A 57,199-nucleotide genomic window follows, 5' to 3' on the forward strand; every position below is an offset into this window, starting at 1 on the left:
GCGCGGTAAGATGCAGTTGCCCGACGATGCTGGCGACTCGTGGTTCAGCAACTGGGTCGATCAGACGGTGAGCCGCCTGTCGAGCAACACTTGGGCCATCATTGCCATCGTCACTTTCCTGCTGTTCCTGGCAGGACTGGCAGCCTACTTGTTCATGGATAACGTGCTGATGCGCAAAATCGGCTTCTTTGGCGGCGCATTGATGATTGTGGCCACTATCCTGGCCAATCTAGCGGCATTTCACGTCTATCACAAGGCGACAAGTGGCAATGGTGCCATCATCATGCCCGAAACGGTCACGCTGAGCACTGCGCCTCGCGAGCCGCGTGACAAGGACGAAGAAGCCTTCCAGCAGTTCGAGCGTCCGCAGTCCCTGTCGGTCTGGGCCCTGCCCGCCCAAACCAGCCGGATCGAGAATGCGGGCTTTGCTTCGACCGCCTATCGCCTGCGCTTCCAACAGCTGTTGGCGACGCCGCTGATGTTTGCCGCCATGTCCATTCTGGCCGCCGCCTTCTCGCTGCGACTCATGCGACTAGGCGATATGGCGCGTATGGCCGTGTCGGCTGTGGTGCTGGGCTTTGCCTTCTTCTTTGTGAACCAGTTTTCCGCAGCGATGGGATCGGCAGAGGTCATTCCGCCGTTTATCGCCGCATGGTTGCCAGCGATTTTAACCGCACTCGCCGCACTTACCTTGCTGTTCTATACCGAAGACGGCTAATCCTCGGACACAGGTTCACCGCCCTGACGTCGCTACCCCGTATTGGAAAACCGTATGCGTGATCGCCATCAAGCCCCGACAGGAGCCTCGCGCCTGAAGTTGATGGCCGGTGTGGCACTGTGTGCTCTGCCTGTCATGGCGATGGCCCCTGCTGCCGAGGCCCAATCCCAAGCCAGCGCCCAACCGGCTGCACCTGCCGTCGTCGTGCGCGGTGAGGATGGCCTGACGCCTGACGCCCTCTATGTCGAGGCCGATGCCGCCGAACGTCAGGGCGACGTCGTCAGCGCCCAGTCACAGCCCAATGGCGAGCGCGTCTTTGCCCGTTTCCGCGACCACAGCCTGCGCGCCGAAGACATCCGCTATGATCTGAAAACCGGCATCGCCGCGGCCAATGGCCGTGTCGAGCTGATTTCGCCGGATGGTACGGTTCTGCATGCCTCGCAGCTGGAACTGGACGAGGACCTGAAGACCGGTATCGCGGTCAATCTGGCCACCCGCACGCCGGAGGGCGCGACCCTGATGGCGGCGACCGCCGTGCGTCGTTCCGAGAACGTTTCGGAACTGAACCGCGTCCTGTTCCTGCCGTGCCCTGTCTGCGAGAACGATCCGAACTATTCGCCGTCCCTCACCTTCCAAGCAGAAAAGGCCGTTCAGGACGAGAAACTGAACGCCATCCTGTACAAGAATGTGGTGGTGCGTCTGGCGGGCGTTCCGATCTTCTACAGCCCCTATTTCGCCCACCCGGACCCGACGGTCGAACGGGCATCGGGCTTCCTGATCCCGCGCATCGACTATGCCGAGGATCGCGGCCTGTCCGCCGAAATCCCCTATCTGCACGTCGTCTCGCCATCCGAAGACTGGCTGTTCAGCCCGCGTGTGGCGACCAATGTCGCCCCGCTGATGAATGTTCAGTGGCGCCGCCGCTTCCAGTCCGGGACGATTGTCGCGCGCGGTGGCTATACCTATGCCCGCAACTTCGGCGACTTCGATCTGGACGGCGATGGTCGCGCCGAATCGAACGTCCACTTCGGCGACCATGATCACCGCTCCTATATTCTGGCGCATGGCGAGTTTGACCTTCAGGGCCCGTGGCGCTGGGGATTCACCGCCGAGCGCGTCTCTGACAAGACCCTGTTCGACCGCTATGAGGTCCGCGATCCCTATCAGGACAACGGCCTTTACTACGGTGACCGTCGCCGCCTGATCTCGCAGATCTATGCCGAACGTCAGACCGAGCGGTCCTATCTGTCGGTCGCGGCCTTCAGCATGCAGAGTTTGCGCGTGTCGCGCTTCGACCCCGTCACGCCCGCGCTGAACGATTTCGAGGCTGACAACTCCCTGCCCATCGTCGGCCCCATCGTCGAGGCCCGCTGGGAACCGGAAAGCCCCGTTTTGGGCGGTCGCCTGCGTCTGCGCGGGACGGCTGTGGCCCTGACGCGTGATGCCTATGTCGGCTATCCGACGCTGCGTCCTGAAATCCTGCCGACGGGTTCGACTATTGGCCTGCCGGGTGTGGACAGCCGCCGTATCAGCGGCCACGTCGATTGGCGACGCGTCTTTATCACCACCAACGGCCTGCGCTGGGAGCCGTTCGTGGATGTCCGCGCCGACGTCTATTCGGTGGATGACCTGCCGCCCTTCCTCGGCGTCGATAACGAGATCATCACCCGCGCCCGTACCAGCGCCGGTGTGGATGTGTCCTATCCGCTGTACCGCCCGATGGGGAATGGGGGCAGCATCGTGCTGGAGCCGATGGCCCAGCTGTCGGTCTCCAACAATGTCGATCAGAATGTCCTGATCCCCATCGAGGACACCCAGACCGTCGAGCTGGACCACATCTCGCTGTTCCGTATGGACCGCTTCCCCGGTTACGACCTGTTGGAAGGCGGCGTGCGCTTCACCGCCGGTGGCCGCGCCACCTTCAACTGGGACGGCGTGCGCTCGGCCAGCGTGTTTGTGGGCCGCTCAATCCGTGCCGACCACGAAAACGCCTTCCTGACCCCGATTCCGGACGACAACTCGCGCCTGTACGACCCGTCGGGTCTGGCCCGCCGCACGTCGGACTGGGTGGTTCAAGGCACTTTTGATCCGTCGGACCGTATCCGTGGCTGGTTCCACGCCGTGCTGGACGACAGCGGGGCCATGCGCCGCGCCGAAGCCACCATCAGCGGTGACTGGGGCCGTCGCAACTCTGCGGCGCTCAGCTATATCGTTGACCGCTCCAACCCGCTGGCCGGCCCGAACAACCGTAACTACGAGTTCGTCCAGCTGGCCGCGCAGCAGTTCGTCTATCGCAACTGGGGCGTTGCCGCCCGCGGCATCGGCGACATGGAACGCGACGTCATCACCCGCTCGGAAGTGGGTATCCTTTATGACGACGACTGCTTCCGTCTCGAAGTCGGCTGGCGCCGGGATAACACCCGCGTTCGCCCGACCGGCCCCTCCGAAGGCATTTATATCCGCCTCAACCTCGCCACCTTTGGCGGTAACGGATATGATGACACTGAATTACGGTAATGATATCGCCTGACCGTAAGGCATGCGATAAACACCCCCGATGTCTGTAGCTTACGCTAGAGACAACCGACCGCTTAAGGGAATCAGGACTCACTATGGGTTTCAAGCGTTTCACCACGGGAACGGCAATTGCCGCCCTTCTGACGTCCGCCACCTTGGCACCGGCTGTCGCGCAAACCGCACCGGCCCAAACGCCACAGGCAGCAGGCACGCTTAATCCCGCCGCCGAGGACGCGCCGGTACGCGCGGCCCCTCAGACGCGTTTCCAGATGACCGAAGGCGTTGTCGCCACGGTGAACGACCGCATCATCACGGGCTGGGACCTGCGTCAGCGCATGCTGACCACCATCCTGATGTCGCAGGTTCAGCCGACGCCGGAAACCCTTCCGGCCCTGCAGCAGCAGGCTCTGAACGATCTGATCGACGAGCGTCTGCAAGCGCAGGAACTGGCCAAGTTCGAACAGCTCAAGATTTCCGATGAAGAAGTCGACCGCGAAATGGCCCAGCTGGCCCGCGAAATCGGCGTCTCCACCGAAGACTATCTGCGCATCCTGCAGGAAGCCGGCATCCAACTGGCCCCTTATCGTGAGAGCATCCGGACCCGTCTGGGCTGGAGCGATCTGACGGTGGGCCGCTTCCGCGATCGCGCCAAGGTCAGCCGCTCGCAAGTCGATCAGGCCATGCGCCAGATCACCGAATCGGCCACCAAGCCCCAGTATCTGATCGGCGAAATCTACCTCGACGCTACCCGCGTCGGCGGCATGCAGGAAGCCGTCAACGGTGCCCGCCAGCTGATCTCCCAGATGGTTCAGGGCGCGCCGTTCCAAGCCGTTGCCCGCCAGTTCTCCTCGGCCCCGACCGCTGCCCGTAACGGCGATGCCGGTTGGGTGGTCCAAGGCACCGTCCACCCTGCCCTGCAATCGGCGATGGATGTGCTGGAAGTCGGCCAGCTGTCGAACCCGATCGTCGTCGAGAACGGCGTCTACATCATCTACATGCGTGACAAGCGCGCCGGTGCCGCCACCAGCCACGTCTCGATGAAGCAGGTGATGATCGAACTGCCGGAAACCGCAACCGAGGCTCAGGTGACCGCGGCTGCGGCCCGTCTGAACGCCCTGCGTTCCGGCCTGACCTGCGACAACATTCTGGAACGTGCCCGCGCTGAACAAGGCGTGCTGGGCTCGGATCTGGGTGAAGCCGAGATCTCGAACCTGCTGCCGCAGTTCCAGCAAGTGGCCCGTTCGGCCACCGTCGGTTCGGTCAGCGATCCGGTGCGCTCGCCGCTGGGTCTGCACCTGCTCGCCGTCTGCGACCGCCGCGTCGGCGGTCCGGAAGTGCCGTCGCGCCAACAGATCGAAAACCGCATGCAGGGTCAGAACTTCGCCATGCTGGGCCGCCGCTATCTGCACGACCTGCGTGAAGACGCTCTGATCGAAATCAAACAATGATCGAGGGGCCGACCGGACCGCGCCCATTGGTCGTGACCATGGGCGACCCCGCTGGCGTCGGCCCTGAAATCATCGCCAAAGGCTGGGAAGCGCTGAAAACACAGCGCCAATCCGTCCTTGCGCCCGCCCCCCTGCCGTTCGCGGTTCTGGGGGATGCGGCCACCTTGGCCAAGCAAGGCATGCCAGTCGAGGCCGTCTATTCGGCCTCCGAGGCCTTTCAGGTTTTCAACCGGGCCATTCCGGTCATCGACCAGCCCGTGCCCCGCCCCGTCACGGCGGGCCAGCCCGATCCGGCCAATGCGCCGATGGTCGCCGACTGGATCGAGCGCGCCGTCGATATGATCCTGTCGGGCGAAGCTGCGGGCATGGTCACAGCCCCTATCGCCAAGGCCCCCATGTATGCCGCGGGCTTCCGCTTTCCCGGCCACACCGAATTTATTGCCGAACTGACCTCCGACATGCCCTTCATCGGCACGCGCGGTCCGGTGATGATGCTGACAGCGCAGGACCTGCGGGCCTGTCTGGTCACCATCCATGTGCCCATCGACCAACTGCCCGAACTGATCACCGCCGAGCGTGTGACCCGCATCGCCCGCGTAGTGCATGAGTCGATGAAGCGCGATTTCGGCATCGCCAAGCCGCGTCTGGCCATGGCGGGCCTGAACCCCCATGCGGGCGAAGGTGGCTCGATCGGCCTTCAGGAAACCACCATCCTGCGTCCCGCCGCCGAACAGCTGCGCGGGGAAGGCATCGACATCACCGATCCCCTGCCCGCCGATACCCTGTTCCACGAAGAGGCCCGCAAGCGTTACGACGCCCACATCTGCCTCTATCACGATCAAGCGCTTATCCCAGTGAAAACGCTGGACTTCTGGGGCGGCGTCAATGCCACGCTGGGCCTGCCTATCGTGCGGACCTCGCCCGATCACGGCACGGGGTTCGATATCGCAGGCAAGGGCGTCGCCCGCGCCGACAGCTTTATTGCGGCGGTAAAACTGGCTTCAGACATGGCGGCCAAGCGCGCAACGCGCTAACACCCCTGCTGTGACCGACCACCTGCCCTCCCTCCGCGAAACGCTCGACGCCCACGGCCTGTCGGCGAAGAAGAGCTTTGGCCAGCATTTCCTGCTGGACCTGAATGTTACCCGCAAGATCGTGCGCTATGCCGGCCCGTTCGAAGGCCGCAACGTCATCGAGGTCGGCCCCGGCCCCGGTGGCCTGACCCGCGCCCTGATCGAAAGCGATGCGGGCAAGGTCATTCTGGTCGAGAAAGACCCGCGCTTTATCCCGCTTCTGTCGGAACTGGACGACGGCTCTGGCCGCCTGACCATCCACGATGCTGACGCCCTCAAGGTCAAGGAAGCCGAACTGTCGGATGGCCCAACCCATCTGGTGTCGAACCTGCCGTACAATGTCGGCACGCCGCTGCTGATCAAATGGCTGACCGGCCCGTGGCTACCGCACGCCCTGACGCTGATGTTCCAAAAGGAAGTCGCCGAGCGCGTGGTGGCCCAGCCAGACGACGACGCCTATGGCCGCTTGGCCGTGATCTCCCAAGCCGTGTGCGAGGCGCGCATCGTCATGCACCTGCCCGCCGCCGCCTTTACGCCGCCGCCCAAGGTGGCCTCGGCTGTTGTGCATCTGGTGCCGCTGGCCGAGCGCCCAAGCCCTGAGCGCCTCAAGAAGCTCGAGCGTGTGACGGCGGCCGCCTTTGGCCAGCGTCGCAAGATGCTTCGTTCCTCCCTCAAACAACTCGGTGGTGCCGCCCTGTGCGAAGCCGCCGGAATTTCCCCCGAAGCCCGCGCCGAAACGATCGACGTTGCCGGCTTCCTGCGTTTGGCTGATGCCCTGTAAATGACCGTCCAGATCGATCCCTTCCGCGCCATCAACATCTCCCGCATCGCCCACGAGCTGAAGGCTCAGGGCCGTTCGGTGATCCACATGGAGTTCGGCCAACCGTCTACGGGCGCCCCGCCCAAGGCGATTGCCGAAGCTCACGCGCGACTGGATTCCGAGGCGGGCGGCTATTGGGAAGACCCCAAACTGCGCGAGCGCATCGCCAAGCTTTACGCCGACCGTTACGGCGTGACGGTCGATCCTTGGTGCATCATCCTGACAGCGGGGGCCTCGCCCGCGCTGGTGGTGGCGCTGTCGGTCATGTTCAATCCGGGTGACCGGATTGCGACCGCCCGTCCCGGCTATGTCGCCTATCGCAACACGCTGAAAGCGATGCACATGGAGTGCATCGAGATCGAGTGCGGCCCCGAGGCCAGCTATCAGATGACCGCTGCGGCGCTGGATGCCATCGAGCCCGCCCCGCAGGGCGTCATTCTGGCCAGCCCCGCCAACCCGACCGGCTCGCTGATCCCCGAGGCCGAGCTCAAGGCCATCGCCGAGGTCTGCGCCCGCAAGAATATCCAGATCATCTCGGACGAGATCTATCACGGCCTGATCTATGAAGGCCGCGCCCCGTCCATGCTGGAATACGCCCCGCAGGCTACGGTGGTGAACAGCTTCTCCAAATACTGGTCCATGCCGGGCTGGCGTTTGGGCTGGGTGATCCTGCCGTCCGAACAGGTCGAACAGGCCCGCGCCCGCATGGGCAACATGTTCCTAACGCCCGCGACGCTCAGCCAACGCGCCGCGCTGGTAGCGATGGACTGTGACGACGTGCTGGAAAGCTATGTCGGTGTGTACCGCGAGAACCGTCGTCTGATGCTGGAAGCCCTGCCTGAGCTCGGCTTGGCGACCATCGCCCCGCCGGACGGTGCCTTCTACATCTATGCCGATATCAGCCACCTCACGAATGATAGTATTCTGTTTTGTGAGGAACTTTTGCGCGCCACGGGCGTAGCAACAGCACCCGGCGTGGACTTTGACCCAATCAACGGCCACAAATTCATGCGCTTCAGCTTTGCTGTATCGACGGCCGAAGTCAAAGACGCGCTGGCGCGCATTAAACCATTCTTCAAGCCTTGATATATCAATAATATGCCAAAGCTTGAGTACTACCGCCCCCTTCGGTAGTCCCGCGAACGGAGGCACATTTGGGCCACAGTCACGATACCCTTTTCGTTTTGATGTCGTTTGGCATCGCGATACTGGCGTCGTGGACGGCTCTGGGCTTGCTGGAACGGGTTCGGTCCAGTCTGGAACTGCGCCGCATCATGTGGCTGCTGGCGACGGCCGTGGCCATGGGCGGCGGCATCTGGGCGATGCATTTCATCGCCATGCTGGGGTTCAAGCCGGGGCCGGAGGTTACCTATGACATCGGCCTGACGGCCCTGTCCTTCCTGCTTGCCGTTGTCGGTACCGCAGGGGCCTTCTGGATGGCCGCCAAGCCCAAGACACCCGTGATCCAGCTTCTGGGGTCCGGTGCGCTGATGGGCGTGGCGATTGCCGCCATGCACTATCTCGGCATGGCCGCCATCCGGTCCAGCGCCATCCTCAGCTATGACCGACTGTATATCGTTGCGTCTCTGGCCATCGCGCTTGTCGCATCGTTCAGCGCCATGGTTCTGGTGCGCGAGGAGTTGTCCAACCGGATGAAGGCGCTGGGCGCGCTGTTCCTCGCCATTGCCGTCTCGGCCATGCACTACACTGCCATGGCAGGTGTGTCGGTGACTCTCCCCGAAGGGGGCCTGCACGACCATCCGCAAGCCGAGGCGAGCGCTCTGGCACTGGCGATAGCGATTGCGGTCATCAGCGCGGGCTTGCTGATCCTGTCGGGTGTCATCGCCTTTCTGGACCGCCGTATCAAGCTGCTGTCGGTGCTGGATGCGGGCGACATCGGCTATTGGGAAGTCCGCCTGCCCAGCCGCCAGCTTTGGCTATCGCACCACGCCAAGAAGCTTCTGGTCCGCAACGTGGGCGGCGAGGTCCGCGACCATAGTCAGGACCTCGTGGACGCAGCCATCGCCATGGCCAAACTGGCCATCCGCAGAGGCACGAACAACAGCAAGGAAATGGAACTCCACATCGGCGAGCGATGGATCGCCGTGCGGGGGCGTATGCTTCATCAGCGTAATGGCCATCACATCAAGATGGCGGGCATCCTGATCGACATCACCGATGCCCACAGTGTTCGCACCGCTCTGGAGGTCAGTGACGCCCGTCAGAAGCTGCTGCTGAACGAGCTGAACCACCGCCTGAAGAACAACTTTGCCAGCATCCAGTCGATTGCCGCCCTGACCGCGCGCGGCAGTCCGGATCTGCCGACCTTTATCGAGACCTTCCAGTCTCGCATTCTGGCGCTATCGAACACCCAAACCCTGCTGACCAATACGGGCTGGGAAAGCGCCGATCTGGCCGAAATCTTCCAACAGGAACTGCACCCCTACACCCAACAGGCGGTGATCGAGGGGCCGTCGATCCTGCTGGATCCCAACCGTGCCCTGTCCATGGGTCTGATCGCCCACGAACTGACGACCAATGCGGCCAAGCACGGCGCTCTGAGCCGTGTTTCCGGCACGATCCGCGTGCGCTGGACCGTGCCTGACCGTCAGGGCCGCGTGCGTTTGGAGTGGATTGAATCGGGTGGTCCGACGGTCAAGCCGCCGTCGCGTCGTGGCTTTGGCTCGCGCCTGATCAAGAACAGTATCGAAGGCCCGCTGGCCGGTACGGCGGAATACAACTATCCGCCGTCCGGCCTGAACGTGATCTTCCAGTTCAGCACGATTGACGAGGCCAGGCCCAAGACCACGACCGCCTCGCGCATCAAGGTGATTACGCCGGTCGAATGACCGCGCTTAAACCACTTCGTTCAGAAGGGCCTGCTTATAGCTCTCGACCCACAGGTTGCGGGCGCGGCTGCTACGTTCCGCGTGATAGATGTGGGCCAGTTCGGCGTAGGAACGGTCAAAGTCCTGATTGACGAGGACATAGTCGAACTCGTCACAATGGACGATCTCGCCCTTGGCGTTGGCGACGCGGCGCTCGATGACCTCGTCGGAGTCCTGCGAACGGGTCACCAGACGGCGGCGCAGTTCCTCAAGGCTCGGCGGCAGGATGAAGACACGGACGGCATCGCCCGGGCATTTCTCGGCCACGTCGCGGGCCCCTTGCCAGTCGATGTCGAACAGAACATCGCGGCCCTCGGCCAGAGCGCGTTCGACCGGCGCGCGCGGGGTTCCGTACAGGTTCCCGTGAACATCGGCCCACTCGAGGAAGGCATCGGCGGCGATCAGTCGCTCAAACTCGTCGCGGGTCACGAAATTATAGTCGCGACCATCAACCTCGCCCGGACGGATGCCGCGGGTGGTCATGGAAACAGACAGTTCCAACCCCTTGTGGTCCGACATCAGGCGGCGGCACAGGCTGGTTTTGCCTGCGCCCGAAGGGCTGGCGACGATGAGGAGAACACCCCGACGAGGGGTACGCGCGTTCGTCATGACTGGCTTTCAACGACTCGATAGGAAGCGTGGGTGCATAAAACTGCCTGCCCCCCACCGCAAGGTTTCTGGCCGTTTTAGACCACTCTCCATTCGTCGTGTGACTTATTCGACGTTCTGGACCTGCTCGCGCAGCTGCTCGATCACGGCCTTCAGCTCAAGCCCGATGGCGGTCAGTTCGGTCGTAGCCGACTTGGAGCACAGGGTATTCGCCTCGCGCATGAACTCCTGCATCAGGAAGTCCAGCTTGCGGCCTGCGGGCGAAAGGCCCAGCAGCTGTCGCGCCGAGGCAATGTGTGCGGCCAGACGATCCAGCTCCTCGCGGACATCGGCCTTGGTCGCCAGTGCGGCAGCCTCAAGAAAGATGCGCTCCTCAAGGCCCTCGGCCTCGGGGGCCAGTTCGGTGATCCGGCGGGTGAAGCGTTCGCGGATGGCCTTGACCTGACCCTCAGCCTCGCCCTCGGCCTTGGCCACGAGGGTTTCGATCTGGTCCACAAAGCCGGAGACGACAGGGAACAGCTGATCGCCTTCCTGTTGGCGCGACGCCTTCAGGGCATCGAGCGCGACCGCAATGCTCTGCTCCATGGCGGCCTCGACGGCGGCGCGATCGTCGGCATTATCCCCCTCTTCGCTCGGCTCAATGACACCGCGCAGTGCCAGAATGCCGTCAGCAGAGGCAGGAGCCATGCCCTGAGCCATAAGGTCCTTGGCCAGCTCGGTATATCGACCAAGCAGATCGGCGTTGATCTTGATCGTGCCCTCGCCCGCGTCACGGCGGGCCTGTACGCCCAGCGACACCTGCCCACGCTGAAAGCGGGCTTGAGCGGCCGCCTTGGCCGCACGTTCCAGCGTCTCGAAGCCGTTCGGGCCGCGATAGCGTACCTCAAGGCTGCGGCCATTGACCGAGCGGGCCTCGACCGTCCAGCTCCAGCCGTTGAGCGCGCCGTCCGCACGTCCAAAGCCGGTCATTCCAGAAATGGCAGCCATCAGCGCGTCTCCTCCGGCACGCGAATGACCTGCGCGCCTGCGGGGATTTGATCCGGCGTCAGGACGCGCGGCGCATCCGCAGCCGTCGCTTGGGTCGGCTCCAGCTCTTCCAGCGGCTGTCCAGAGGCCACTGCGGCACGGCGACGTTCGACCTCGCGCCAGCGGGCCACGTTCAGCAGGTGCTCCTGATAGGTGGAGGCAAAGACGTGGCCGCCCGTGCCATCGGCCACAAAGAACAGATAGTTGGACTTGGGCGGATTCAGCACCGCGCGGATCGACGCCTCGCCCGGATTGGCAATCGGCGTCGGCGGCAGGCCGTTGATTACATAGGTGTTCCACGGCGTAGCAGCGCGGATTTCCGACACCTTCAGGCCACGGCCCAGCGGGCGGCCCTTGGTGATGCCGTAAATGATGGTCGGATCACTCTCCAGACGCATGCCAAGGCGCAGACGGTTCGAGAACACGGCTGCCACCTGCGGGCGCTCGGACGCGACGCCGGTTTCTTTTTCAACGATGGAGGCCAGCACCAAGGCTTCATGCGGGGTACGCACCACCGTCGACGGGCTGCGCTCGGCCCACAGCACTTCCATCTTCTGCTTGGCCATGCGCTGCATGCGGGCGATCACGGCCTGACGGGTTTCGCCGCGCGTGACCTCATAGGTCTCGGGCCACAGGGAGCCTTCCTCGGGCACCTCGGTGATCTCGCCCACCAGCACCGGTTGGCGCATCAGGATTTCGACGGCTTGAGCCGAGGATCGGCCTTCCGGCAGGGTCACGAAATGGCGCACGCCTTTGCCATTCGCCAGCATGTGCACAATCTTGGACAGGGAGGCACCGGACGGCACCTCATATTCGCCTGCCCTCACCTTGCGGTCGGCCCCGCTCAGGCTCATGGCGGCCTTAAACAGGTCGGTCGAGCGGATCACGCCCTCGCGTTTCAGCGTGGCGGCGATGGCCGGTACACCCGTCCCGTTCTGGACAGTAACGATGGTATATTCGCCGTTCTGAGCCTTGGGACCGGGGCCCCAGTAAACCGCCCAGAAGGCGATCAGGGCGGCAATCAGGAACAGTCCCAATGTGCCGCCAGCGGTCAAAAGACCAATACCAAGGCTCGAACGCGCCCCCTTCGGGCCGTTTGAGCGTGAGGGCTTTTTAGCCGCTGGGCGGCGCGTCGGAGCCTTGGCCAAGTCAGTCGACCTTCTTGAAGATCACGGCAGCATTGGTGCCGCCAAAGCCGAACGAGTTCGACATGGCGACATCGACCTTCTTGTCCTTGCCCTTGTGCGGGACAAGGTCGATCGGGGTTTCGTGCTCCGGATCGTCGAGGTTGATCGTCGGCGGCACCTTCTGGTCACGGATGGCCAGAACAGAGAAGACGGCCTCGATCGCACCGGCGGCACCCAGCAGGTGGCCCGTCATCGACTTGGTGGACGACACGGCCACATCCTTGGCGTGGTCACCGACCAGACGCTCGATGGCCTTCAGTTCGATCCAGTCGGCCATAGTCGACGTGCCGTGGGCGTTCACGTAGTCGATGTCCGACGGCTGCAGACCCGCACGCTTCAGCGCGGCCTTCATGGCGCGCAGACCACCGTCGCCGTCTTCCGAAGGGGCGGTGATGTGATAGGCGTCGCCGCTCATGCCGTAGCCAACGACCTCGGCATAGATTTTCGCGCCGCGGGCCTTGGCGTGTTCGTATTCTTCCAGAACCATGATGCCCGCGCCCTCGCCCATGATGAAGCCGGCGTGGCCACGGTCATACGGACGCGATGCCTTTTCGGGCGTATCGTTATAGGCGGTGCACAGCGCCTTGCAGGCGAGGAAGCCCGCGATGCCGATCGGCACGATCGAGCTTTCGGCACCACCGGCCACCATGACCTCGGCATCGCCCAGCGCAATCATGCGGGCCGCGTCACCGATGGCGTGTGCGCCGGTGGCGCAGGCGGTAACGACCGAGTGGTTCGGGCCTTTCAGGCCGTGGCGGATCGAAATCTGGCCCGACGCCAGATTGATCAGGGCCGACGGGATGAAGAAGGGGCTGATGCGACGCGGGCCCTGTTCCTTCAGGGTGATGGCCGTGTCGGCGATGGGGCCAAGGCCCCCGATACCCGCACCGACCATCACGCCGGTATATTCTTTTTCTTCGTCGGTTTCCGGCTTCCAGTTCGCATCGGCCAGCGCTTCGTCGGCAGCAGCCATGGCGAAGACGATGAAGTCGTCAACGCGCTTGCGTTCCTTGGGCGAGAGAACCTTGTCGAAATCAAAAACGCCCGGTTGGTCCGGTGCACCACCGCCACGGCCATCAACCGCAGGGACTTCGCCCGCGATGGTGCAGCCATAGCCTTCGGTATCGAAGGTGGTGATCGGACCGATGCCGGACTTGCCGTCCAGGATATTGCTCCAGACGTGCTCGACGCCAGTGCCCAACGGAGTGACTAGGCCGAGGCCCGTGATAACAACGCGGCGCATGGTTCGCGCTCCTTAATCTGACAGTGCAATGGCTTCGACAGCCTGTCGTGCGCCCGCTCGGACACCCGACAAATTCGGAAGTGAATCAGACGATTCAGATCCAGAAACACTAATGGCCGCCGGACGGTCCCGCTAGGGGTCCGTCACGGCGGCCATCAGCTTGAAGTCTGCGACAAAAACGCAGGGGCCGATATTAGGCGCCCAGCTTCTCGTTGATGAACTTCACGGCGTCGCCGACGGTTTGGATGTGCTCAGCAGCATCGTCCGGGATTTCGACGTCGAATTCTTCTTCGAAGGCCATGACCAGCTCGACGGTGTCGAGCGAGTCAGCGCCCAGATCGTCGATGAAGGAAGCCTTTTCGGTGACCTTGTCCGGGTCGGCGTCCAGTTGTTCGATGACGATCTTGCGGACGCGTTCGAGGGTATCGGACATGAGTGTCTCTCTTGCCTGTTTCGTTGTCGCCGTGATGGCGGGGTTTAAGTAGTCGCCGGTTCACGGCAGCCTATGATGCCCGAGTCCGAGGACTCAAAACACCGCGAGCGTTTCCGCCCTTTAGCACAGCATCGGGGTTAGGAAACAGTTTGTTGCGCGCTGTGATCGGATTGTGATCACAGCACGAGGGGGTCAGATCATCGCCATACCACCATTTACGTGCAGGGTCTGGCCCGTCACGTAAGCGGCTTCATTCGACGAAAGATAGACAGCAGCGGCGGCGATTTCATCGCCCGAGCCGAGGCGACCAGCCGGAATGCGGCCCAGAATCGCTTCGCGTTGCTGGTCGTTCAGCACATCCGTCATCGGCGAGGCGATGAAGCCCGGCGCGATGCAGTTCACGGTGATGCCGCGCGAACCGACTTCCTGGGCCAGCGACTTGGAGAAGCCGATCATGCCCGCCTTGGACGCCGAATAGTTGGTCTGGCCCGGATTGCCGGTGACGCCGACAACCGAGGTCACGCCGATGATGCGGCCCGAACGGCGCTTCATCATGCCCTTCACCGCGGCGCGGGTCAGGCGGAAGTAGGACTCAAGGTTGATCTGGATAACCGACTGGAAATCCTCGTCCTTCATACGCATCAGCAGGCCATCCTTGGTGATGCCCGCATTGGCGACCAGAATGTCCAGTGGATTGCCGGCAGCCGCCTCGGCTGCGGCGACCAGACCGTCAACCGAGTCCGGATCGGACAGGTTGGCCACGGCAAAGGATGCACGCTCGCCCAGCTCGGCCTGCAGTTCGGCCAGAACCGCTTCACGCGTACCGGACAGAACCACGTGTGCGCCTTGCGCGTGCAGAGCGCGTGCGATTGCGCCGCCGATGCCACCGGTCGCGCCGGTGACCAGCGCGGTCTTGCCTTCGAGGTTGAACATTAAGCTTAGCTCCGCCAAATCTTTCACCCGCTCCTATCCGATGCGAAGCCGCTTCGCCAGAGGAAGGTGCCGCAACGGAAAGTTTCCATGATCATTGAACGTTCCCATTTGGACCGCCGCGCCCTTCTGTTCGGGATGGGAGCCTTGTCGCTGCCGCTCGGCCTAAGTGCTTGTGCGAGCGAAGGTTCTTTGGTCGAGGTCGCGCCGCGCGGGCTGGATCGCCTGCCGATGACGCAGGATGTTCTGAACCGTTTTGTGGCGGCGGGTCGCCTTCCCGGTCTGGCCGTAGGCGTGGCCCTGCCGGAAGGTGGAAAGGCCTTTGTTCAGGCCGGAACCCTCGATTTCGGCAGCTTTACCCGCGTGGATCGGGACAGTTTGTTCCGAATCTATTCGATGACCAAGCTGATCACCGGAGCCGCCGCCGCCATCCTGATGGAGGAAGGCAAGTTCGGGCTGGATACGCCCGTCGCCGACTTCATCCCTGAATTTGCCAGTATGAAGGTCGCCACCAACCCTGCGCGTGGCCTGTCGGCCCGTCCGGCGCAGAATGTGATGACGATCCGCCACCTGCTGACCCACACCTCGGGCTTTACCTATGCCCACGCGGGCGACAGCGCCGTGCAGCGTGAATATGCGCGCCAAGGTATCTTTATGGCCGCCAGTTCGCGTGGGGGTGTTCCCCTGCCCTCGAACTATGACGAACTGGTCGCGCGTCTGGCCGACATCCCCCTGATGTTCGAGCCGGGGACCAAATACGAGTACGGCATTTCCATCGACGTACTGGCCGTCGTGATCGAACGCGCAGCGGGCGTTCCATTTGCCGACTTCGTCCAACAGCGCATCCTTGATCCGCTGGCCATGCAGGACACCGTCTGGCGTCTACGCGAGGGCAATGCCGAGCGATTGGCCGCCATCTACAACTATGGCCCCACCGGAACGGGCCAACGCGCAGCCGTGCCGAATACCTCGGCTGCGGACCTGTCGCGTCCCGTGCCCATGCCGTTCGCCGGATCGGGGCTGTTGTCCACGGCGTCCGACTATATCGATTTCCTCGCCATGCTTCTGAATGACGGCGCAGCGGGCCGTCGCCGCATCATGAAGCCGGAGACGGCGCGACTGATGCGCTCGGATATTCTGCCTGCGGGTCTGTCGGCCAATGATGGCGGTCACGGCTTTGGCGGCTGGGTCGCCCGCGAAGGCCATAAACGCGCCGGAGAGTTCGGCTGGAGCGGCAACGCCTCGACCCAAGCGTGGATCGACCCCGCCCACAACTTTGCCGCCGTCCTGATGATGCAGGCCCTGCCCTATCGCTCGGTCAATGTGCTGAGCGAGCTACGCGTGGCACTGGATGCCGATCTGGGGATCAGCCGATAAGAAAAGGGCGGGAGATTTGATCTCCCGCCCTATCATTTTTTAGCGATGCCGGTCGCTCAGAGCGACCTTCTTTCTTGGCCGCTCAAGCGCTTCGCTCAGAGCGACTTGGCGAAGGCTTCCAGCTCTTCCGGCGTGTTGAGGGCCAGAGCCTCGGCGTCGGCGGCGATGCGCTTGGCCATACCGGTCAGCACCTTGCCCGAGCCGACTTCGACGAAGCGGGTCACGCCGCCCTCGGTCGCCATCCACTCCATGCTCTCGCGCCAGCGGACACGGCCCGTGACCTGTTCGACAAGCAGGCGGCGGATGGTTTCCGGATCGGTTTCCGGACGGGCGGTGATGTTGGCAACCACCGGCGCCGACGGAGCCACGATCCTGGCATCAGCCAGAGCGGCGGCCATCTCGTCCGCAGCCGGAGCCATCAGCGGGCAGTGGAACGGAGCGGACACGTTCAGCGGAATGGCGCGTGCGCCCAGTTCCTTGGCCTTTTCGATAGCCAGATCGACTGCAGCCTTGTCGCCCGAGATGACGACATTGCCCTTGTTGTTGTCATTGGCAACGACGCAGACGCCCGCAGCCGAACCGGCCTTGGCAGCTTCCTCGGCCAGATCCAGATCGGTCTTCGGACCGATCAGCGAAGCCATCGCGCCCTTGCCCACCGGCACGGCGCGTTGCATCGCCTGACCGCGCAGCTTCAGCAGGCGGGCGGTGTCGGCCAGCGAGATGGCACCGGCAGCGGCCAGAGCCGAATATTCACCCAGCGAGTGACCGGCCACGAAGGCGGCGCTGGACACATCGATGCCGAATTCGGCCTTCAGGGCGCGGGCGGTGGCGACCGACACGGCCATCAGCGCAGGCTGGGCGTTTTCCGTCAGGGTCAGATCGGCTTCCGGACCGTCCTTCATCAGAGCCGACAGCTTCTGGTTCAGGGCGTCATCGACCTCGGCAAAGACTTCGCGTGCGCTGGCAAAAGCTTCGGCCAGGGCCACGCCCATGCCGACCGACTGGCTGCCCTGACCGGGGAAAAGAAGCGCAAGGCTCATCAGCGTTTCGTCCGTTTTTCTCGTTGAACTCAAGCCGCGAGGCGTAGGCCAAACCTGCCCTCGCGGCAAGAGAAACGCGTGTCAGCGGCTATTGGAGCAGTTTGGCGATCTGTGCCCAGATCTCGTTGATGGCCAACGAGGCGAACAGGATGGTCGCCGCCGTCAGCATCAGGTTCGACAGCCAGCCGTTGCGCCATTCCTTGGGCACGCGGTCCGAGTTCAGCAGCCACAGCAACGTCCCTGCGAGGAACGGCATGAACAGGCTACCCAGCACCCCATAGGCCACGATCAAACCGAACGGACGGTCGATAAACAGCAGCGCGATCGGCGGAAAGGTCAGCCACAAGGCAAAGGCGCGGAACGACCACGACTTTTGCGTCTCGGCCATCTCCTTCTTGGGCTTGCCACGCACATGGGTGACGAAGTCCGAGAACATCAGGCTGACACCATTCCAAACGCCCAGCAGGGACGAAAAGCTGGTCGCCCAGAAGCCGACAAGGAACATGGTGGCGATAAACGGATTGAACCGCTCGCGCAGCACACCGGCCAGATCAAGCAGGCCACGGTCGCCGCCCTGAAGCGCGATCCCCGCCGAATACAGCAGCTCTGCGCCCACAATCAGCATGGCAATCACGAACACGCCGGTGACGATATAGCCGACCTGATTGTCCAGCCGCATGACCTTGATCCACGACGGACCGTGCCAGCCCTTGGCATTCAGCCAATAGCCATAGGCCGCCATGGTGATGGTGCCGCCCACCCCGCCGATCAGGCCGAGCGTATAGAAAACCGAACCCTGCGGCAGCGTCGGCCACAGGCCCGTCAGCAGGTTCGGGATATCCGGTGCCACGATCACGGCCAGACCGATGACGGTGACGAACATCACGCCGACGGCGAAGGTCATCACCTTTTCAAAGAGGCCGTATCCACCGAACCAGACGAAGGCCAAGCCCGCGATACCTGCGATCACGCCCCACGTCTTCAGGTCAAATACGGGGAACAGCGCCGCCATCGGCAGAGCCGTCGAGGTCATGGCTGCGGCCCCGTAAACAAAGCCCCAGATCACGACATAGATGCCGAAATAAAGGCCCGCCCAGTTGATGCGCGAGCCAAAGAAGCCTTTGCCCAGCGAGCTCCAGCCTTCAAAAATCGTCTTCTCGCCCGCCAGCGTGTAGCGGCCCGTCGCCTCGGCCAGCGCAATCTTCAGGATCGTCCCAACAATCGCCGCCCACAGCAGCGCATAGCCGAACTTCGAGCCCGCAATCAGCGTCGCGACAAGATCCCCTGCCCCCACACCCGTCGCTGCCACCACAATACCCGGCCCGATCAGCGACCATTTGTTTTTGGCCACATTGCCCTGAGTATGGGGCCCATCATTGGGTGTGATGTCGGACATGAAGCCTCCCGCTCCGATAAGAATACGCCGCGGACTTTGCGGGCATTCTGTACGAACACCAACCCCGTTATTAAGGATGCACGGATTAGCCGCAGCCGATGGTGATACATCGGCTTAAAGCGACCCCAAGACACATCTCGATTTTCATGTCAGTGTCTGGTTATGCGCTATATGCCCTTCATTATTACGGCGGCGATATTCTCGGCTTCACCTGCCGTTTCACAGTCGGAATACACGCCCGATGTTGTGACGCCGGGGTCCTGGCAAGAAGGCCACTGGCGCGACGAAGATCTCGGCCGCGCGATCTTTGAAGGCTATGCTGACCGCAGCTTCATTTGGCTGCGGGGCGAGAGCAACAAGGTCGTAAAGTTCAATCGCGCCGACGGATCGCGAACAGTTGTGGCCGAAAATGCCGTGGACCTCCTGCACGATGGCGCACATCTGTGGGTAGTGACAGATACTCCCGGACATGAGCCGCACATCCGTGACCTCCGTTCCGAGCAGGCTCAACCCATCCGTTTAGTCACGCACGAACGCTCCTATCAAAGTCTGTTCGCAACCGGACAAAAACGACCGGGAGTGCTGACCAGCCTAGCCGCCTACACACCAAACGAGGACGGCTGGAAGCGTAGAGAACTACCGGCAAGTGTGATCACCCAAACAGTGGCGCCTGACGGCCAAACGCATCTCTATTTCGGATTAAATCGCGGGGAGTTCGGAGGCGGCTTGCGCCGCATAGATTTGGAGACCGGAACGATCTCCATTGTTTACCGCCCCAATGAGGGAAGCGGCGAAAGATTACCCAGCCCGAGCGATCGCCCTGTCGTCGGCCTCTTTACCTCACCGGACCAACCAGGCTGCGTCCACGTCGGCATAGGACTTGCCCACCTCACCACGAGCATTGGCCACGTCTATCAGGTCTGCGGAGATAACATTTCCACAGTCTTCGATACGCCGAAACCACTGCTGCGAGATCGCTGGATGATGGTGCCCGTCCCTTGGCCACTAGATAACCTCATCCCCCTTAACGATGGCTGGATAGCAACCAGTCGAGGTCGCTACTTCCGCAGTCGCAACGGTCTAATAGAGGAGCATGAGTACGCCCCTTTTCGTAACTGGTCTGGCCTACGGCTCTCGGACGAACAGCAAGGCGTATTGTTCGTTGTGTCTTCGTGCTGCTGGGGTGGCGGCGACCATCTCACCCTATACCGTGCTATGCCTATCCCTGTGATGGACTGAAAATCCGCCTCTCGCCCTGTACGCGGCAAGAGAAACGGCACCGCCTGCCAAAGCTAGAACGATTGGTGCCCCTCATCCCGCCGCCAAGCGCCACCCCTTGCTCTTTTGGCGGTTTTCGCCTATAGGCCCCACCTTTCCAGGGCTTCGGTCCTGCTGTGGAACGTCAAAGGGTCGGGAAACTCCCGTCCGCCACATCAGGAGCCATCGTAGGTAAACTACCCGGTTTGCCTGCGCCGATGTCCGCCAAGGGAGAATACCGCATGGCTCTTTACGAGCACACGGTCATGACGCGCCAAGATATCTCGGCGCAACAGGCCGAAGCGCTGAACGACACCATCAAGTCTCTGATCGAAGAAAACGGCGGCTCGGTCGCCAAGATCGAGTACTGGGGTCTGCGCAACCTGACCTACCGCGTGAAGAAGAACCGCAAGGCTCACTACTCGCTGCTCGCCATCGATGCACCGGCTGCTGCTATGGCAGAAGTCGAGCGTCAGCTGTCGATCAACGAAGACGTGCTGCGCTGGCTGACCATCCGCGTCGAAGAGCTCGACCTGGAACTGTCGCCGCTGCTGGCTCGCCGCGAACGCGAACGCGATCGCAGCAACCGCAACGACGATGCTGCGGCTTCGGAATAAGGAACCGGATTGATGACCGATACCACCGCTCCGATCCCGGGCGCTCCGGCTGGCACTGGCCCGGCCCGTCGTCCGTTCTACCGTCGTCGTAAGGTTTGCCCGTTCTCGGGCGCCAACGCACCGAAGATCGACTACAAGGACGTGAAGCTGCTGCAGCGTTACGTCTCCGAACGCGGCAAGATCGTGCCTTCGCGCATCACCGCCGTCTCTGCCAAGAAGCAACGCGAACTGGCCAAGGCCATCAAGCGCGCTCGCTACCTGGCTCTGCTGCCGTACGTGGTGAAGTAAGATGAAGGTCGTTCTGCTGGAACGCGTCGACAACCTCGGCGCCATCGGCGACGTCGTCACTGTTAAGGACGGCTTCGCTCGTAACTTCCTGCTGCCGCGCGACAAGGCTCGTCGTGCTACGGAAGCCAACCTGAAGGCCTTCGAAATCGAACGTGCAGCTATCGTTGCCCGTAACGAGAAGAACAAGGCTGACGCACAGGTCATCGCCGACAAGATCGACGGTCAAACCTACGTCATGATCCGTCAGGCCGGTGAAACCGGCCAACTGTACGGTTCGGTTGCAGGCCGCGACGTCGCTGAAGCCATCAAGGCTGAAGGCGGCAACGTGACCCGTTCGCAGGTCGTTTTGAACACCGCCATCAAGACCCTGGGCGTTCACGAAGTGCTGGTTCGCCTGCACGCTGAAGTGTCGGCCACCGTCAAGATGAACATCGCGCGTTCGGCTGAAGAAGCCGAGCGTCAAGCGAAAGGCGAAGACGTCATCGCCGCTCGCTTCGACGACGAACGCGCTGCCGCTGAAGAAGCTGCCCAAGAACTCATCGAAGGCGGCGCTGGCCAGCAAGAAGGCTTCGGCGAAGAAGCCTAAGGCTTTCGAACCGTCCTTCGCTGACCAAGCGGACAAGGATCAGGGCATCACCTTCGGGTGGTGCCCTTTTTCTTTGCCCGATTATCAAGCTGAGCAATTTTCATGCACCGATTGCGCCGATATCCGGCGTTCGCAGAATTTAGTTTTCCTTCACGTTATTTCAGATAATCTCGATATCGCTTTCAAATAAAGCGCCGCAGTCTGCTGCGGTTCAGTCTGTGGGGCGGGCGTAAAACATGCCGGTTCCATGTACCGTTCGGTTTGACCCTGCTTCTCCCTTCCAAGCACGATCGGGCCGGATGGCTCTTCATGTTGGGGGAAACCATGCCTGTCACAAAGGCCAAGACATTCGTGATGCCCGCGCCATCGCGCGCACGACTGTGTTGTCCGGCACAGCCTCCACATTGCTGATGAAAACTCTCGTCTGCGCCTGACGCGCGGACATCGTCGAAGACCCGCAGATCCGTCGGGCCCGACATCCAACTGAAAGCCTCCTCGAGATGATCCGTACTATCGCCTACAGAACTGCACTGTTCGCAGCCGCTTCCGGCTCGGCCCTGCTGATCGCCGGTGCCGCCAGCGCGCAAGACACCGACCAAACCACCAGCGTTGACGACATCGTCGTCACCGGTACCCGCGTGGCCAACCGCTCGCGCCTCGACACGGTCGCCCCGGTCGATGTCGTGACCGCCGAAACCCTCGAACAGCGCGGCTCGACCGAGCTGGCCACCCAGCTGGCCGCCAGCGTCCCTGCCCTGAACTTCCCGCGCCCGTCGGCCACCGACGGCACCGACTCCATCCGTCCGGCCACCCTGCGCGGTCAGGGCCCTGACCAGACGCTGGTTCTGGTCAACGGCGTGCGTCGCCACCAGACCGCCCTTGTGAACCTGAACGGCTCTGTCGGTCGCGGCTCGTCGGCGGTTGACCTGAACGCTATTCCTTCCTCGGCCATCGAGCGCATCGAAGTGCTGCGTGACGGCGCGGCGGCCCAATACGGTTCGGACGCCATCGCCGGTGTTCTGAACCTGCGTCTGCGCGAAGCCCGCGAAGGCGGCGGTGCTACCCTCACCTATGGCCAATACGTCACCGACTACACCGGCTTCTATGGCCGCGCCGACGATATCCGCGATGGCGACACCCTCACCGTGTCGGCATGGCAGGGCTTTGCCATCGGCGACGAAGGCTTCCTGACCGCTTCGGTTGAATACCGCGACCGCGACCGCACCAACCGCTCGGACATCAACCCGACGCTGGGCCGCATCACCGGCGGTCAGGGCGACGCCCAGACCGAAGACCTGTCGGTTTACCTGAATGCGGGCGTGCCGCTGTCGGCAGGGTGGGAAGCCTATGGCTGGGTCGGCTATCAGCAGCGTGACGGCTCTGCCGCCGCCTTCTACCGCACCCCGACCGACAACACCCAGAACCCGGACTATGGCTCGGGCCGCAAATATCCGGATGGCTATCTGCCGTTCATCCTGACCGACACCACCGACTGGACCGCGGCTGGCGGCGTGCGCGGCAATGTCGGCGAATGGGGCGTGGACATCAATCTGGGCTACGGCTCGAACAAGATCGAGTTCGGTGCCGAGAACACCATGAACCCGACCTATGGCATCAACGGCCCGACCGAATTCTATGCCGGTTCGCTGGAATACAGCCAGCTGGTTCTGGGTATCGACGCCAGCCGCGGCTATGATCTGGGCTGGTACGGCCCGCTGAACGTGGCCTTCGGCCTCGAAGCCCGCCGCGAAAACTACAAGATCGGCGCGGGTGAGGAAGCCTCCTATGCACGTGGCCCGATCCTGACCGCCGGTGGCAACACCCTCACATTCGGCTCGCGCGGCTTCACCGGCTTTACGCCTGCCAACGAGGTCGACGAAGACCGCAGCAACGTCGGCGTCTATCTGGATCTGGAAGGCGAAGTCGTCGAGGGCCTGACCCTGTCGGGTGCCGTCCGCTACGAGAACTATTCGGACTTTGGCGACAACGTCTCGGGCAAGTTCGCGGCGCGTTACGACTTCAACCCGAACTTCGCCATCCGTGGTGCGATCTCGACCGGCTTCCGCGCCCCGAGCCTGCAACAGCAGTACTACACCCAGACCTCGATCCTCTACATCAACAACATCGCCTATGAGACGGGCACCTATCCGTCGGTGAGCGAGGTTGGCGAGGCCCTGGGCGGTACCCCGCTGGAAGCCGAAGAGTCGGTCAACTACTCGCTGGGCTTCGTCCTGCGTAAGGGTCCATTCGAGCTGACCGCCGATGCCTATCGCATCGACATCAAGGACCGCATCATCCTGTCGGAAACCCTGACGGGCAGCGCGACCGAGCCGGTCGGCACCAATGCCCGCACCCACGTCGACCTGCTGGCCCCGTATGGCGCATCAGCCGCCCGGTTCTTGATCAACGGCGTGGACCCCGAGACCACCGGTCTGGACGTTGTCGCCCGCGACCGTGCCGAAGTGGCTAACGGCAACCGTCTGGACTTCACACTGGCCGGTAACGTCAACGACTTCAAGGTCACCAAGACTCCGGTCACCGAAAGCGGCATCCTGCCGACCCAAACCACCCTGTTCGGTCGTCAGGCTGTCTACCGCTTCGAAGAAGGTACCCCGCCGTGGAAGGTGGTGTTCCAGACCGACTGGGAAGCCCAAAAGCTGGGCGGCACCTTCCGTCTGACGGGCTATGGCGATGTGCTGGCTGCCGGTGCATCGGCCGCGACCGACCTGCAACTGGGCGACGCCCTGATCGCGGACGTCGAGGCCCGCTACCGCTTCACCGACAATGTCACCCTGTCGATCGGTGCGGACAACGTGCTTGACCAGTACCCGCGTCAAAGCCTGCGCGAGAACAACACCACGGGCGCTTTCCCGTTCTCGAACTTCTCGCCGTACGGCTTCAACGGCCGCTACGTCTATGGCCGCCTCAGCCTGAAGTGGTAATCGCCACAACTATCTGAAGCGAAAGGGCATCTGCACTGCAGATGCCCTTTTTTGCATTCAGATAGGGTTCAGAATCTGGACCCTAATGAAACTATGGTTTCTATATTCGCCTTGCGCCCGCATCGGGATCGGAGCATTTCAACGCCATGACGAAAAGCATTGCTGTGAAAGCCATTGGCCTGTCGGCCGTCTTGGCCATTGCTGCCAGCAGCCTGCCGGCTTTTGCCCAGTCCCAGATGACCGTCGCGCAGTTTCTGGAAGCCGGTCGCGACATTCCGCGAAACCGCGCTGCTGCCATGTTGCGTTCCGATACCCGCCAGCTGATCCGCGTGGTTACAGGCTCGGTCAATCAGGTGAAGGCCGAACAGGCATCGGCTGAACGCGCAGGCCGTCGCCCGAACCACTGCATCCCCAGCAGCGGCACCGGAATCACCCCGGAATCGCTGGTGGCACGGTTCGAATCCATGCCTTCGGGACGCCGAAATGTGACGGTCACCCAAGCCATCCGTGAATGGATGATTGAACGTTACCCCTGCCGCGGCTAAGCCGCTCTTCCACACATTCCCCATTCTTAACAGGCTGTGGACAACTGCTGTTGGGGATGGGCCTCTTTTGCCGGTTCGGGCGTGATGCGCGGGCCGGCTTACTCTGTTTGACTGGCGTTTATGAATTACCTGGCTTCGGCACCGGACAGTGCGTCCATCTCCGTCACATCGCTGCCTCACAACCTCGAAGCTGAACAGGCGCTTCTCGGGGCGCTGATGTATGACAACGGGGTTTTCGAACGCCTCAGCGATCGCCTGCGTGACATCCACTTCTACGAGCCCTTCCACCAGCGCCTGTACAAGGCCATCGAAGAGCACATCCGTCAGGGCCTGCTGGCCGAGCCCACCATCCTGATGGGCCGCTTCAATCAGGACCCCGCCTTCACCGAGTTTGGCGGCCTGCGCTATCTGGCCGATCTGGTGGATCGCGCCCCGCCCGCCGCGAACGCCCCCGACTATGCCCGCGTCATCTATGATCTGGCCCTGCGCCGCGAGCTGATCCGCATCGGCGGCCAGATCGCCAAGGACGCGCCCGATCCCGAGCGCCCCGCCGAAGAACAGATCGAACAGGCCGAACAGACCCTCTATTCGCTGGCCGAAACCGGCAAGCCGTCGTCGGGCTTTGTGACCTTTTCCCACGCCCTCGCCGGTGCTGTGGAAATGGCGGGCGAAGCCTATCAGCGCGAAGGCAAGCTGGCCGGTCTGGCCACGCGCCTCGACGACCTCGACCAGAAGCTCGGCGGCCTGCACCCGTCCGACTTGCTGATCCTCGCAGGGCGTCCGTCGATGGGTAAGACGGCGCTGGCGACCAACATCGCCTTCAACGTCGCCCGTAACTACAAATACGAAATCCAGCCGGACGGCAGCCGCAAGACCGTCGATGGCGGCGTTGTTGCCTTCTACTCGCTGGAAATGAGCGCCGAACAGCTGGCCATGCGTATGCTGGCCGATGCGTCCGGCGTGTCCTCGGACAAGCTGCGTAAGGGCGAGATCGACGCCAGCGACTTCGCCAAGCTGCGCGAGGCCGCCATCGAGATCGGCGAAAGCCCGCTCTATATCGACGCCACCGGCGGTATCTCGATCTCCAAACTGGCCGCCCGTGCCCGCCGACTGGCCCGCATGGAACACGGCCTCGATCTGATCGTGGTCGACTACCTCCAGCTCGTCACCGTCGGCGAAGGCAGCACCAAGAACCGCGTGCAGGAAGTGGCCGAGATCACCGGTGGTCTGAAGGCGCTGGCCAAGGAATTGAACGTTCCGATCATCGCCCTGTCACAGCTGTCGCGTCAGGTGGAACAGCGCGACGACAAACGCCCGCAGCTGTCCGACCTTCGTGAATCGGGCTCGATCGAGCAGGACGCCGACTGCGTGATGTTCGTGTACCGCGAAAGCTACTACCTCGGCCGTGCCGAGCCGCGTGAAGGCACCGAAGAACATCTGAAGTGGCAGGAAGACATGGACCGCCTGCAGCATCAGGCCGAAGTCGTCATCGGCAAGCAGCGTCACGGCCCCATCGGCATCGTGAAGCTGGCGTTCGACGCCAACACCACGCGCTTTGGCAATCTGGCCCACGATGGCCGTTACGGTGCCGCCTTCTCGGATATTCCGGAATAAGGGATTTTCTTGCCCTGAACGGGGTGGAAGTCGGGGGGATGGGGGCGTAAACATTCAGCCCATGTCCTCCCTGCCCGCTTCCCTTACCGTCGATCTGGCCGCTCTGGCCCGCAACTATCACACGCTGAAAACCCTGACGGGCCGCCCCGTCAATCCGGTGGTCAAAGCCGATGGCTATGGCCTCGGCGCGGTGGCGGTGGCGCATCGCCTGATGGCCGAGGGTGCGCGTACCTTCTTCGTCGCCCGCGCGGCAGAGGGTGTGATCCTGCGCGAGGGACTGGGTGCCGAACCGACCATCTATGTGCTGGACGGTGCCCACGGCGAAAACATCCATCTGATCCGTCAGGCGAACTTGCGCCCCGTGCTGAACCAGCCCGCGCAGGTGCAAGGCTGGCTGTCATCGGGCGGTGGCGACTGCGGCCTGCAAATCGACACGGCCATGAACCGCCTCGGTTACCGCGTCGAGAACGCCCCCGAGCCGTTCGAAGGGCTGAAGCTGGTGATGACCCACCTCGCCTGCGCAGACGAGCCCACCAACCCGCTGAACCGCCAGCAGCGTGACGCCTTTGATGCCGTCTCGCAGAAATATACGGGCGTGACCCGCAGCTTCGCCAACTCCGGCGGCTGCTTCCTTGGCGAAGACTTTGGCTTTGACGTCGTGCGCCCCGGCATCTGCCTTTACGGCGGTGGCCCCGAGGGCAAGCCACACGACAAGATCGCCCCTGTCGCCACTCTGAACGCCCAGATCATGCAGGTGCGCGACGTTCCGGTCGGCGAAACCGTCGGCTATTCCCAAGGATATAAGGTCGAAAAGCCCGTCACCGTCGCCACCTGCGGCGCGGGTTATGCCGACGGCGTCCTGCGTTCCTATAGCCCCAAGGGTCAGGTCTGGGTCGCGGGCGAACTGCGCCCCATCATTGGCCGCGTTTCGATGGACGTACTGGCCGTCGATGTCACCGGCCTTAGCGTCAAGGCAGGCGACACGGTCGAAATCTTCGGTGCCAACCGCATGATCGATGACGCCGCCGCCGCTGCGGGTACCATCAGCTATGAGCTGCTGACGTCGATCACGCCCCGCGTACCCCGCATCTACGTAGGCTAAGCCAACAAAAAAGGGGCATCCGATGGATGCCCCTTCTTCGTATTTGCCATCAAAAGCTTAGCCAGCGACGGCGGCGGCAATGATGAACGGTGCCATGGCCAGACCGACGATCATGGCGGCGATAACCTGCAGCACGATGGCGATCAGGATGGTGACGACCGTATAGGGCAGCTTCTTGTCTTCCGGCGTGTTCTTCACCGGACCAAAGCCCAGATACATCACATAGACGCCGTACAGTGCCGCGATGAAGGCCAAGCCGGCGATCAAGGGCACGAGATTCAGTACGCCAGCGACCCAGGCGGGAGTCATCGAATAGACAGCGAGCTTCATCGACTGGACCATGTTCTTTTCAGAACCGAAGCTGGGGGCCAGCGCATCGATGATGATGCCCACGATATAAACCGCCACGAGCGCCAGCACATAGCCGACGACAGTGGTGATGATGGCCGCGAGCACGCCCATCGGGAAGCCGAACAGGGCCGAACCGATCAGGCTGCACACCGGACCGATGGCGGCGAGGATCATGGCATAGCCGGTAAATAGCCCCTTCACCGAAGCCGACTCGGCGGCAATCACGGGCCACTCCAGCTTGGGCTGCAGGATGATGCCCTTAATGCGACTAATCAGGTTGGGATTAATCGCTGGCGAGTTCTCGGCGGTCATTAGGGGTCTCCAGACAATGTTCGGCGTAATGATTACGGCGAATTGCCAAAATGCGAACAACTTTCAGATGAAACGGTGACCACAACTGTGTGATCGTCCGTCAAACGCGGTCGTAGGGATTTCGCTCCCCGCTATCGCCCACGAATTCCTCTGCTAGTCTCGGCACATGGCTCGTGACTCGTCTCTCTTCGTCTGCAAATCCTGTGGTGCCGTCCATGGCAAGTGGTCGGGGCAATGCTCCGGCTGCGGGGAATGGAACACGCTGGTGGAGGAATCCAAGGCGGCTCCCCCCGGGGCGATGAAGCCCACGGCCACCGCACGCGGTCGCGGTCTGACGTTCGAGACGCTGGCGTCCGAAACGCCCGATCCGGCCCGTATCATCACCGGCGTGACGGAGTTCGACCGCGTGTGCGGCGGCGGCGTCGTGCCGTCCTCGGCTATCCTGCTGGGCGGTGATCCGGGCGTCGGCAAGTCCACCCTTCTGCTGGAAGTGACGGCAAAGGCCGCCCGTGGCGGTGCCCGCGTCGCCTATATCTCGGGCGAAGAGGCCATCGAGCAGATCCGCGCCCGCGCCAAACGCATGGGCGTGGCCGATGCCCCCGTGGCGCTGGCCTCGGCCACTTCTCTGCGCGACATCCTGACGACGTTGAAGCGCGACAAGTTCGACATCGTCATCATCGACTCCATCCAGACCCTGTGGTCCGACGTGCACGAGGCCGGCCCCGGCTCCATCACGCAGGTCCGCGCCTGTGCCGCCGAGCTGGTCCGCATGGCCAAGAACGACGGCCCCGCCATCATCCTTGTCGGCCACGTCACCAAGGACGGCCAGATCGCAGGCCCCCGCGTGGTCGAGCACATGGTCGATGCCGTCCTCAGTTTCGAGGGCGAGCGCGGCTATCCCTTCCGCATCCTGCGCGCGGGCAAGAACCGCTTTGGCGCGACCGACGAGATCGGCGTGTTCGAGATGGGCGACACCGGCCTGCGCGAAGTCTCCAACCCCTCCGCCCTCTTCCTCGGCGAAGGCAAGGAAGGCGCGCCGGGGGCGGCTGTTTTCGCCGGTATCGAAGGCTCTCGCCCCGTGCTGGTCGAGATACAGGCTCTGGTCGCGCCGTCCGCCTATGGCACACCGCGCCGTGCCGTCGTGGGCTGGGACTCGGGCCGTCTCGCCATGCTTCTGGCCGTTCTGGAGGCCCGCTGCGGCATCACCTTCGGCGACAAGGACGTCTATCTGAACGTCGCGGGCGGCATGCGGATCAACGAGCCCGCTGCCGACCTCGCCGCCGCGGCCGCGCTGATCTCCTCCGCGCTGGACAAGCCGCTGCCGAAGAGCTGCGTCGTGTTCGGGGAAATCGGCCTGTCGGGCGAGGTCCGCGCCGTGGGCCGCGCCGAAGCCCGCCTGCGCGAAGCCGCCAAACTGGGCTTCGAGCGCGCCATCGCCCCCGCCTTGGGCAAGGGCAAGAAGAGCGACGTCAAACTGACGGCGGTCGAGCGTCTGGCCGAGGCCGTGGACCGCATCGCCCAGAACCGCTTTTAAGGCCTCGGAAAAGCCGCCCTTCCCGTGTTAGCCAAGACGAATGACCGGCTTTGATGTCTTTGTCATTCTGGCGATCCTGCTGTCGGCGGCGGCGGGATGGTTTCGTGGTGCCCTGCGCGAACTGACGTCCTTGTTCAGCTTCCTGCTGGCGGGGCTTGTTTCGCTGATCACCCTGCCGTGGACAGCACCGTTCGGGCGCAGTCTGGTTGATCCCGATTGGGCCGGATCGATCCTCGCCGTGGGCGTGGTGTTCGTGGTCCTCTACTTCCTGATCCGCTTTACCGCAGGTAGCCTGTCCAAGGGTTTGCGCGGCCATACTCTGGGGGCCATCGACCAGTTTACCGGGGCATTCATCGGTGTGATCCGCGCCCTCGCTTTCGTCGGCTCGGTCCACCTGATTCTCATGAGTGTGGTCGGCGACAACCCGCCGCGATGGTTCGCCGATGCCAAATCCCTGCCCGTCAGCATCGCCTCGGCCTCGGCCATCCAGAAAATACTGCCCATGATGGCAAAAGGGGCCGATGCCCTGACGCCCGTCGTAAAAAGGTCCGTACAGGAAGGCTTTTCGGACGAAACCGAACAATGAGCCTTGAACTTGGAGGCGGTCGGGACTAGGTGCGGGCCATCCCGACTTAACCCTCGGTCATCGGAGTTCCACGATGCGCCACCATATCGCCGATCCCGTCGTTCACCGTGAACATTGGCGCGAACCGGACGATGACCAGCTGCGTCTCGAATGCGGCGTCTGTGGTGTGTGGGGTTCGCCCGACAACGAAGCGTCTTCGATTGTGGCCCTTGGCCTGCATGCGCTTCAACACCGTGGTCAGGAAGCCTGCGGTATCGCCAGCGTCCTCGACTCCGAGCGTTTCTTCACCGAACGACACATGGGCCTTGTGGGTGAGGCCTTCGGCAATGCCGACCTGACCACCCGCCTTCCGGGTTCCGCCGCCGTAGGCCACACCCGCTATTCCACCGCCGGTGGCAGCTTCATCCGCAACGTCCAGCCGATGTTCGCCGATCTGGACCAGGGCGGTATCGCCATCGCCCACAACGGCAACCTGACAAACTTCAAGCACCTTCACGCCCAACTGGTTTCCGAAGGCGCTATCTTCCAGTCCACCTCCGACTCCGAAGCCATCCTCCACCTGATCGCCCGCAGCCGTAAGGCCAAGATCGTGGACCGCTTCATCGACGCGCTGGGCCGTATCGAAGGCGGTTACGCCCTCGTTGCACAGACCCGTTACAAGATGATCGGTGCCCGCGACCCGCTGGGCATCCGCCCGCTGGTGCTGGGCAAGCTGGGCGAGGCATGGGTTCTGGCCTCGGAAACCTGCGCGCTGGATACGATGGGCGCGACCTTCATCCGTGACGTCGAACACGGCGAAGTCGTCGTCATCGACGAGGACGGCCTGACCTCGATCAAGCCGTTCGCCGATCAGGGTGCCCGCCCCTGCCTGTTTGAATACGTCTATTTCGCCCGTCCCGACTCCATCGTGAACGGCCGTTCGGTCTATGAGGTCCGCAAGGAAATGGGCCGCCGTCTGGCCCGCGAGTTCCAGATCGACGCCGACATCGTGGTTCCGGTGCCGGACTCGGGCGTCCCTGCGGCTCTGGGCTATGCCCAAGAAGCTGGAATCCCGTTCGAGATGGGCATCATCCGCAGCCACTATCTGGGCCGCACCTTCATCCAGCCGTCTCAGGCCTCGCGCCAGAAGGGCGTGCGTATGAAGCACAGCCCGAACAAGGCCGTGCTGGAAGGCAAGCGCGTCGTCCTGATCGACGATTCGATCGTGCGCGGTACCACCTCTCTGAAGCTGGTGCGCGCCGTCCGCGCCGCCGGTGCCAAGGAAGTCCACCTGCGCTCGGCCAGCCCGCAGATCCTGTATCCGGACTTCTACGGCATCGACATGCCCGAGCGGTCGCAGCTGATGGCCGCTACTCATACGATGGAAGAAATGCGCGCCATCCTTGAGGTCGATTCGTTGGGCTTCCTGTCGATCGACGGGCTGTACGAGGCCACCGGCGTCGGCCCGCGCAACCCGAACCGTCCGCAGTTCACCGACCACTATTTTACCGGCGACTACCCCACTCGCCTGCTGGATCGCGAGGCCGAAGAAGGCGGTCGCGAGCTGGGCGGCAAGAAGGTTTCCATCCTCACCGTGAATGCCTGATCAAAAGGGCCGCCGGATCATCCGGCGGCCCTTTCTTATAGCGGCGCTCCGCGCTATCAGCGGCATATGTCCGATACCGCTTCTCTTCCGCTCGCAGACCGTATTGCACTGGTTGTTGGTGCTTCGCGTGGCATTGGCCGCGAAACCGCACTGGCGCTGGCCAAGGCCGGTGCCCACGTCGTTGCCGCCGCCCGCACCCAAGGCGGTCTGGAGGAGCTGGACGACGAGATTTTCGCCGCCACCGGCAAGCATGCGACCCTGATCCCGTTCGACATCATCGACGGCGGTTCGATCGACCGACTGGGCGGCGCGCTCTATGAGCGTTTCGGCAAGCTGGACATCTGGGTTCAGGCCGCCGCCACCATGGGTGCCGAAGGCCTGACCCCCGTCAGCCACGCCGACCCGCGCGGCTTTGCCAAGATCGAGAAGGTCAACTTCACCGGCGTCTATCGCCTTATCCGCTCGCTGGAGCCGCTGCTGAAGGCCTCCACCGCCGCACGTGTCATCCACCTGACCACCAGCGTCGCCTCCGAGCCGCGTGCCTTCTGGGGGGCCTATGCCGCCACCAAGGCCGGTGCCGAGAACCTGATGCGTTGCTGGGCCGATGAAGTGGAATCTATGCCGATCCGTGTCGCCATCGTCGATCCGGGCCGGATGCGTACGGGCCTGCGCGCCCAAGCCTTCCCCGGCGAAGACCCGCTGATCCTGCCCCACCCGCAGGAAATCACCCCCCTGATGGTCGAACTGGCCCGCGGCGACAAGGAGCCGCCGCTGTTTACGAGTTTCAAGGAATGGAAGGCCGCACAGGCCGCCTGACTGTCAAAGGCCGCTTCCATAGGGAGGCGGCCTTTTTGATGAGTGGAAACAAATAAGGGCGACCCGCATTGCGGATCGCCCTTTTTATTGTCTGCCACAGGCTGGGCTTAACGCTTTGCGCCGCCCTTTTGGCCGGTACGGATACGGCCCGAGCGGGACACCTGACGGGCACCGCCACGTGCGCCCTTGCCGACGATGGCATTGGTGCCGGCCTTCTTGGAAGCCGAAGCCTTCAGGCCGCCCAGAGGTTTGACCTTGGGCTTGATGCCCGCCTTGGCCTTTTGCTCCAGAGCCTTGCCCGGAAGGTTCGAGTATTTCTCTTCCTTCTCGGCCTTGATGACCTTGCGCGGGGCGGTCTTGGCCGCGCCCTTGAAGCGTTCCGGTCCCGACTTGGCACCACCCTCGGCATAGGGGTTGGCCCCCGAGGACTTGACGTTCAGGCGCATCGGAACGCCCTGAAGGTCGAAGGACTCGCGGATCGAGTTCACCAGATAGCGCTTGTAGTGGTCCGGCATCGAAGCCGCACGCGTCGCCATAAGGACGAACGTCGGCGGGCGGGCTTTGATCTGGGCGATGTATTTCGGCTTGATACGCTTGCCATCGACGGCGGGCGGCGGGTGACGTTGCACCGCCAGCGCCAGCCAATCGTTCAGATCCTTGGTCTTCACCTTGGCGGACCAGGTGTCATAGGCCTTCATGATGGCGGGCATCAGACGGTCTACGCCACGGCCATTGAACGACGACAGGGCCACAAACTCCGAGCCTTTCAGCTGCGGAAGCTTGTCGTCGGCCATCTGCTTCAGCTTGGCCAGACGAGCCTGCGGTTCCTCTTCGAGGTCCCACTTGGAGGCCACGTAGACCAGCGCACGCCCTTCCCGCTCGACCAGATCTGCCAGCTGCAGGTCCTGCGTATCGAAGGCGTCGTCCTTGTCCATGACCAGAACGACCACCTCGGCAAAGGTAATGGCGCGGATGGTGTCAGCGACCGACAGCTTTTCCAGCTTCTCCTGCACGCGGGCCTTGCGGCGCATGCCGGCGGTGTCGATCAGACGGATGTTCTGACCTTCCCACTGCCAGTCCACCGAGATGGAGTCGCGCGTGATGCCTGCCTCGGGGCCGGTCAGCAGACGGTCGTCGCCGATCAGACGGTTGATCAGGGTGGACTTGCCCGCGTTCGGACGACCGATCACGGCGATGCGGATCGGCTTTTCAGGCTCGTCGACCTCTTCGATGAAGACGTCTTCGGAAGCGCGCAGCAGGGCTTGGTACAGGTCAGCCATGCCCTCGCCGTGCTCGGCAGAGATGGCAACCGGCTCACCGAAGCCAAGGCCATAGGCCTCGCCCACGCCGCCCGTGCTTTCACGGCTTTCGGACTTATTGGCCAGCAGGATGACCGGCTTGTGCACGCCCCGCAGGCGGTCCGCGAAGATGCGGTCCAGCTGGGTCACGCCCTCGCGGGCATCCATGGTGAACAGGATGACGTCGGCGTCCTCGATAGCGGCCTCGGTCTGCTCGCGCATGCGAGCTTCGAGGCTTTCGTCGGTGACGTCCTCATAACCTGCCGTGTCGATCAGGGTCAGGTCCATGTCGCCGATATTGCCGTCGGCATAGCGACGGTCACGGGTCACACCCGGGCGATCATCGACCAGCGCAAGGCGCTTGCCGACGAGACGGTTGAACAGTGTCGACTTGCCCACATTGGGCCGGCCGACGATGGCGATCTTCAGAGCCATGTCGGCCTTCTAACGCAATTTGAAATCAAGGTCAGCGGATGCTGATGAGGCGGGCGTCGTCGGTCAGAACATAGAGCGCACCGTTGTAGGCGGTGGGCGCAATATAGGCCGGAGCCCCCAGGTTGATGGTAGCGGTCTGAGCGCCGGTCTTCGGATCAAAGGCCACCAGTTGGCCCTCCGAGTTTACCAGCACCAGACGGTTCGAGGCGAGCACAGGACCCGACCACGTTGGGCGGATAGTACGCTTACCCATGCCAAAGAACCAGCCGCCTTCTTCACGGACTCGACCTTCGTTGAGGTCGCGGGTCCAATAAATCTGGCCGGACTCGCGGTTGATGACGGTCAGTTCGCCGGTCTTGGACACGACATAGACCACATCGCCCACCGGCAGAGGCGCGTTCACGCCACCGATCGGCAGTTCCCACTTGGGCGCGCCGGTACGCAGGTCGAGCGACTGCATCACGCCCGACTGGCTGACGGCATAGACAAAGCCACGGCTGATGACCGGACGGCCCGCGATGTCACGCAGTTCCGACAGGGCGTTGGTGCGGCTGGTGCGCGACAGCACCTCTTCCCAAACCGGCTGGCCGTTGATGGCACGCAGGGCCACGACCTGACCCGACGAGAACGGCGCGATGACCGTGTCGCCGCTGACGGCGGGGCTGGAGGCGCGCATGATGCGGGCCGGTTCCGTGATGCCACGGTAGCTCCAGCTTTGGGCACCGGTATTGATGTCCAGAGCGATCAGCTGGTTGTCGACGTCCACGGCAAACAGGCGGCCACCCGAGACGGTCGGCGCGCCGTGGATCGGCAGGTCGGCTTCATACTGCCAGGCCACCTCGCCCGAGGCGGCGTCCAGAGCCGTCACATGACGATAGCCCGAGGTCACGAAAACCTTGCCGCCGGTGACAGCCACGCCGCCACCGAAGCCGCCGCCCGACGAACCACCGCCCAGCGAGATACCAAAGCGACGGCGACCGGAGTCGCGCTCGTCGGTGCCAAGGTTCTTACGCCAAACCACCGAACCGGTGCCCGCATCGATGGCCGAAACGGTGGCTTCACCGTCCAGCACATAGATACGGCCGTCGGCGGCGACCGGCGGAGCCATGACCTGAGCCAGACGATCCGACGAGGCACCGATGTCGCGCTTCCACGCGATGGCGAACTCGGGCGCAGCGATGACGTGGCCGATCTCGTTCTCGGCATTGCGGCCCGGCTGCTGCCAGGCGCTGACCGATTGCGGACCCGGCACGAAGAAGTCACGACCCGACAGAGCCGGCGACGGAGCCAGCTGCTGTTCAAACTCGAGGATCGAGATGCGTTCGCCTTGGCTGGCGACGGCCTTGGGGCCATCGCCCTTGTCCAGGAACGGGATTGCGCGTTTCACCGTACCGCACGAAGCGACGGTTGCGGCCAATCCGCACATCAGGGCGATTTTCAGCGAACGATTCATCTCGGACTTCTCGTGCAAGATTACTGGGCAGTAGCGGATTGAGCGGGAGCGTTTTGAGCCGCAGCAGGTGCCGCAGCCGCCGGAGCCGGAACCGGCGTGTCAGGCAGCTTGGCCGCTTCCGTCACGATCTGGCGCACAGCACCCGAGGTGCCGGCGTCAATCAGGCGGACTGCAGCGTTGGAGCGTTCACGCACCATATCCGGCACGTCCTGCCCCAGTTGCAGCAGCACGTAGATTTCGCGAGCCTCAGCCGGCTTGTTGTTCAGCAGCAGAACGGTCGCCAGAGCTTCCTGAGCCAGGGCGCGGTACGGGCGCTTTTCTTCGGCCAGCGGCTCGAGGCGCTTCTTCAGGTCGTCCAGCGAACCCTTGTCCACCAGCAGGTAAGCCGCCTTCAGAGCAGCAGCGTCGCTGATGACCGGATCGCGCGAAACCTTGGCGGCCTCGTCGAACAGACGCAGGGCGTCGTCCGTCTTGTTCTGTTCCAGAGCGACGGCGGCCTGTTGCATCAGGGCCAGCGCCTTATAGCCACGCGAGCCGGTGTCAGCCGCTTCGCCAAAGGCGGTCGCCGCCTGATCCATATTGCCCGCCGCAGCGGCCTCAAGGCCACGCTGGTAGGCTGCCGACGCCTTGTCAGCTTCACTGGTTTGCCAGCTCTGGTAACCCCACCAGCCCAGCGCACCAATCAGCGCAACCGCCCCTACACCGGCGCCGATCGGCAGCCATGTGCGTGCGATACGCTTATAACGTTCGGAGCGAAGCTCCTCTTCGACCTGTTCGAAGACATCAACCAATTCAGTCGCCCCAAAAGCCGTTGAAAACACGGGTGGCAAGTTCGTCGCGACCCTAAAGTGTCCGAACGCCGCCCGCAACGCGGGCATTGCCATAGACCGGTTCTTTTTCGTGATTATCGACGGATCAAGGCGGGAAAACGACGCTCTTACAGCGCTTTTGACCAGTGTACGGCGGCTACAATGAGAAGAATCGTCGTCGCGGCGGCAAACGTCATCAATAGTGAAGGGCCGGACAAAACACCCAGATGGATGTGATCAAAGCCGATCTGCTCGGACAAACTGGCCACATAACCCTTCAATTGGGTGACTTCTTCGGACTTGGAGATCGTCAGGCCACCGGTCGACAGGTCATCAAACCGCACCTTCACGAACTGGCGGATGATCACAAAGGCCGTCGCCAGCCCCAGCAACGACAGGATACGCCGACGCCAGCGCCAGCGATTCTCCAGCCGCACCTCGACCTCTGCGTCGAACAAGGCCGAATCGGCGAATTCGGGTGGCACGCGATAGCTCTTCTGGATGGCGGGATCGAAATCAGGTTCAGACATGATCCAAACGGGCCTCCTGTTCCAAACTGGGCGACAACCGAAGCCGCAGCTTCGCCAGCCCGCGTTTGACATGGGATTTCACTGTCCCCAGCGGAAGGTTCAGCGAAGCCCCGATTTCCTCGTGCGTCAGCCCTGCCCCATGGCACAGCGACACACACAGCCGTTCTGACTCGCTCAGCGCACGCAGCGCCTTGTCCAGATCAAAGCGGCCAATCGGATCGATTTCCAGACTTTGCCAGTCTTCGTCCGACATGGCTTCCAGATCGGTATAGCGGGCTTCGTGCTTGATCTGGCGCAGGTAAAGACGGGCGGCGATTCGACCGACCCACGATCCGAAATTCCCCTGCCCGCGATAATCGATGCACTTCTCATAGGCGCGCATGAAGGCATCTTGGGCGATGTCGTCAGCGACCTCGTAGGGCGCGCCCATGCGGCGCAGCAAGGCCCGCACGAACGGCGAATGACGCCGGACCAGTTCACCGAACTCACGACGGCCGCCGGCAGCCGAAAGGGCTGCCAGCTCCACGTCGTGCATCGTTGTCAGGGGTTGTTTAGGCGCCATCCCGGACCGATCAGCTCTCGAGCTTGTTGAAGCGCGACAGTATCAGATATGCGATACCGAAAACCAACGGTATGCAGGCTACACCAAAGGTTCCGGTGCCGACCCAGCGCGTGTCACCCACTTCGATATCGGTGAACATGCCCAGCAGGCCGATGCCGATACCGGCGGCGATCCACAGAACACCACGGCGGATATCGCGGGCCTTGGACGGCAGACCCTTGCGGATATCGTGGGTCATCACATCGATCAGTTCCACCGGCAGGTTTTGGCCTTCGGAGATCGCGGCGCGAACCGACTTCTGCATTTCCTTCTGGTTGCGGTGCTTGAAGTAGGACGGCAACACAATGACGGCGGTGATCGTGCCGAATACGGACAGGATCGCGATAATGCCGATTAGGTCTTCCATGGGTCACCCCTTTCGTTAGAGCCCGATCATCGGGCCTTTCGAAGTTATGAGGCACTCACCTAGCGCCACAGATGCGCGGCGACGCATGAAATCTTCGTAAGACTTTGCGAAGCCCGAAAGGACTTCACGCGTTCCCCTCACTGCACCACCAGAGGAGTTCGCTATGAAGATGGTTACCTATCGCATTCAGGAGCACGACGGCGGCTGGGCCTATCGACTGGGCGACACATGGTCCGAGACCTATCCCACCCACGATGCGGCCCATGCCGCCGCCATCCACGCCGCGCGCGAGCAAAAGGTCCCTGACGAAGATGCCTGCATCGAATTCCAGAACGCCGACGGGGAATGGATCACCCAAGGGGCCGACGGTCAGGACCGTCCGATGACGCAGGTCGAGGGCTGATCAGCCCTTGAGCGCGGCCTGATAGATTTCAGGTTTGAAGCCCAGAACCGTCTTGCCATTGCCCAGATCTAGCACCGGACGTTTGATCATCGACGGCTGCTCCATCATCAGGGCAATGGCCTTGGCGGCATCGATGTCGGCCTTGGCCTCGTCCGGCAGCTTGCGGAAGGTGGTACCCGCCTTGTTCAGCACCTTCTCCCAGCCATGCTCGGCCACCCACTTCTCCAGCTCGGTCTTGTCCGCACCCTGCACCTTATAGTCGTGAAAGTCATAGGACACGCCGTTCTCATCCAGCCAAACACGCGCCTTCTTCATCGTGTCACAGGCCTTGATGCCGTAAATCGTGATGGACATGTGCTGCTCCCGAACTGTGCGCAAAGTCGTGTGCGGGCGGCTGTGGCATTGATAGTCGGAAGGGTCAATTCCGCTCCAGAAATCGGTAGCTAATGGTTTCGGAAATGCTGTGATAGCGTTGGTATGAATTGCACTACCGCAACCCGAGCATTGGCATGAATGAACCGATCGCGTTTCGCATTCTGAGGGGCATTCTGGCCTTTTGGCTGATTTCGCTGGTGTTTGCGGTGCTGACCTTCGTTTCGGTGGCGCTGCTGGTTGGCTATACCCATGGCGATCTGAGCCTGCGTGCCGACATGATGTTCTGGGGGCTGGCGGCGCTTTTGCTGGGCAGCTATGCGGCCAGCCTGTTCTTCGGGATGCGCTTTGCCATCAAGGACTGGACACGCCGATGAAATATCGCTGCGCGCGCAAGTCGCACTGGCACTGTGGGGAGCCTAAGGGCTAACTGAACCGTTAGACGACCATCGGTCATTGACGGGGCACATCATGCACATCAGTCGGTTCACGGTTCTGGCGCTCTGCCTTGTGTTGGCGGTCGTGTTTGCGGCGGCGCTCGTCTGGAATGTGCATCTATGGCCGCTGGCGGTGGTCTTCGTCGCCCTGTCCGTACTGGGTCTTTACGACCTGACCCAGCCGCGTCATTCGGTCAGGCGCAACTATCCCATCATCGGGAATTTTCGCTGGCTTTTCGAAGCCTTGCGGCCGGAACTTCGACAATACCTTTTTGAGGCCGACAACGAGGCCGCGCCCTTTTCGCGCAGCCAGCGCTCGCTGGTCTACGCCCGCGCCAAGGGCGAAAGCAGCGAGCGCCCCTTTGGCACCCTGCTGGACGTCTATAACGACCGTTACGAGTTCATCGCCCCGTCCATCCGCCCCGCGCCCGTCGCGGCACCCGAGACCCTGCGCGTCACCATTGGCGGGCCACAGTGCAGCCAGCCGTACTCCGCCTCGCTGTTCAACATCTCGGCCATGAGCTTTGGCTCGCTCAGCGCCAATGCCATTCGCGCCCTGAACAAGGGAGCCAAGGCAGGCGGCTTCTATCACGACACCGGCGAAGGCGGCCTCAGCCCCTATCACCGCGAGGGTGACGGCGACATCGTCTGGGAAATCGGCAGCGGCTATTTCGGATGCCGCACTCTGGACGGCCAGTTCGACCCCGACCGTTTTGTCCAGAACGCCACCCTGCCCCAGGTGAAGATGATCGAGATCAAGATCAGCCAAGGGGCCAAGCCGGGCCACGGCGGCATCCTGCCCGGCCCCAAGGTCACGCCCGAGATTGCCGAAATCCGTGGCGTTGCCGTAGGCGTGGACTGCATCTCGCCGCCCTATCACACCGCCTTCAGTACGCCGGTCGAGATGATGCATTTCATCGCCCGCCTGCGTGAGCTGTCGGGCGGCAAGCCGGTCGGCTTCAAACTGTGCATCGGCCACCCGTGGGAGTTCATGGGCATCGTCAAGGCCATGCTGGAGACCGGCATCCTGCCCGACTTCATCGTGGTGGACGGGGCTGAAGGCGGCACGGGCGCAGCCCCGCTGGAGTTTGCCAACCACATCGGCACGCCGCTGCGCGAAGGGCTGCTGCTGGTGCACAACACGCTGGTGGGGGCAAACCTGCGCCAGCACATCCGCATCGGCGCGGCAGGCAAGGTCATCAGCGCCTTTGATATCGCCAGCCTCTTGGCGATGGGCGCGGACTATACCAATGCGGGGCGGGGCTTCATGTTCGCGCTGGGCTGTATCCAGTCCCTGTCGTGCAACACCAACAAATGCCCGACCGGCGTCGCCACCCAAGACCCGTCACGCCAACGCGCCCTTGTGGTACCGGACAAGGCCGAGCGCGTCGCCACCTATCACCGCAGCACGATGCACGCTCTGGCCGAGATGCTGGCCGCCGCCGGCATCGCCAAGCCAGAGGACCTCGGCCCGCAGCATCTGGTACGCCGCATCAGCCAGTCGGAAATCCGGCTCTATTCCCAGATCCACACCTTCCTGAAGCCGGGCGAGCTGCTGGAACAGGGCGATCAGCACCCCTTCTATGGCCTGTCATGGAAATTGGCCGACGCCCACAGCTTCAGCGCCGAGGAAGGCTATTCGGCCTATAACGCGCTTGAGTTTAGGCCGTAAAAACCTGTTCAGACAGGCTGCGTAGCTCGGATGACCAGCGTGTCCAAACATCGACACCTAAGGATAACAATGTTATATAAATAACCACTGCGCCCGCCCGATTTTGCCGGTGCGCATGAAAAATCTTAGCGACAGGACCCGTCATGCCCATGAAACCCGGTCTGCACAGTCTGCTAGTTCCCGCATTTTGCACCCTACTGGGCCTCACCGCCTGCTCGCCCGCTACGGACGGCAATAAGGAGGGCAACAGCGCCACGCCCACATCCGATAACGAACGGCCCCTTCCTCCGCCGTGGCATGAGGTCGAGGGTCGCAAGCTGACCGTGAACCTCCCCTATCGTGCCAGCAGTTGGTATTTGTGGGCCGCCGATGACGAGAACGAAGGCCCCTTCACCTTCAAATCCCTCGACAACCTCCCCGGTGCCGGCCCTCAGGGCACGGATCTGGCCGTCTTCATCTACGAGGCCGATGGACCAGGATCCGCCAGCATCAAGTTCGGCCTGAACACCGTCACGAGAGATGGCCCCACCCCGCCCGAGCAAATGCGCTCGGGTCAATCCAAGGCCTATTATGTCGCCAATGTGGAGGTCGAATAGGATGAGATGGATCCCTTGCCTCGCCCTTGTGACCTCCGCCGTCCTGATCACCTGTTCACCGTCCGGTGCCGAAGAGGCCGTGCCCGCGACGCCCTACGCTCAAGACACGATGAGCCAATCGACCGACGACCCCGGTGATCTGATCGGCACCCGCGATATGGAGCTGGAACCCACAGGCCGCTTTGCCTTGTGGGAGGACTATGAAGGCGGCACGGTCTGCATTGTCGATCTCACGGCCAACCGCACCATTGGCGGCTATGATATCGGCTATGACGACAAATGCCTCGCCCAGTTGGAACTCGGCGGAGACGTGGCCGCATGGTTCCCCGCCGATGACGGCACCCTCGTTATGATCGATGCCACCCGCAAGGTCCTCCTGCGCATGCGTAAGGACGGCGTGGACGATTACTATGCCGTGCGTCAGCCCGAGGGTAAGGCGAACCTGAACCTGACCCGCGAGACCATCAGTCACTAGGTTGACTGGGGCTTACTCTCTAAAAGCAGCTGCCTCAGACCAACATCGGTTACGTCAAAGCGTGTCGTTTCTGGCCGTGATCAGTCGACCGCCAGCGATCACCAAAAGTAGGCACAGCGTCCACAGTCCTGCAAACGCCCAGATACGCACATCGCCGACTTCCCACAGGCCGGCGCTGCACAGGCCCGACCGACAGGCCGCCATAAAAGGCCCGACGGACATGACGCCTAGCGCGCAACCGCCGATCAACAGCCCCCATCCCAGACCCTTTCCGGCACCCGTATCGCCATTCAAGATGGGCATTTGCGGCTTGGGCTCCGCCGGTGCTTTCGAGCTGGCATAGGTCACGCCGGAACGGGCGGATACGGCCACGCCACCACTCTGCACGGGCTTGGTGGTCCGGGGCTTGGCGGGCGTGTTGCCGGAAGATGCTTGCGCCGTGCGAGGCAGGGTCCGTTGGGTGGCAGACTGTCGCCGCTCGCCAATCCAGCGCATAACCTTGTCGCTGGAGGCGTACCACAGACCGCTGTCCGGCAAGGCCCAGAACTCGCCCAGTTTAAGCTTCTTCACCGCGCTACTGGCCGCGTCGCGGTATTCGCAGACCAGCACCTTGTTCTTCTTGCCCGCCAGCGAAAAGGCCGAGACATCGCCCCAATCCACGCGGGTACTGGTGCCGAAGGTCGGGCGATAGGTGAAACCAGCACTGTCCAGTTCAAGCTCGCGCGGCTTGATGACCTCGGCGACATAATAGAGGAAGAACAGCGCAAACACGCCGCCAACGACCATGGGCATGAGGGACAGCTCTCCACTGCCAAGCGTCCGCAGCAGCACAAGCGCGGCAAAAGCCGGACCAAGAGCCGTCACCAGCACACCCAGCCGCGAATATCGGATCACCTCGGATTGCACCGCTTCCCCTCCTAACCAGTTCGGTCGCACCTAATACGCGTACAGGCCGATAAGGGTCCGCGCACCATGCAAAGCAAGTTACGGCCTAACGACCCGCATCCTTCGTTCTCCGCATATATTCGTTAGCATAGGCTGCGATGTCCTTCGCCGGAGACATCCATCCCCTTTTGCCCGGCAGTTTGAGATGTCTGCCGAGGGCGCGCTTGCGAAGCTTTCCGGCATGGGGGTCGCGGTAATGCACCTCCAGCCAAACGAGCGTGCGCGCGCTTCCCAAACGGAACTCCTCCACCCTGTCCCACGGCACGGGGCCGACAACGGGTCCGATTACCGGTCTATAGATCCATCCCGACGATGAAAGCTCCACCACGCGTGGCCGGATGATCTCGATCAGGGAAAAGGCCACCAGCGCGAACCACATACCGATGAACAGGCCCGCGATGACCAGATACGGCACACTGCCGTGGATAGGTAAACGCCCGTAGATAACCCATCCCCTGACTAACCATACGCCATAAATGCCCGCCATGACCGCATAGGGGATGGACGCCACCGCGACGGTCGTCCGCGAAGACGTAAGGACTGCTGACTGCTTGGAAATGTCGGCTTGGGGCAATGTTCGTCCTAGACCGGCAAGGCCGTCGTGTACTTCACCTGACTGAGGGCAAAGTGCGAGGCCGCTGTCGCGACGTTGGCATGGTTCAGCAGGTCGCGCATCAGGAACCGCTCATATCCCGCCACATCCTCTGCCACGATGCGCAGCAGGTAATCCCATTCGCCGGACATGGAGTGCGCCTCCATCACCTCGGGCTTGGTGTTCAAAAAGGCCTCGAACGACTGTCGGTCATTGGGCGAGTGGGACTTCATCCGCACCTGACACATGACGTTCACCCCGCGCCCCACGCGCTCGGCGTCCACAAGGCGGACCTGTGCCTTCAGCACCCCCGCCTCCTCCATGGCCTTGATCCGTCGCCAGCACGATGCCGGAGACGATCTCGCCATTTCCGCCAAGGCCGCGTGACTCAGCGAGGAATCCGTCTGAAGCAAGCGTAACAGACGGCGATCCACCTCATCGAGATCATATCGTTTCATTATTCTGCCAATAGTGAACCAGCTTCATCATCCAGTGTCATTTCATGCCCTGTTTTGAAAGGCAACGCGCAGAATGTGATGGCAAACTGTCGTAACAATGATTTCGGGCTTACGATCCCCGTTCAAGGGGGCACCCGACAGGTTTCAGGCCTGGTTTTCAGGCCAGGTTTCAGGGAGGAACCGCCATGGGCAGCCACGCTCTACAATCGCCGCCGGAAGGCGCCGCCAGCGACTGGACCATCCCGCAGAACTGGTCGGCCTATACGCGCGAAGAGCACGCCCTGTGGGACACGCTGTATGCGCGCCAGACGGCGCTGCTGCCCTCGCGCGTGACGCCCGCTTTCATGGAAGGTCTGGATATTCTGAAACTGTCGGATGGCGGCATCCCGAACTTCGAGGACCTGTCCGAACGCCTGCACAAGCTGACCGGCTGGCAGGTCGTGGCCGTGCCGGGCCTTGTGCCGGACGACGTGTTCTTCGAGCATCTGGCCAACCGCCGCTTCGTGGCAGGCAACTTCATCAGAACGCCGGAACAGATTGATTATCTTCAGGAACCCGACGTGTTCCATGACGTGTTCGGTCACGTTCCCCTGCTCGCCCACCCCGTCTTTGCCGACTATATGCAGGCCTATGGTCAGGGTGGCATGAAGGCGATGAAGCACAACGCCATTCATAACCTGTCGCGCCTTTATTGGTACACGGTCGAGTTCGGCCTGATCAAAGACGGCGACGACATGAAGCTGTACGGCGCGGGCATCGTCTCCAGCCGCACGGAGTCGATCTTCGCACTGGACGATGCCTCGCCCAACCGCATCGGCTTCGACATGAAGCGCGTGATGCAGACCCGCTATCGCATCGACGACTTCCAACAGACCTATTTCGTCATCGACAGTTTCGAGGACCTGCTGAAGCAGACCATCGAGACCGACTTCGCGCCCATCTACGCCGAACTGGCCAAGGAGGCCGAGTTCGAACCCGCCGACATCCTGCCGAGCGACCGCGTTTACACCACGGGCACACAGGCCTGGGCCAACCGCGTCACGGACAACTGATTTCACCAGCATTTCCGCATCCCTTATTGCGGGTGCTGACACAGCAAGGAGACCATTCCCATGGCCATTACCGCTGAGAACCCCATCGGCCTCGACGGCTTCGAGTTTGTCGAGTTCACCAGCCCCGATCCCGCCGCCATGAAGGGCCTGATCGAACAGCTGGGCTTTGTGGCGACCCACACCCACCCGACCAAGAAGATCACCCGCTACAAGCAGGGCCAGACCAACCTGCTGGTCAACGAGGAAGCCACCGGCCAGGCCGCCGACTTCCGCGCCGAGCACGGCCCGTCGGCTTCGGGCATGGCCTTCCGCGTGGCGGACGCCCAGCAGGCCTATGACCTCGCCATCTCGCGCGGTGCCCACGCCGTTGACGCCTCGGTCGGCGCTCTGGGTGCCGACGCCAAGGTGCTGCAGGGCATCGGCGGATCGTACCTGTACCTGATCGACCAGTACGGCGAAAAAGGCAGCATCTACGATAGCTGGAACGAGATCGAAGGGTGGCAACAGGCCGAAGCCGAAAACTCGGTCGGTCTGGATATCCTCGACCACCTGACCCACAACGTCCGTCGCGGCCAGATGCGGACCTGGTCGACCTTCTACAACCAGATTTTCGGCTTCGAAGAGCAGAAGTATTTCGATATCAAGGGCAAGGCCACCGGCCTGTTCTCGCAGGCGATGATCGCGCCGGACAAGGCGATCCGCATCCCGCTGAACGAAAGCCAAGACGAAAACTCGCAGATCGAAGAGTTTATCCGTCAGTACAACGGCGAAGGCATCCAGCACCTCGCCATGACCACCGACAACATCTACGAAACCGTCGAGAAGTTGCGCGCCCGTGGCGTGAAGCTGCAGGACACGATCGAGACCTATTATGAACTGGTGGACAAGCGTGTCCCCGGCCACGGCGAGGACCTCGAGCGCCTGAAGAAGAACCGCATCCTCATCGACGGCAACGTCGGCGAAGAAGGCCTGCTGCTGCAGATCTTCACCGAAAACCTGTTCGGCCCGATCTTCTTCGAGATCATCCAGCGCAAGGGCAACGAAGGCTTCGGCAACGGCAACTTCCAGGCCCTGTTCGAGTCCATCGAACTGGACCAAATCCGTCGCGGCGTCATCAAGGTCGACGCCTAAAACGATCAAAGGGCGGGGCCACAGGCTCCGCCCTTTTCAATTCCCTGCCGTCCTATACCGTGGCGCGGATAACCCTGTTCATAAGTACGCCCATGTCCCTCCGCGCTATCCTGATCTCGACCGCTGTCCTTTTGGCGGCTTGCTCGACACAGCCCCAAGTCTCAACGGAAACGGCAGCAGCGGATGCCTGTGCGGCACGCGGCGGCACCATGACCCCTGTGGGTCGCGCCCAGACCCTGCAATGCGTGGTCCGCTTTAGCGACGGCGGCAAGACCTGTTTCGACAACGCCAACTGTCAGGGCAAATGCTATTCGACCGGTCGCCAGCTTGAGGGCTCCGGCAAGCCCTATGGCCAGTGCGCTGTCGACAGCAATCCCTTCGGCTGTCGTTCAGAAATGAACCAAGGCGTGGCTAGCCCCACTCTCTGCCGGGACTGACATCTGAAAGGTCGGCGCGGACCGTTAGGAGGAGAGGGATATCGATCCGCGCCAAAGGTTCATAAGGGGAAGAAACGCCGTCAAGAGACTGCCCCTTCCCTATGCGCCTTTCGTGAACAGCGAACTATGCAGATTTTCTAAATCGAACATTAGTATCGCACTGTAGTCGCGCCATTTTTAAGGCAGGGCCATGAGAAGCTCTAAACCCTATGGCAAACGTCGCCCCGCCTCGTCGGCATCCAGCAGGCCGTCTTTCAGCACCAGACGCCGCGAGCATTTGGCGGCTATGCCCTGATCGTGGGTGCAGATCAGGAAGGTGGCCCCGTCCTCGCGGTTCACCTCGCGCATTAGCTCCAGAACCGTGTCGGCGGAGTCTGTGTCCAGATTGCCCGTCGGCTCGTCGGCGATGATCAGATCGGGCTTGTTCATCAGGGCGCGGGCAATCGCCACACGCTGTTTCTGGCCACCGGACAAACGGGTGGCCGGATAGTCGATCCGGTCCTCTAGACCTACCCTTCTGAGCAGTTCGGCGGCGCGGTCGCGCATCTCGCGGCTGATCCCGCCCGCAGGGGCCGCCGCCGGAAAGGCGACATTTTCCAGCGCCGTAAAGTCCGGCAGCAGGTGGTGGAACTGGAAAACAAAGCCCAGCCGCTCGTTTCGGAACAGGGCGCGTCTGCGTTCGGACAGACGGTCCACCCGCTCGCCCGCAATCTCCAGCTCGCCCGAGGTCGGACGCAGCAACAGGCCGATGATCGACAACAGGGTCGACTTGCCCGAGCCCGACTGACCAACCAAGGCGGTCAGCTCGCCCTTGTCCAGCGTGACGTCGATGCCCTTGAGCACCAGCGTGTCCTCGTCGCCGTTGCGGAAGGACTTCCTGATGTCTGTGGCTTTCAGCAGATGGCTCATTGCTGGATCGCCTCCAACGGATCGACCTTGGCGGCATTACGCGCCGGAATGATGGACGCCACCACCGCGCCCAGCGTCGTCAGCACCAGAGCGGCGACATAGCCCCCCTGCTCCGGCGCGATGGGCAGGGCCGAGGTGCCGTCGGCCTTGGTGATCCCTTCCAGAAACACGCACAGACCATAGCCCAGACCGCACCCCACCAAGGCCCCGACCAGTCCGATCAACAGCCCCTGCAGCAGGAAGACCCAGATGATGAAGCTGCCCGAAATGCCAAAGGCCCGCATGATCCCGACCTCGCTGCGACGGCGATAGGCCGACAGCACCAGCGCACTGGCGATACCGATGATGATGGAGATCAGGGAGAAGGCCTGAATCATGGTGCCCGTCTGGCCTTGGGCGTTCAGCGCGTCCTCAAGGCTTTCGTTCTTTTCTTGCCACGGGGTCACGCGCTGACCCGTCGCGCCCTTGAGGAACTCGGCCACGTCGCGGGCCTGCTGTGGGTCGGACAGCTTGACCTCGATATTGGTCACCCCTTCCGGCAGGGCGAACAGCGGGCGCGCCGTCTGGATCGACATGAAGGCCACCCGCTCATCAAGGCTTTGCAGGCCGGTGCGGAAGATCCCGCTGATGGTCAGTTGCCGCTCCACCCCGCGCTCGGTCCGCAGCAGGACGGCCTGCCCCGCCTCCAGTCCGAACTCCTCAGCCATCTTGCCCCCGATCAACAGGCCATCGGCCCGCAGCTGGCCAGAACCATCGACGATCTTGGGGGTGATCTGGCTGATGGCGTCCACGCCTTCCGGCTCGACGCCCAGCACCGAAAGCGGCGACACCGCCTCACCCTTCACCAGAAAGGCACTGCCTGAAATCTGCGGGCTGATGGCCGATACGCCCTCGGTCGAGCGCAACAGATCGACAATCATCGGCCAGTCGCGGATCTGCTTGCGTTGCAGGGTAGAGACCAGCGCAACACCTTCCACCGGCACATCGCCTTCGATCACGCGGGCCACCCGCGTCGGGGCCTCGATGCTGACGTGGGCGCTGTCGCCCGTGACCTGCTCGGTCAGGCGAACCTCCAGCCCCGCGATCAGGGCCGTGATGAAGACAAACACCGTCACCCCCAGCGCCACCCCTGCAATCAACAGCAGGGTCTGGCTGGGGTTGGACAACAGATAGCGGCGGGCGACCTTGAGAGCGAACACGGCGCTTATTTCGCCTGTTCGACGACAGCGCGGATCGACTGTCCGGCCTCGATCCCCGAGGGATCAAGCACGATACGGTCACCGGCCTTCAGCCCCTCTGTGATGATGGCATTGGTCGTGGGCCAACGCTCGATGGTCACGGCCTGCTGGCGGACCTTGCCATCCGCCCCCACGACCAGAACCTTGGGCTGGGCCGTCGCGTCCAGCACGGCGCGGCGCGGAACGGCAATGGCGTTGTCACGACGCCCCACCACCACCGTCAGGTCAATCGAGCGACCCGGGGCAAGACTGCTGCCCTCGGTCGGGACCAGCTTGATCAGACGCGCCCCCGTGGACGAGTTCACGCGCGGCGAAACCTCGGACACTCGGGCGGTAAACACCTTATCGGACCCTGCCAGAGCAGCACGGGCCGTCATGCCAACGTGGATGGCGTCGGCATAGGATTCCTCGACCTCGGCCTGAATCTCGGTGCCGCTGTTGGAGCCCAGCTCGAACAGGGTCTCGCCCACTGTCACCACCTTGCCGTTATCGATGGGGCGCACCAGCACCACCCCATTCATGGGCGAGCGGATGGTGTATTCACGCGTGCGCTCGGCAGAGGCGCGAACCGAGGCATTGGCTGCTTCCAGATTGGCCTCTGCCGCCTGCAGGGTGGCGCGGGCGGAATCCAGCGCGGCCTTGGCGGCAAATCCGCGGTCATAGAGGGTTTGGGTACGGCTGAAATTCAGGCGGGCCTCGGCGGCCTCGGCGCGGGCGGCGGTGGCGCGGGCGACCTCGGCATCGGTCTGGGCCTGTTCAACCGTAGCGCGGATCACGGCCAGCGCGGCCCCTTGGGTGACGGCATCGCCATCGTCCACAAACAGGCGGATCACCTGACCCGGATTGGGCGATGATACTTCGACCAGATCACCGGGGCGAGCACGGCCCACCACCGACAATCCCATTTCAATCGTCTGCGGCTTGATCTCAAGCACGCTGACTTCAGGCGGGCGCTGCATCTTCCAGACAAGGAATGCGGCGGCGGCCACAGCGGCCACGCCCGCCACACCCCATACGATACGCTTGCGTCCGCTCTTCATACTGCCCCGCTCGACCTTGGTCCGCTTTCAAAGACACAACGTATATGGGAACAGCATAGGTTCCGATCCAACGGTAAATACTGAAAAAATCAGCACCGCCGGATCGGAACTCTTCAAAGACGGATTACCAGACCGGAACGCGCTGGCTCTTGTCCAGATACAGCTTCTGCTCGGGCTTCACGTCAAAGGCGCTGTACCACGCATCCAGATTGCGAACCGTCTGGGCGCGATACGGACCCGGCGCGTGAACATCGGTCATCAGCTTGTTACGCAGCGCCGCATCACGGAACACCGCGCGATAGTTCTGTGCCCAGCCAAGGAAGAAGCGCTGATCGCCCGTAAAGCCGTCCAGAACCGGCGCTTCCTTGCCACCTAGCGATAGCTTCCAAGCATCGTAGGCGGCGGACAGGCCCGCCACATCGGCGATGTTCTCGCCCAGCGTCAGGCGACCGTTCACCGCGGCATCCTCGAACGGCTTATAGCCGTCGAACTGGGTGGCCAGCATGTCGGCGGCACGGTTGAACTGTGCCTTGTCCGACGCCGTCCACCAGTCACGCAGGCGGCCATGGGAGTCGAACTGCGAGCCCAGATTGTCAAAGCCGTGGCTGATCTCGTGGCCGATCACGCCGCCGATGGCCCCATAGTTGACCGCCGGATCGGCATTCGGATCAAAGAAGGTCGGCTCCAGAATGGCCGCAGGGAAGATGATCGAGTTCTGGCTGGGCGCGAACAGGGCGTTCACTTCCTGCGGCACCATGAACCATTCGTCGCGGTCTACCGGCTGTCCCAGCTTGGCCAGTTGACGGCGGTATTCCACCAGCGAGGCCCGCTCCAGATTGCCATAGGCATCATCCGCCGAAACCGTCAGCGCCGAATAGTCGCGCCACTTGTTCGGATAGCCCACGCCGACGCGCATGGATTCCAGCTTGGCGTGCGCCTCGACCTTGGTTTCCGGCGTCATCCAGCTCAGCGCCTCGATGCGCTTGCCCATCGCGGCCTTGATGTTGACGACCATTTCCTCGACCGCAGCCTTGGCTTCGGGCGGGAAGTATTTGGCCACATACATACGGCCCACGGCATCGCCCAGCGCACTGTTGGTCAGGGCAATGGCACGCTTCCAGCGCGGGGTCGGTTCGGGCTGGCCGCTCAGGGCCTTGCCATAGAATTCGAAATGCTGGTCGACAAAGGCCTTCGACAGGTTCGGCGCGCCACGGTTGATAGCGTGGAAGGTCAGATAGTCCTTCCAGCTTTCCAGCGATTCCGAGCCGACAAGGCCCGCCAGACCGGTGACGGCACTGGCTTGCCAGACCTTGATCTTGTCCGCGCCCGACAGGCCCGATGCCTCGAAGAAGGCGTTCCAGTCCATGCCCGGTGCCTTGGTCGCGAACTCGGCACGGTCCCAGGTGTTGTTGGCCTTCTGAACGTCGCCCGTATCCAGCTGCGACCAGTGTGTGCGGGCAATGCGGGTTTCCAGCGCCATGATGCGCGCGGCGCGCTCTTCAGGCTTGTCGATGCCAGCCAGTTTCAGCGTGGCGACGATATGGGCCAGATACTGGGTCCGCAGGGTCGCAAAACGCGCCCCGTTATCCAGATAGAAGTCACGGTCCGGCATGCCCAGACCGCCCTGCATCAGATAGGGCACATAGCGTTCCGGCTCGTCCAGATCCTGTGCCACCCACAGGCCCAGCGGACGGTCGGTGTAATAGTTGGTCGCGTTCAGCGGATCGACGTCCGCACGCATGATCGCGCCGATATAGGCCGAGATCGCCTTGCGATCGCTCAGGGCCGCAACCTTGGCCAGTTCGGGCCGCAGCGGCTCCATACCGCGCGCCTCGATGGCCGCTTCGTCCATCAACGCAGCATAGAAGTCGGCGACCTTACCCGCATCGGGGTCACGATTTTCACGGGCGTGGGTAATCAGGTCCTTGACCCGCTCGTTCGACTTTTCAGCCAGCACCGAGAAGGTGTTCCAGCTGGACTTGTCATTGGGGATGGGGGTCGACTTGACCCAGCCGCCGTTGGCGTAGCTGAAGAAATCGTCGCCCGCCGCGACATTCCGGTCCATGCCCACGGTGTCGAAGCCAAAGGTGCCGTACTCCGGCTTGCCGCCGTTGATCGCCCCGCCCGGGCCAGAGCACGCCACAAGAATACAGACGGCCGACGCCGCAACCATCAATGATTTGAGTGACACATTTCCTCCTTCGCGCCGCTTGTTCAAAGTCGGCGCATGCCCTGCATAACGGGTGACGGGCGCACAAAGCTGCGCGCGGATGCCGCACCCACGATGCTCAAGAAAGCTAGTAGCAGACACTACTAGTCAAATGAGAAATGTGTAATCCTAATATCCTTGGGATTTCAGGCTCTGGCTGGCATCAGTTCGCCCGTTATCCGGAAGGACGAGGGGGTAAGCATGTCACCGGAAGAAACGCTCATCGCGCTGGGGTTCACCGAAACCGAGGCCCTGACCTATTGCGAGCTTCTGCGGGCTGGCCCTTCGACCGGCTACAAGATCGCCCAGGCCATCGGCAAGGCACAGGCCAACACCTATAAGACCCTTGCCACTCTGGTCCAGAAGGGCGCGGTCATCGACGACGGCGGCGAGCCGAGACTTTTTCGCGCCATCAGCCCCGATCCCCTGATCCGCTCACTGGAAGCCCGCCTGTCCGAACAGACGGCAACGGCCCGCGCGGCGCTCAGCACGCTGGAAACCCGCCTGCCGGAGGACCGCCTCTATCAACTGCGTTCGGTCGACCAGATCTGGGCGCGTTGCGAGGACATGATCGACAATGCCCGCGAGATCATCCTGTTCGACTGTTTTCCGGCCATCGAGGACCGAATTGCCCCGGCCCTGACCCGCGCCGCCCAGCGCGGCGTCGCCGTTCACGGCGTGGTCTATGAGGACCGCCCCGACCACAGCCGCGGCTACAACACCATCCGCTCGCGTGCGGCAGAGAGCATTCTGGCGCGCTGGCCGGGGGCGGAAATCCGTCTGGTTGTCGATGCCAGCCAGCACCTGATGGCCTTGGTCAGCCATGGCTCCGAAAAGATCCTGCACGGTCTGTGGAGCGAGAGCGTCTATCTGTCGGTGACCCAGCACTATGCGCTGTCCGCCGAGATCCGGCTGCACAACCTGCCGCAGGAAACGGCCTTCCCGCCGCAACTTTCGATTGCCGGAACCCATCCCCCCGGCCTACGTCAGCTTCTCAGCCAGTCGCCCGACGACAGCCAGTAAACTTAGTCACCCAGTATCCGGAGCCCAACATGGGCGCGTCCCCCTCCCCCGCATCCTCCCCACAACTCGCCCGCACACTGGGCTGGCCGCATCTGATCGCACTCGGCGTCGGGGCCATTGTCGGCACCGGCATCCTGACCCTCATCGGCATCGGTGCGGACAAGGCGGGGCCAGCGGTCCTGATCTCCTTCCTGATTGCCGGATTTGTGTGCGCGTGCGGCGCGCTCTGCTACGCCGAGATGGCATCGACCATCACCGAGGCCGGCAGCGCCTATACCTATACGCGGGTGGTGATGGGTTCGCTGATGGCGTGGGTCATCGGCTGGGCGCTGATCCTTGAATATTCGCTGGTTGTCAGCGCCGTCGCGGTCAGCTGGGCGGGCTATGCCGCGCCCCTGCTGCACGACTGGCTGGGCCTGCCCATGGCCTTGATGCAGGGCCCGTCCGAGGGCGGAATCGCCAACCTGCCGGCGCTTTTGATTATCGTGCTGGTGGCGGGCGTCCTGCTGATCGGCACCGGCAAGAGCGCGGCGGCCAATATGGTGCTGGTGGTGGTCAAGCTGTCTGCGCTGGCCCTGTTCGTCTGGTTTGCCCTGCCCCATTTCGACGCCGCCAACCTCAAGCCCTTCAGCCCGTTCGGATTTGGCTCGACCATGAGCCCCGACGGGATCGAGCGCGGCATCATGGCCGCTGCCGCCATCATTTTCTCGGCCTTCTATGGCTTTGACGCCATCGCCACGGCGTCCGAGGAAGTCCGCAATCCCAAGCGCGATCTGGCCATTGGCATTGTCGGCTCCATGCTGGCGTGCGCCGCCATCTATGTCGTCATCGCGCTGGCAGCGCTGGGCAGCACGCCCTTCACCACCTTTGCTAACAGCCCCGAGCCGCTGGCCCTGATCCTTCGCCAGCTCAACCAGCCGTTTGCCGCCGGTTTCCTTGGCATTACCGCCGTCCTGACCCTACCGACGGTCATCCTCGCCTTCTTCTATGGCCAGAGCCGCATCTTCTTCGTGCTGGCGCGTGACGGCATGCTGCCGCGCGGTCTGGCCAAGGTTTCGGGCAAGGGTGCCCCCGTGCGGATCACCCTGTTCACGGTGGCTGTGGTCGGCGCGATTGCCCTTTTCCTGCCTCTGGGCGAGATCGTGGCCCTGGCCAATGCGGGGACGCTGATCGCCTTTATGTCAGTGGCGGTCTGCCTGCTGATCCTGCGCGTCAAACAGCCAAGCCTGCCGCGCGGCTTCCGCACACCCATGGCATGGGTTGTCGGGCCCATCTCGATCGCGGGCTGCCTCTATCTGTTGATCAGTCTGCCGCAGAAAACCCTTCTCGGCTTCGTGATCTGGAACATCATCGGTCTGGCCATATATTTCGCCTATAGCCGCCGAAACAGCAGATAGCGGAGTACCGTCCATGAAGGCCGTGGGTTATCGCCAATCCGGAAGCATCGACCGTCCGGACGCCCTGATCGATATCGACCTGCCCGCGCCCGTACCCGGCCCGCGTGACCTGCTGGTCAGGATCAAGGCTGTCTCGGTCAATCCGGTGGACACCAAGATCCGCTCGACTGCCCAACCCGCTCATGGCGAGTTCAAGGTGCTGGGCTATGACGCGGCGGGCGTCGTCGAGGCTGTTGGCGAGGACGTCACCCTGTTTAACGTGGGCGACGAGGTCTTCTATTCCGGCACCAACACCCGCCAAGGCTCCAACGCCGAGCTTCAGGTGGTGGATGAACGCTTGGTTGGCATAAAACCCGCCAAGCTGAGCTGGGCGGAGGCCGCCGCCATGCCCCTGACCTCGGTCACGGCATGGGAGCTTTTGTTCGACCGACTGGGCGTCGAAAAGGGTGCCAAGGGCGAACTTCTGGTGATCAACGGTGCTGGCGGCGTGGGGTCGGTGCTGATCCAACTGGCCCGCCACCTGACCGAGATGACAGTGATTGCAACCGCATCACGCCCCGAGACCATAGAATGGGTCAAACGCATGGGCGCGCATCAGGTGATCAACCACCGCCTGCCCCTGTCCGAAGAACTGGCACGCATCAGCATACCGGAAGTCAGCCACGTTGCGAGCCTCAGCGGCAGTCAGGACAATCAGGCCGAGTTCGCCAAGATCATCGCCCCCCAGGGGCATCTGGCCCTGATCGACTCTCCCGCCTCGTTCGACATCGCGCCGTTCAAGCCCAAGTCGATCACCGTGGCGTGGGAATATATGTTCACCCGCTCCATGTTCCAGACGCCGGACATGGACCGCCAGCACCAGATTCTGAACCGTGTCAGCGCCATGCTGGACCTTGGCCAGCTAACCTCGACGGCGACCGAAGAAGGTGGCCCCATCAACGCCGCCAATCTGATCGCCATGCACCGCAAGGCCGAGGCCGGCACCGCCATCGGCAAAATGGTCCTGACGGGTTTCTAGGCCCCCCTTCGCTGGATCGGTACCTGCACCCTTTTGCCCAGCCGACACCTTCGACCACCGTCGTACGGAACACCCCGCCCTATCAGGTATTACCCTCCTCATTATCTGCGCGCCGGAAAGGCGAGCATTGGAGCTTGAAATGAATACGATTACTCGCGGTCTCATCATCGGCGGCAAGGAAGTTTCCGCGTCGTCCAATGCCACGGCCGACGACATCTCGCCGTGGACCGGCGAAGTGTTCGCCAAGGTCGCTGCCGCAACCCCTGCCGATGTGACCGCCGCGATCGATGCCGCTTCCGCCGCCTTCCCTGCATGGTCGGCCATGCTGCCCTATGAGCGCCGGAAGATCTTCCTGCGCGCCGCCGACATTATGGAAGCCAAGGCCGAGGAAGCCGTCGCCACCATGGCGGCCGAGGTGGGCGGTGCCCGCCCGTGGGCCGCGTTCAACGTCGAACTGTGCATCGAAATCCTGCGCGAAGCCGCCGCCGCCGTCACCCAGCCGCGCGGTCAGGTGCTGCAAACCCAGATGCCGGGCGTCAGCTCCTATGCCAAGAAGGTGCCGTATGGCGTCATCGCGGCCATCTCGCCGTGGAATGCGCCCTTCATCCTCGGCATCCGCGCCATCGCCATTCCACTGGCCGTCGGCAACACTGTGGTGATGAAGCCGTCGGAAGATGCGCCGATCTCATGCGGGCTGCTGCTGGCCGATGTGCTGATCGAGGCCGGCCTTCCGGCTGGTGTGTTGAACGTTGTGACCAACGATGTGAAGGACGCTGCGGAAATCGTCGAGACCCTGATCGCCGATCCGCGCGTGCGTCTGGTGAACTTCACCGGATCGACCAATGTGGGCCGCATCATCGGCACTACCGCCGCCAAATACCTCAAGCCCGCCATCCTTGAACTGGGCGGCAAGAACGCCCTTGTCGTGCTGAAGGATGCGGACATCGACTATGCAGTCAAAACCGCCGTGTTCGGTTCGTTCATGAACTCGGGCCAGATCTGCATGTCGACCGACCGTGTAATCGTCCACCGCGCCATCGCCGACAAATTCACCAAGGCGTTCGCCGATGCCGTGAAGGCCATTCCGTCAGGCGATCCATCCGATCCGGCCACCTTCGTCGGCCCCGTGGTGAACAAGCGCGCCGCCCAGCGCGTCTCGGCCCTGATCAAGGATGCCATCGACAAGGGGGCCACCGTCCTGGCTGGTACCGGCGAGATTGAGGGCGACGAACAGACCCTGATCCGCCCCGTCCTGCTGACCGACATCACCAAGGACATGGAAATCTACTACGGCGAGATCTTCGGTCCGGCGACCGTGATCCACGTGGTCGAAAACAACGACGAAGCCGTCGCGCTAGCCAATGACACCGACTATGGCCTGACCGGCGGCGTCATCTCCGAAAATATGACCGAGGCATTGGATGTGGCCAACCGCATCGAAACCGGCATCATCCACGTCAAC

55 protein-coding genes (1 of these 55 cut by a window edge) are annotated in these 57,199 nt (G+C 62.7%); 32 read left to right on the top strand and 23 right to left on the bottom strand.

Features of this window, described 5'->3' with window-relative positions:
• From Q0Y42_RS01280 to Q0Y42_RS01310, 7 genes are all read left to right on the top strand, one after another.
• On the top strand, window positions 1-718 hold a 718-nt coding region (locus Q0Y42_RS01280), incomplete at its 5' end, for an LptF/LptG family permease (RefSeq protein WP_297799306.1).
• Between the two features lie 54 nt (window positions 719-772).
• The gene (gene lptD / locus Q0Y42_RS01285) at window positions 773-3,235 is read left to right on the top strand and encodes an LPS assembly protein LptD (protein WP_297799309.1); all 2,463 of its coding nucleotides are present in this window, start codon (window positions 773-775) and stop codon (window positions 3,233-3,235) included.
• Window positions 3,236-3,330: 95 nt separating this feature from the next.
• On the top strand, window positions 3,331-4,683 hold the full coding sequence (locus tag Q0Y42_RS01290) for a peptidylprolyl isomerase (RefSeq protein ID WP_297799311.1): 1,353 nt from the start codon (window positions 3,331-3,333) through the stop codon (window positions 4,681-4,683).
• On the top strand, window positions 4,680-5,717 hold the full coding sequence (pdxA, locus tag Q0Y42_RS01295) for a 4-hydroxythreonine-4-phosphate dehydrogenase PdxA (RefSeq protein ID WP_297799313.1): 1,038 nt from the start codon (window positions 4,680-4,682) through the stop codon (window positions 5,715-5,717). Before Q0Y42_RS01290 ends, pdxA begins: the two co-directional genes overlap by 4 nt.
• Window positions 5,718-5,727: 10 nt before the next feature.
• On the top strand, window positions 5,728-6,537 hold the full coding sequence (rsmA, locus tag Q0Y42_RS01300) for a 16S rRNA (adenine(1518)-N(6)/adenine(1519)-N(6))-dimethyltransferase RsmA (protein ID WP_297799315.1): 810 nt from the start codon (window positions 5,728-5,730) through the stop codon (window positions 6,535-6,537).
• Window positions 6,538-7,662: an aminotransferase class I/II-fold pyridoxal phosphate-dependent enzyme gene (locus Q0Y42_RS01305; protein ID WP_297799317.1), complete on the top strand. Its 1,125-nt coding sequence runs from the start codon at window positions 6,538-6,540 to the stop codon at window positions 7,660-7,662.
• Between the two features lie 68 nt (window positions 7,663-7,730).
• Window positions 7,731-9,425, top strand: coding sequence for an MHYT domain-containing protein (locus Q0Y42_RS01310; RefSeq protein ID WP_297799319.1), 1,695 nt, complete (start codon window positions 7,731-7,733; stop codon window positions 9,423-9,425).
• A gap of 6 nt (window positions 9,426-9,431) precedes the next feature.
• Here Q0Y42_RS01310 and gmk read toward each other — a convergent pair whose 3' ends face one another.
• The 6 genes from gmk to fabG form a co-directional block, all read right to left on the bottom strand.
• The gene (gene gmk / locus Q0Y42_RS01315; protein WP_297799321.1) at window positions 9,432-10,073 is read right to left on the bottom strand and encodes a guanylate kinase; all 642 of its coding nucleotides are present in this window, start codon (window positions 10,071-10,073) and stop codon (window positions 9,432-9,434) included.
• 105 nt (window positions 10,074-10,178) lie between these two features.
• A complete protein-coding gene (locus Q0Y42_RS01320; RefSeq protein ID WP_297799323.1) occupies window positions 10,179-11,060 on the bottom strand; it encodes a YicC/YloC family endoribonuclease in 882 nt (293 codons plus the stop codon).
• A complete protein-coding gene (gene mltG / locus Q0Y42_RS01325; protein WP_366107876.1) occupies window positions 11,060-12,136 on the bottom strand; it encodes an endolytic transglycosylase MltG in 1,077 nt (358 codons plus the stop codon). Before mltG ends, Q0Y42_RS01320 begins: the two co-directional genes overlap by 1 nt.
• 112 nt (window positions 12,137-12,248) lie before the next feature.
• Window positions 12,249-13,529 carry a beta-ketoacyl-ACP synthase II gene (fabF, locus tag Q0Y42_RS01330; RefSeq protein WP_297799327.1) on the bottom strand — a complete coding sequence of 427 codons (1,281 nt, stop codon included), beginning with the start codon at window positions 13,527-13,529 and terminating at the stop codon, window positions 12,249-12,251.
• 193 nt (window positions 13,530-13,722) lie between these two features.
• A complete protein-coding gene (locus Q0Y42_RS01335) occupies window positions 13,723-13,962 on the bottom strand; it encodes an acyl carrier protein (protein WP_292041756.1) in 240 nt (79 codons plus the stop codon).
• Window positions 13,963-14,154: 192 nt separating this feature from the next.
• A complete protein-coding gene (fabG, locus tag Q0Y42_RS01340; RefSeq protein ID WP_297799331.1) occupies window positions 14,155-14,895 on the bottom strand; it encodes a 3-oxoacyl-[acyl-carrier-protein] reductase in 741 nt (246 codons plus the stop codon).
• 87 nt (window positions 14,896-14,982) lie between these two features.
• Here fabG and Q0Y42_RS01345 point away from each other — a divergent pair, with 87 nt between their 5' ends.
• Window positions 14,983-16,269, top strand: a complete 1,287-nt coding sequence (locus Q0Y42_RS01345) for a serine hydrolase domain-containing protein (RefSeq protein WP_297799333.1) — start codon at window positions 14,983-14,985, stop codon at window positions 16,267-16,269.
• Between the two features lie 95 nt (window positions 16,270-16,364).
• On the opposite strand, the gene fabD is transcribed toward Q0Y42_RS01345, so the two are convergent.
• Both fabD and Q0Y42_RS01355 read right to left on the bottom strand, forming a co-directional pair.
• Window positions 16,365-17,309 carry an ACP S-malonyltransferase gene (fabD, locus tag Q0Y42_RS01350; RefSeq protein WP_297799335.1) on the bottom strand — a complete coding sequence of 315 codons (945 nt, stop codon included), beginning with the start codon at window positions 17,307-17,309 and terminating at the stop codon, window positions 16,365-16,367.
• 88 nt (window positions 17,310-17,397) lie between these two features.
• Window positions 17,398-18,705, bottom strand: coding sequence for an Nramp family divalent metal transporter (locus tag Q0Y42_RS01355; protein WP_297799337.1), 1,308 nt, complete (start codon window positions 18,703-18,705; stop codon window positions 17,398-17,400).
• Between the two features lie 162 nt (window positions 18,706-18,867).
• Between Q0Y42_RS01355 and Q0Y42_RS01360 the strand changes: the two genes are divergently transcribed.
• The 8 genes from Q0Y42_RS01360 to alr all read left to right on the top strand — a co-directional run bounded on the left by Q0Y42_RS01360 (window position 18,868) and on the right by alr (window position 27,656).
• A complete protein-coding gene (locus Q0Y42_RS01360; protein ID WP_297799339.1) occupies window positions 18,868-19,944 on the top strand; it encodes a hypothetical protein in 1,077 nt (358 codons plus the stop codon).
• A gap of 260 nt (window positions 19,945-20,204) precedes the next feature.
• Window positions 20,205-20,579: a 30S ribosomal protein S6 gene (gene rpsF / locus Q0Y42_RS01365; protein ID WP_297799341.1), complete on the top strand. Its 375-nt coding sequence runs from the start codon at window positions 20,205-20,207 to the stop codon at window positions 20,577-20,579.
• 12 nt (window positions 20,580-20,591) lie between these two features.
• A complete protein-coding gene (rpsR, locus tag Q0Y42_RS01370; RefSeq protein ID WP_297799344.1) occupies window positions 20,592-20,867 on the top strand; it encodes a 30S ribosomal protein S18 in 276 nt (91 codons plus the stop codon).
• Window position 20,868: 1 nt separating this feature from the next.
• Window positions 20,869-21,453, top strand: coding sequence for a 50S ribosomal protein L9 (gene rplI / locus Q0Y42_RS01375; RefSeq protein ID WP_297799346.1), 585 nt, complete (start codon window positions 20,869-20,871; stop codon window positions 21,451-21,453).
• Window positions 21,454-21,953: 500 nt separating this feature from the next.
• Entirely contained in the window at window positions 21,954-24,395 is a 2,442-nt protein-coding gene (locus Q0Y42_RS01380; RefSeq protein ID WP_297799347.1) for a TonB-dependent receptor, read from the top strand.
• A gap of 146 nt (window positions 24,396-24,541) precedes the next feature.
• Window positions 24,542-24,940: a hypothetical protein gene (locus Q0Y42_RS01385; protein ID WP_297799349.1), complete on the top strand. Its 399-nt coding sequence runs from the start codon at window positions 24,542-24,544 to the stop codon at window positions 24,938-24,940.
• A 120-nt stretch (window positions 24,941-25,060) separates the two neighbouring features.
• The gene (locus tag Q0Y42_RS01390; RefSeq protein ID WP_297799351.1) at window positions 25,061-26,554 is read left to right on the top strand and encodes a replicative DNA helicase; all 1,494 of its coding nucleotides are present in this window, start codon (window positions 25,061-25,063) and stop codon (window positions 26,552-26,554) included.
• A gap of 61 nt (window positions 26,555-26,615) precedes the next feature.
• Window positions 26,616-27,656, top strand: coding sequence for an alanine racemase (gene alr / locus Q0Y42_RS01395; protein WP_297799353.1), 1,041 nt, complete (start codon window positions 26,616-26,618; stop codon window positions 27,654-27,656).
• Window positions 27,657-27,713: 57 nt separating this feature from the next.
• On the opposite strand, the gene Q0Y42_RS01400 is transcribed toward alr, so the two are convergent.
• Window positions 27,714-28,319, bottom strand: coding sequence for a Yip1 family protein (locus tag Q0Y42_RS01400; protein WP_297799355.1), 606 nt, complete (start codon window positions 28,317-28,319; stop codon window positions 27,714-27,716).
• Window positions 28,320-28,485: 166 nt separating this feature from the next.
• Here Q0Y42_RS01400 and radA point away from each other — a divergent pair, with 166 nt between their 5' ends.
• The 4 genes from radA to Q0Y42_RS01420 all read left to right on the top strand — a co-directional run bounded on the left by radA (window position 28,486) and on the right by Q0Y42_RS01420 (window position 32,840).
• Window positions 28,486-29,853, top strand: coding sequence for a DNA repair protein RadA (gene radA / locus Q0Y42_RS01405; protein WP_297799357.1), 1,368 nt, complete (start codon window positions 28,486-28,488; stop codon window positions 29,851-29,853).
• A 40-nt stretch (window positions 29,854-29,893) separates the two neighbouring features.
• Window positions 29,894-30,439, top strand: a complete 546-nt coding sequence (locus Q0Y42_RS01410) for a CvpA family protein (protein WP_297799359.1) — start codon at window positions 29,894-29,896, stop codon at window positions 30,437-30,439.
• A gap of 73 nt (window positions 30,440-30,512) precedes the next feature.
• Entirely contained in the window at window positions 30,513-32,024 is a 1,512-nt protein-coding gene (purF, locus tag Q0Y42_RS01415) for an amidophosphoribosyltransferase (RefSeq protein ID WP_297799361.1), read from the top strand.
• Window positions 32,025-32,090: 66 nt separating this feature from the next.
• Entirely contained in the window at window positions 32,091-32,840 is a 750-nt protein-coding gene (locus Q0Y42_RS01420; RefSeq protein WP_297799363.1) for an SDR family NAD(P)-dependent oxidoreductase, read from the top strand.
• A 107-nt stretch (window positions 32,841-32,947) separates the two neighbouring features.
• On the opposite strand, the gene der is transcribed toward Q0Y42_RS01420, so the two are convergent.
• The 6 genes from der to Q0Y42_RS01450 form a co-directional block, all read right to left on the bottom strand.
• Window positions 32,948-34,573 carry a ribosome biogenesis GTPase Der gene (gene der / locus Q0Y42_RS01425; protein ID WP_297799365.1) on the bottom strand — a complete coding sequence of 542 codons (1,626 nt, stop codon included), beginning with the start codon at window positions 34,571-34,573 and terminating at the stop codon, window positions 32,948-32,950.
• 31 nt (window positions 34,574-34,604) lie between these two features.
• Complete coding sequence (locus tag Q0Y42_RS01430; protein ID WP_297799367.1) at window positions 34,605-36,026, bottom strand: PQQ-like beta-propeller repeat protein; 1,422 nt, start codon at window positions 36,024-36,026, stop codon at window positions 34,605-34,607.
• A gap of 20 nt (window positions 36,027-36,046) precedes the next feature.
• Window positions 36,047-36,817, bottom strand: coding sequence for a tetratricopeptide repeat protein (locus tag Q0Y42_RS01435; protein ID WP_297799369.1), 771 nt, complete (start codon window positions 36,815-36,817; stop codon window positions 36,047-36,049).
• A gap of 146 nt (window positions 36,818-36,963) precedes the next feature.
• A complete protein-coding gene (locus Q0Y42_RS01440) occupies window positions 36,964-37,365 on the bottom strand; it encodes a hypothetical protein (RefSeq protein WP_297799371.1) in 402 nt (133 codons plus the stop codon).
• On the bottom strand, window positions 37,358-37,900 hold the full coding sequence (locus Q0Y42_RS01445; RefSeq protein WP_297799531.1) for a sigma-70 family RNA polymerase sigma factor: 543 nt from the start codon (window positions 37,898-37,900) through the stop codon (window positions 37,358-37,360). The genes Q0Y42_RS01440 and Q0Y42_RS01445 overlap by 8 nt, the downstream gene beginning before the upstream one ends.
• Window positions 37,901-37,937: 37 nt before the next feature.
• Window positions 37,938-38,333 (bottom strand): DUF6249 domain-containing protein, encoded by a 396-nt coding sequence (locus Q0Y42_RS01450; protein ID WP_297799373.1) that lies wholly within the window; start codon window positions 38,331-38,333, stop codon window positions 37,938-37,940.
• Between the two features lie 163 nt (window positions 38,334-38,496).
• Here Q0Y42_RS01450 and Q0Y42_RS01455 point away from each other — a divergent pair, with 163 nt between their 5' ends.
• Window positions 38,497-38,736, top strand: coding sequence for a DUF2188 domain-containing protein (locus Q0Y42_RS01455; protein WP_297799375.1), 240 nt, complete (start codon window positions 38,497-38,499; stop codon window positions 38,734-38,736).
• On the opposite strand, the gene Q0Y42_RS01460 is transcribed toward Q0Y42_RS01455, so the two are convergent.
• Window positions 38,737-39,090 carry an ArsC family reductase gene (locus tag Q0Y42_RS01460; RefSeq protein ID WP_297799377.1) on the bottom strand — a complete coding sequence of 118 codons (354 nt, stop codon included), beginning with the start codon at window positions 39,088-39,090 and terminating at the stop codon, window positions 38,737-38,739.
• Window positions 39,091-39,245: 155 nt separating this feature from the next.
• Here Q0Y42_RS01460 and Q0Y42_RS01465 point away from each other — a divergent pair, with 155 nt between their 5' ends.
• The 4 genes from Q0Y42_RS01465 (at window position 39,246) to Q0Y42_RS01480 (ending at window position 42,288) form a co-directional block, all read left to right on the top strand.
• Window positions 39,246-39,485 carry a hypothetical protein gene (locus Q0Y42_RS01465; RefSeq protein ID WP_297799379.1) on the top strand — a complete coding sequence of 80 codons (240 nt, stop codon included), beginning with the start codon at window positions 39,246-39,248 and terminating at the stop codon, window positions 39,483-39,485.
• A gap of 94 nt (window positions 39,486-39,579) precedes the next feature.
• Complete coding sequence (locus Q0Y42_RS01470) at window positions 39,580-41,217, top strand: FMN-binding glutamate synthase family protein (protein ID WP_297799381.1); 1,638 nt, start codon at window positions 39,580-39,582, stop codon at window positions 41,215-41,217.
• 143 nt (window positions 41,218-41,360) lie between these two features.
• Window positions 41,361-41,813 carry a hypothetical protein gene (locus Q0Y42_RS01475; RefSeq protein WP_297799383.1) on the top strand — a complete coding sequence of 151 codons (453 nt, stop codon included), beginning with the start codon at window positions 41,361-41,363 and terminating at the stop codon, window positions 41,811-41,813.
• Between the two features lies 1 nt (window position 41,814).
• Entirely contained in the window at window positions 41,815-42,288 is a 474-nt protein-coding gene (locus Q0Y42_RS01480) for an AprI/Inh family metalloprotease inhibitor (RefSeq protein WP_297799385.1), read from the top strand.
• Window positions 42,289-42,342: 54 nt separating this feature from the next.
• Here the strand turns inward: Q0Y42_RS01480 and Q0Y42_RS01485 are convergent, their stop codons facing one another.
• The 3 genes from Q0Y42_RS01485 to Q0Y42_RS01495 form a co-directional block, all read right to left on the bottom strand.
• On the bottom strand, window positions 42,343-43,182 hold the full coding sequence (locus Q0Y42_RS01485) for a hypothetical protein (RefSeq protein WP_297799387.1): 840 nt from the start codon (window positions 43,180-43,182) through the stop codon (window positions 42,343-42,345).
• A gap of 97 nt (window positions 43,183-43,279) precedes the next feature.
• Window positions 43,280-43,807 carry a hypothetical protein gene (locus Q0Y42_RS01490; protein ID WP_297799388.1) on the bottom strand — a complete coding sequence of 176 codons (528 nt, stop codon included), beginning with the start codon at window positions 43,805-43,807 and terminating at the stop codon, window positions 43,280-43,282.
• An 8-nt stretch (window positions 43,808-43,815) separates the two neighbouring features.
• Window positions 43,816-44,283, bottom strand: coding sequence for an Lrp/AsnC family transcriptional regulator (locus tag Q0Y42_RS01495; RefSeq protein WP_297799390.1), 468 nt, complete (start codon window positions 44,281-44,283; stop codon window positions 43,816-43,818).
• A gap of 185 nt (window positions 44,284-44,468) precedes the next feature.
• Here Q0Y42_RS01495 and phhA point away from each other — a divergent pair, with 185 nt between their 5' ends.
• The 3 genes from phhA to Q0Y42_RS01510 all read left to right on the top strand — a co-directional run bounded on the left by phhA (window position 44,469) and on the right by Q0Y42_RS01510 (window position 46,903).
• Window positions 44,469-45,335 (top strand): phenylalanine 4-monooxygenase, encoded by an 867-nt coding sequence (phhA, locus tag Q0Y42_RS01500; protein WP_297799392.1) that lies wholly within the window; start codon window positions 44,469-44,471, stop codon window positions 45,333-45,335.
• A gap of 60 nt (window positions 45,336-45,395) precedes the next feature.
• Window positions 45,396-46,466, top strand: coding sequence for a 4-hydroxyphenylpyruvate dioxygenase (hppD, locus tag Q0Y42_RS01505; protein ID WP_297799394.1), 1,071 nt, complete (start codon window positions 45,396-45,398; stop codon window positions 46,464-46,466).
• 92 nt (window positions 46,467-46,558) lie between these two features.
• Window positions 46,559-46,903, top strand: a complete 345-nt coding sequence (locus tag Q0Y42_RS01510) for a hypothetical protein (protein WP_297799396.1) — start codon at window positions 46,559-46,561, stop codon at window positions 46,901-46,903.
• Between the two features lie 207 nt (window positions 46,904-47,110).
• Here the strand turns inward: Q0Y42_RS01510 and Q0Y42_RS01515 are convergent, their stop codons facing one another.
• From Q0Y42_RS01515 to Q0Y42_RS01530, 4 genes are all read right to left on the bottom strand, one after another.
• Entirely contained in the window at window positions 47,111-47,812 is a 702-nt protein-coding gene (locus tag Q0Y42_RS01515) for an ABC transporter ATP-binding protein (RefSeq protein WP_297799398.1), read from the bottom strand.
• A complete protein-coding gene (locus Q0Y42_RS01520; protein ID WP_297799400.1) occupies window positions 47,809-49,011 on the bottom strand; it encodes an ABC transporter permease in 1,203 nt (400 codons plus the stop codon). Before Q0Y42_RS01520 ends, Q0Y42_RS01515 begins: the two co-directional genes overlap by 4 nt.
• A 5-nt stretch (window positions 49,012-49,016) precedes the next feature.
• Window positions 49,017-50,090 carry an efflux RND transporter periplasmic adaptor subunit gene (locus Q0Y42_RS01525; protein ID WP_297799402.1) on the bottom strand — a complete coding sequence of 358 codons (1,074 nt, stop codon included), beginning with the start codon at window positions 50,088-50,090 and terminating at the stop codon, window positions 49,017-49,019.
• Window positions 50,091-50,214: 124 nt separating this feature from the next.
• On the bottom strand, window positions 50,215-52,281 hold the full coding sequence (locus Q0Y42_RS01530; protein ID WP_297799404.1) for a M13 family metallopeptidase: 2,067 nt from the start codon (window positions 52,279-52,281) through the stop codon (window positions 50,215-50,217).
• A gap of 219 nt (window positions 52,282-52,500) precedes the next feature.
• Here Q0Y42_RS01530 and Q0Y42_RS01535 point away from each other — a divergent pair, with 219 nt between their 5' ends.
• The 4 genes from Q0Y42_RS01535 to Q0Y42_RS01550 form a co-directional block, all read left to right on the top strand.
• Window positions 52,501-53,322 carry a helix-turn-helix domain-containing protein gene (locus Q0Y42_RS01535; RefSeq protein ID WP_297799406.1) on the top strand — a complete coding sequence of 274 codons (822 nt, stop codon included), beginning with the start codon at window positions 52,501-52,503 and terminating at the stop codon, window positions 53,320-53,322.
• Between the two features lie 29 nt (window positions 53,323-53,351).
• Window positions 53,352-54,719 carry an amino acid permease gene (locus Q0Y42_RS01540; RefSeq protein WP_297799408.1) on the top strand — a complete coding sequence of 456 codons (1,368 nt, stop codon included), beginning with the start codon at window positions 53,352-53,354 and terminating at the stop codon, window positions 54,717-54,719.
• Window positions 54,720-54,732: 13 nt separating this feature from the next.
• Window positions 54,733-55,737: a zinc-binding alcohol dehydrogenase family protein gene (locus tag Q0Y42_RS01545; RefSeq protein ID WP_297799411.1), complete on the top strand. Its 1,005-nt coding sequence runs from the start codon at window positions 54,733-54,735 to the stop codon at window positions 55,735-55,737.
• 139 nt (window positions 55,738-55,876) lie between these two features.
• Window positions 55,877-57,199, top strand: partial view of an aldehyde dehydrogenase family protein gene (locus tag Q0Y42_RS01550; RefSeq protein ID WP_297799414.1) — the 5' portion only. It continues 153 nt past the right edge of the window; the window shows 1,323 of its 1,476 coding nt (coding positions 1-1,323); its start codon is at window positions 55,877-55,879; its stop codon lies off the right edge, out of view.

This window comes from uncultured Brevundimonas sp., assembly GCF_947305955.1.
In the GTDB taxonomy this organism is placed as follows: Bacteria; Pseudomonadota; Alphaproteobacteria; order Caulobacterales; family Caulobacteraceae; genus Brevundimonas.

Coding starts and splice junctions, on each gene's coding strand:
- hppD (WP_297799394.1), top strand. CDS start 45,396: ATGGCCATTACCGCTGAGAACCCCATCGGCCTCGACGGCTTCGAGTTT.
- fabD (WP_297799335.1), bottom strand. CDS start 17,309: ATGAGCCTTGCGCTTCTTTTCCCCGGTCAGGGCAGCCAGTCGGTCGGC.
- phhA (WP_297799392.1), top strand. CDS start 44,469: ATGGGCAGCCACGCTCTACAATCGCCGCCGGAAGGCGCCGCCAGCGAC.
- fabG (WP_297799331.1), bottom strand. CDS start 14,895: ATGTTCAACCTCGAAGGCAAGACCGCGCTGGTCACCGGCGCGACCGGT.
- rplI (WP_297799346.1), top strand. CDS start 20,869: ATGAAGGTCGTTCTGCTGGAACGCGTCGACAACCTCGGCGCCATCGGC.
- Q0Y42_RS01455 (WP_297799375.1), top strand. CDS start 38,497: ATGAAGATGGTTACCTATCGCATTCAGGAGCACGACGGCGGCTGGGCC.
- Q0Y42_RS01475 (WP_297799383.1), top strand. CDS start 41,361: ATGCCCATGAAACCCGGTCTGCACAGTCTGCTAGTTCCCGCATTTTGC.
- Q0Y42_RS01510 (WP_297799396.1), top strand. CDS start 46,559: ATGTCCCTCCGCGCTATCCTGATCTCGACCGCTGTCCTTTTGGCGGCT.
- pdxA (WP_297799313.1), top strand. CDS start 4,680: ATGATCGAGGGGCCGACCGGACCGCGCCCATTGGTCGTGACCATGGGC.
- Q0Y42_RS01385 (WP_297799349.1), top strand. CDS start 24,542: ATGACGAAAAGCATTGCTGTGAAAGCCATTGGCCTGTCGGCCGTCTTG.
- Q0Y42_RS01525 (WP_297799402.1), bottom strand. CDS start 50,090: ATGAAGAGCGGACGCAAGCGTATCGTATGGGGTGTGGCGGGCGTGGCC.
- Q0Y42_RS01360 (WP_297799339.1), top strand. CDS start 18,868: ATGCGCTATATGCCCTTCATTATTACGGCGGCGATATTCTCGGCTTCA.
- Q0Y42_RS01380 (WP_297799347.1), top strand. CDS start 21,954: ATGATCCGTACTATCGCCTACAGAACTGCACTGTTCGCAGCCGCTTCC.
- Q0Y42_RS01345 (WP_297799333.1), top strand. CDS start 14,983: ATGATCATTGAACGTTCCCATTTGGACCGCCGCGCCCTTCTGTTCGGG.
- Q0Y42_RS01320 (WP_297799323.1), bottom strand. CDS start 11,060: ATGGCTGCCATTTCTGGAATGACCGGCTTTGGACGTGCGGACGGCGCG.
- Q0Y42_RS01410 (WP_297799359.1), top strand. CDS start 29,894: ATGACCGGCTTTGATGTCTTTGTCATTCTGGCGATCCTGCTGTCGGCG.
- gmk (WP_297799321.1), bottom strand. CDS start 10,073: ATGACGAACGCGCGTACCCCTCGTCGGGGTGTTCTCCTCATCGTCGCC.
- Q0Y42_RS01465 (WP_297799379.1), top strand. CDS start 39,246: ATGAATGAACCGATCGCGTTTCGCATTCTGAGGGGCATTCTGGCCTTT.
- Q0Y42_RS01535 (WP_297799406.1), top strand. CDS start 52,501: ATGTCACCGGAAGAAACGCTCATCGCGCTGGGGTTCACCGAAACCGAG.
- Q0Y42_RS01290 (WP_297799311.1), top strand. CDS start 3,331: ATGGGTTTCAAGCGTTTCACCACGGGAACGGCAATTGCCGCCCTTCTG.
- Q0Y42_RS01495 (WP_297799390.1), bottom strand. CDS start 44,283: ATGAAACGATATGATCTCGATGAGGTGGATCGCCGTCTGTTACGCTTG.
- Q0Y42_RS01470 (WP_297799381.1), top strand. CDS start 39,580: ATGCACATCAGTCGGTTCACGGTTCTGGCGCTCTGCCTTGTGTTGGCG.
- der (WP_297799365.1), bottom strand. CDS start 34,573: ATGGCTCTGAAGATCGCCATCGTCGGCCGGCCCAATGTGGGCAAGTCG.
- radA (WP_297799357.1), top strand. CDS start 28,486: ATGGCTCGTGACTCGTCTCTCTTCGTCTGCAAATCCTGTGGTGCCGTC.
- Q0Y42_RS01355 (WP_297799337.1), bottom strand. CDS start 18,705: ATGTCCGACATCACACCCAATGATGGGCCCCATACTCAGGGCAATGTG.
- Q0Y42_RS01540 (WP_297799408.1), top strand. CDS start 53,352: ATGGGCGCGTCCCCCTCCCCCGCATCCTCCCCACAACTCGCCCGCACA.
- purF (WP_297799361.1), top strand. CDS start 30,513: ATGCGCCACCATATCGCCGATCCCGTCGTTCACCGTGAACATTGGCGC.
- rpsR (WP_297799344.1), top strand. CDS start 20,592: ATGACCGATACCACCGCTCCGATCCCGGGCGCTCCGGCTGGCACTGGC.
- Q0Y42_RS01420 (WP_297799363.1), top strand. CDS start 32,091: ATGTCCGATACCGCTTCTCTTCCGCTCGCAGACCGTATTGCACTGGTT.
- Q0Y42_RS01400 (WP_297799355.1), bottom strand. CDS start 28,319: ATGACCGCCGAGAACTCGCCAGCGATTAATCCCAACCTGATTAGTCGC.
- fabF (WP_297799327.1), bottom strand. CDS start 13,529: ATGCGCCGCGTTGTTATCACGGGCCTCGGCCTAGTCACTCCGTTGGGC.
- Q0Y42_RS01450 (WP_297799373.1), bottom strand. CDS start 38,333: ATGGAAGACCTAATCGGCATTATCGCGATCCTGTCCGTATTCGGCACG.
- lptD (WP_297799309.1), top strand. CDS start 773: ATGCGTGATCGCCATCAAGCCCCGACAGGAGCCTCGCGCCTGAAGTTG.
- alr (WP_297799353.1), top strand. CDS start 26,616: ATGTCCTCCCTGCCCGCTTCCCTTACCGTCGATCTGGCCGCTCTGGCC.
- Q0Y42_RS01545 (WP_297799411.1), top strand. CDS start 54,733: ATGAAGGCCGTGGGTTATCGCCAATCCGGAAGCATCGACCGTCCGGAC.
- Q0Y42_RS01460 (WP_297799377.1), bottom strand. CDS start 39,090: ATGTCCATCACGATTTACGGCATCAAGGCCTGTGACACGATGAAGAAG.
- Q0Y42_RS01305 (WP_297799317.1), top strand. CDS start 6,538: ATGACCGTCCAGATCGATCCCTTCCGCGCCATCAACATCTCCCGCATC.
- rpsF (WP_297799341.1), top strand. CDS start 20,205: ATGGCTCTTTACGAGCACACGGTCATGACGCGCCAAGATATCTCGGCG.
- Q0Y42_RS01390 (WP_297799351.1), top strand. CDS start 25,061: ATGAATTACCTGGCTTCGGCACCGGACAGTGCGTCCATCTCCGTCACA.
- Q0Y42_RS01440 (WP_297799371.1), bottom strand. CDS start 37,365: ATGTCTGAACCTGATTTCGATCCCGCCATCCAGAAGAGCTATCGCGTG.
- Q0Y42_RS01335 (WP_292041756.1), bottom strand. CDS start 13,962: ATGTCCGATACCCTCGAACGCGTCCGCAAGATCGTCATCGAACAACTG.
- Q0Y42_RS01515 (WP_297799398.1), bottom strand. CDS start 47,812: ATGAGCCATCTGCTGAAAGCCACAGACATCAGGAAGTCCTTCCGCAAC.
- Q0Y42_RS01480 (WP_297799385.1), top strand. CDS start 41,815: ATGAGATGGATCCCTTGCCTCGCCCTTGTGACCTCCGCCGTCCTGATC.
- Q0Y42_RS01430 (WP_297799367.1), bottom strand. CDS start 36,026: ATGAATCGTTCGCTGAAAATCGCCCTGATGTGCGGATTGGCCGCAACC.
- Q0Y42_RS01445 (WP_297799531.1), bottom strand. CDS start 37,900: ATGCACGACGTGGAGCTGGCAGCCCTTTCGGCTGCCGGCGGCCGTCGT.